A 55,369-nucleotide genomic window follows, 5' to 3' on the forward strand; every position below is an offset into this window, starting at 1 on the left:
GTTTTACGGCAGTGAGAGCAGAGATAGCGCTGATGTCCGGCAGTACTTTTACCGTTACGCACCACCCCGTCTGTAGCTGAACAGGAGGGACAGCTGATAGAAACAGAAGCCACTGGAGCACCTCAAAAACACCATCATACACTAAATCAGTAAGTTGGCAGCATCACCTACTATCGCATTGCATAGGTATACACAGATCATATAGTGAAATATATAAAAAGCCGGAGTTTTTTATTAAAATAATTGACCACACCTTATTTAGAAAAGGAAAGATATTGTATTTCCGTGGAGACCTGGGATGCTTGGATGAGATAGATGCGGAAAAAATAGTTAAGGCTGGATATAATATTTTAAAATTTAAAGATGATATTTGCCATTCACCAAGTATACAAAATGGCTCTAATGTTCATTGGAGTTTAGATACAGGAGCAACTTATCCTGGTCTAAAAGAGGGACATTATTATTACATTTGTTCGATCACCATGCGCTATTCTAAGGATCCTACACACTCGGAATATTATAACCTTTCTAAGGAGATAAGGAAAGATGGAGTTTGGTACTATATAGGCTCAAATGGTTATACAATCTACATATCAAAATGTATGGATCCGTCATTCTTTATAGTCAGGAGTCTATCATTTATATGATGATGTTTTATCTTGGCTCAATCACAAGATATCGCCCCCATCTCTTTGATAGCTTGTTTTCAAATAAAGAACAATGGTTGGTAAGTGAGTTTTTGAAAACACAACCTAAGCAGTATCTATATTTATTAACAGCTCAAATTTTAGGTCAGCAAGTGACAAAGGCATATGCAATGTTCTAATTTATAGTGCTTTTATTTATAGGTTGTTCTTTTCTTACAGGAAAGCTTGTCTCCTAAAAATAATTTTTGGTTAAATTATAAGCGCCTCATGCTTTTAGGTCTCTCATCTAAAACGCTGTGGCGTTTGTGATGTCCGCTTCTGGCACAAACCGGACATTAAATTCAAGCCAGTTAAGGCTGTAGCACCGTTGCATATAGGGAGAACTACAGGCCCAAATTCTTAACCATTTTGAACTGAGCATATGACGTGCTGCCTCGCCGATTTGATGTAAAATCCCTTCCCCAAATCTTAATTAAAAAACCAATACAAATAGCCATTTACTGAATGGAAAGCAAGCACTTGAAACCATGCATTTTGTCATCCAACTGACTTATTTTTAATGCTTTCATTCCTTTTCCACCCCGTGTTTTTTCATCATCGCCCTCAACTGGTGATAGGTCACGCCCAGCAGTTCGGCGGCGCGGCGCTGATTGTATTTCGCCTGCTGCAAACTGGCTTCTACCAGCGCGCGCTCCTGCTGGTTTTGCCACTGACGCAGATCGAATGGCAAAGCGGGCAGGTCGCTGGTTGCGTCTTCCTGCGCTGTCACCGCTGGCTGCGCGCGTGGCGCAAAGGGATTAATGATAATCCTGTCCAGCGGCGTTTCACTGCTGTTATGACGGTAAACCGAGCGTTCCACCACGTTTTTGAGTTCACGCACGTTACCGGGCCACTGATACGCCAGCAGCGTCTCCTGCGCCTCGGGCGTAAAGCCCGGAAACAGCGGCAGCCCCAGTTCACGGCACATCTGAATGGCGAAATGTTCCGCCATCACCAGAATATCGCTGCGCCGCTCACGCAGCGGCGGTAGTTGCACTACATCGAAGGCGAGGCGATCGAGCAGGTCGGCGCGGAACTTTCCTGCCGCCGCCAGCGCGGGTAAATCTTCATTGGTGGCGCAAACCAGCCGCACATTCACCTGCAAAGCGTGATTGCCACCGACGCGCTCAAGCTGACCATATTCAATAACCCGCAGCAGCTTCTCCTGCACCAGCATCGGCGCGGTCGCCAGTTCGTCGAGAAACAGCGTGCCGCCATCTGCACGCTCAAAGCGGCCCAGGTGGCGCTTCTGCGCGCCGGTAAAGGCGCCGGCCTCATGGCCGAACAGCTCAGAATCAAGCAGATTTTCATTTAGCGCGGCGCAGTTAAGCGAGATAAACGGGCCTTGCCAGCGGTCGGAAAGATAGTGCAGGCGGCTGGCTATCAGCTCTTTGCCGGTGCCGCGTTCGCCCACGACCAGTACGGGCTTTTCCAGCGGTGCCAGCATAGACACCTGTTCAAGCACTTCCAGAAAGTTGTTGGATTCACCCAACAGATTATCGTTGCTGCCAGCCATGATGAAATTCACCACCTGTTAATCAATTTAACTACCTTACGCGACGCGCGCTGCGCTGTAAAATATAAATACCCTTCAAAATCAAATAAATAAAAACTGGCACGCCTTTTGTATATAACAATCAGCGCATGGCGCACCAACATAATCAAAGAGGAACATCATTATGGGTATTTTTTCTCGTTTCGCCGATATCGTTAACGCCAACATCAATTCGCTGCTGGAGCGTGCGGAAGATCCGCAGAAACTGGTACGCCTGATGATTCAGGAGATGGAAGACACGCTGATTGAAGTGCGCTCCACCTCGGCGCGCGCGCTGGCGGAGAAAAAACAGCTGAACCGCCGCATTGAACAGGCGGAAATTCAGCAGGCCGAATGGCAGGAAAAAGCGGAGCTGGCGCTGCGCAAAGAGAAAGAAGACCTGGCGCGTGCGGCCCTGATCGAAAAACAGAAGCTCACCGACCTTATCGCCTCGCTGCAGCAGGAAGTGGTACACGTTGAAGAGACGCTGGAGCGCATGAAGGGCGAAATCGGCGAGCTGGAGAAAAAACTGAGCGAAACTCGCGCGCGTCAACAGGCGCTGACGCTGCGTCACCAGGCGGCCTCTACTTCCCGCGATGCGCGCCGTCAGCTCGACAGCGGCAAGCTGGATGAAGCCATGGCGCGTTTTGAATCTTTTGAGCGTCGCATCGACCATATGGAAGCAGAAGCGGAAAGCCAGCGTTTCGGTAAGCCAAAATCGCTGGACGCGCAGTTTGCCGATCTGCAGGCCGATGATGAGATCAGTCAGCAACTGGAAGCGCTGAAAGCCAAAATGAACCGTAGCGAATAATAATGATCCTGTCTGCGAGACTGATTAAGGAGAGTCAATGAGCGCACTTTTTCTCGCTATACCGCTGACCATTTTCGTGCTCTTTGTGTTGCCGATCTGGTTATGGCTGCACTACAGCAATCGCCGCAGCGGCAATGACCTGTCGGCAGGCGATCTTCAGCGCCTGCAGCAGCTAACGCAGGAAGCTGAACGGATGCGCGACCGCATCCAGGCGCTGGAGTCCATTCTGGACGCTGAGCATCCTAAATGGAGGCAGCCATGATTAAACGTAAGCTGTGGCGCAAACCGGAAGAAGGGAAGCTGATGGGCGTCTGCGCCGGCGTGGCGGAGTACCTCGATATCCCGGTGCGTCTGCTGCGCGTAATAGTGGTGCTGTCGCTCTTTTTCGGCCTGTTTGCCATTACCGTCAGCGCCTATTTTATCCTGGGATATGTACTCGATCCTAAACCCGCGGATGCTGAAGAGGGCGCGGGCAAGCCGAACGCTGGCGAACTGCTGGACCGGCTGGAGCGCGCGCTGCGTCGCGATGAGTACAGCGTGCGCGAGATAGAGCGTTACGTAACGTCTGAAACCTTCAGCGTGCGCAGCCGCTTTCGCCAGCTGTGACCTTTCCTGAGCGGGGCCGCGCTGGCCCCGTTATGCTGATCAACCGGAGGTTTACTTTGTTATATTCACGTACGTCCTCTTTTCGCCGCCGCGCGACCCCCGCGTTGAAGTCGGTCGGGAAATTCATCATTATCAATGCCGTGAGCTACGGGCCTGCCGGTCTGACCGGCTGGGCAGTAAAATCGGTTGCGCGTCGTCCTCTGCGCATTCTGCTTTCCCTGGCGCTGGAGCCGTTGCTGCAGCGCGTAATGAAGCGGGCGGCGGCGCGCTTCATCAGGGAAAAAGATGATAAACAAGTCTGAACTACTCTCATTACTCAACCGCGGCGCGGATCGTCATCTGCGCCTGGCGGTAACCGGCCTGAGCCGCAGCGGCAAAACCGCTTTTATCACCTCACTCGTTAACCAGTTGCTTAACGTGCACAGCGGCTCGCGGCTGCCGCTCTTTTCCGTGGTGCGCGACGAGCGCCTGCAGGGCGTCAAGCGCATTCCGCAGCGCGACATGGGCACAGCGCGTTTCACCTATGATGAAGGGCTGGCGCAGCTTTATGGCACGCCGCCCGCCTGGCCGACCCCGACGCGCGGCGTCAGCGAAATGCGGCTGGCGCTGCGCTATCGCTCGCAGGATTCGCTGCTGCGCCATTTCAAAGAGAGCGCGACGCTCTATCTGGAAATCGTCGATTATCCCGGCGAATGGCTGCTCGACCTGCCGATGCTGGCGCAGGATTACCTCGACTGGTCACGACAGATGCTGGGCCTGCTGCAGGGCGATCGCGCACAGTGGGCGCAGCCGTGGCGTGAGCTGTGCACGTCGCTCGATCCCTTTGCGCCTGCCGACGAAAACCGGCTGGCCGCCATCGCCGCCGCCTGGACCGACTATCTGCACCGCTGTAAAGCCGAAGGGCTGCACTTTATCCAGCCCGGCCGCTTTGTGCTGCCTGGTGAGATGGCGGGCGCACCGGCGCTGCAGTTTTTTCCCTGGCCGCTGAAGGATGAATCTGAGCGCGGCAAACTGGCGCAGGCCGATAAAGGCAGCAACTTCGCCATGCTGCAGCAGCGTTTCCGCTACTACTGCCAGCATGTGGTGAAGGATTTTTACCGCAACCACTTCCTGCGCTTCGATCGCCAGATTGTCCTGGTGGATTGCCTGCAGCCGCTGAACAGCGGCCCTCAGGCGTTTAACGATATGCGGCTGGCGCTGACTCAGCTGATGCAGAGTTTCCACTACGGACAGCGCACCCTGTTCCGTCGCCTGTTCGCGCCGGTGATCGACAAGCTGCTGTTCGCCGCCACCAAAGCTGACCATATCACCGCCGATCAGCACGCGAATATGGTGTCGCTGCTGCAGCAGCTGGTACAGGACGCCTGGCAAAACGCGGCGTTCGAGGGCATCAGCATGGAGTGCATCGGGCTGGCGTCGGTGCAGGCTACGCAAAGCGGGCTGGTGGATCATCGCGGCGAGAAGATCCCGGCGCTGCGCGGCGATCGGCTGGCGGATGGCGAAGCCCTGACTTTCTATCCAGGCGAAGTGCCGCCGCGTTTGCCGGGACAGGCCTTCTGGCAGCAGCAGGGTTTTCAGTTTGAACAGTTCCGGCCGCAGCCGCTCGATATCGATCGTCCGCTGCCCCATATCCGCATGGATGCCGCGCTGGAATTTTTATTAGGAGACAAGCTGCGATGAACGATGAAAAACTGAAGCCGCGTATCGATTTCGCCCGGCCGCTGGAGGCCCCAGCCGAGCGGCCGCTGCGCCCGGCGCAGGCATTTGACGATGAGGCGCAGCAGGCGTTTCTCGCCGTTGACGAGCAGGCTGGCGACGTGATGGAAGAGGGCGCGGGAGAGCGGGCGGTCGAGCAGGCATTGCGCCCGAAGCGCAGCCTGTGGCGCAGACTGGTTGGCGTGGGCGTCGCGCTGTTTGCCGTAAGCGTTGCGGCGCAGAGCGTCCAGTGGATGCATGACGCCTGGCTGACGCGCGACTGGTTCGCGCTCGGCAGCGGCGCGGCTGGCGGGCTTATCGTCATCGCTGGCGTCGGCGCGCTGACCAGCGAGTGGCGTCGTCTCTATAAGCTACGCGAGCGCGCCGAAGCGCGCGACGTCGGACGTGAACTGCTGCACAGCCATAGCGTCGGCAAAGGCCGCGCTTTTTGCGAAAAGCTGGCGCAGCAGGCGGGCATCGATCAGGCGCACCCGGCGCTGCAGCGCTGGCACGCCTCGCTGCATGAAACCCAGAACGATCGCGAAACCGTTCAGCTCTATGCGCAGCTGGTGCAACCGGTGCAGGATCGTCAGGCGCGGCGCGAAATCGGCCGCCACGCGGCGGAGTCAACGCTGATGATTGCCGTCAGTCCGCTGGCGCTGGTGGATATGGCGTTTATCGCCTGGCGCAACCTGCGGCTGGTCAATCGTATCGCCGCCATCTACGGTATCGAACTGGGCTACTTCAGTCGGCTGCGGCTGTTTCGCCTGGTGTTGCTGAATATGGCGTTCGCCGGCGCGTCGGAGCTGGTGCGTGAAGTGGGGATGGACTGGATGTCGCAGGATATTGCCGCCCGACTCTCAGCGCGCGCCGCCCAGGGCATCGGCGCGGGTCTGCTGACCGCGCGGCTCGGCATCAAGGCGATGGAGCTGTGTCGCCCACTGCCCTGGCTGGAGGATGATAAGCCGCGCCTGGGCGACTTTCGTCGCGATCTTATTAGCCAGCTTAAAGAGACGCTGCCAAAAAGCGGTGCGAAGCGCGAAAGCTAAGGGCCTCTTCCTGCCGGTGCGCCGTCGCCTGGGCGGCGCGCACCGCAGGATGAACACCGGTGTCAACTTTTGCTTCCACGCCTCTTCAGACCTGTTGCAAGTTAGCGTATTATCTCCAGATTCTTTACCTGACTAAGGCCATCGCAATGCGTCTTGAAGTCTTCTGCCAGGACCGCATCGGTCTGGCGCGTGAGCTGCTCGATCTGTTAGTCGCCCGTAATATCGATTTACGCGGCATCGAAATTGCGGCCCTTGGCCGTATTTATCTCAACTTCTCTGCGCTTGAATTCGATCAGTTCAGCAGCCTGATGGCGGAAATCCGCCGCACGCCGGGCGTCACCGACGTGCGTACCGTCGCCTATATGCCTTCGGAGCGGGAGCATCGCGCCCTGAGCGCGCTGCTGGTGGCGATGCCAGAGCCGGTGTTTTCCATTGACCTGAAAAGTAAAGTCGAGCTGGCGAACCCGGCGGCACAGAACCTGTTCGATCTCGACGAGCAGAAAATTCGCAACTACAGCGCAGGTAATCTGATTAGCGGCTTTAATTTTCAACGCTGGCTAGAGAGCGACCGCGTTGAGGCGCAGGCGCAGCATGTGGTGATCGACGGCCGCGATTTTCTGATGGAAGCGCGTCCTATCTATCTCACCGCCGATGAAGGTGCGGGTGACCAGCCGGTGGGCGCGATGGTGATGCTGAAATCTACCGCGCGCATGGGGCGCCAGCTGCAAAACCTGGTGGTGACCGACGAGTCGGAGTTCGATCATATTATTGCGGTGACGCCGAAAATGCGTCAGGTGATCGACCAGGCGCGCAAGCTGGCGATGCATGACGCGCCGCTGCTGATCGTCGGCGATACCGGTACCGGTAAAGATATGCTGGCGCGCGCCTGCCATCTGCGTAGCGCGCGCGGCAAGAAGCCTTTCCTGGCGCTGAACTGCGCCTCGCTGCCGGATGACGTTGCAGAGAGCGAGCTTTTTGGTCATGCTGCTGGCGCCTACCCGAACGCCTTAGAGGGCAAGAAAGGCTTTTTTGAACAGGCCAATGGCGGCTCGGTTCTGCTTGACGAGATCGGCGAAATGTCGCCGCGCATGCAGACCAAGCTGCTGCGCTTCCTGAATGACGGAACGTTCCGCCGCGTCGGGGAAGAGCATGAAGTCCATGTGGACGTGCGCGTCATCTGCGCCACGCAGAAAAACCTGATTGAGCTGGTGCAGCGCAGCGAGTTCCGTGAAGATCTCTTTTATCGCCTAAACGTATTAACGCTGCATCTGCCGCCGCTGCGCGAGCGTCCGCAGGACATTCTGCCGCTCACCGAAATGTTTGTGGCGCGCTTTGCCGATGAGCAGGGCATTCCGCGTCCGCGCCTGTCGCCGCAGCTTAACGGACTGCTGACGCGCTACAACTGGCCGGGCAACGTGCGTCAGTTGAAGAATGCGCTCTACCGCGCATTGACGCAGTTAGAAGGGCACGAACTGCGCCCGCAGGATATCGTGCTGCCTGAGCAGGCGCTGGATGCCTCGCTGGGTGAAGAGGCGATGGAAGGCACCCTTGACGAGATTACCAGCCGCTTCGAACGATCTGTGCTGACGCGCCTTTATCTCTCCTATCCCAGCACCCGCAAGCTGGCGAAACGCCTCGGCGTATCGCATACGGCGATCGCTAATAAACTGCGCGAATATGGGTTAGGGCAGAAACGCGGCGAAAAGGAAGAGAAAAGCGGCGGCTAAGAGGCGCCGCCGCCGTTAATGCTACTTCAGTACCGCCAGCGCGGAATCGTAATCAGGTTCGGTGGTGATTTCATCCACCAGCTGGCTGTACAACACCTTATCCTGCTCATCCAGCACCACGACCGCACGCGCCGTCAGACCCGCCAGCGCGCCCGCGGCGATTTCAACGCCGTAGTCATTTTTAAATTCAGCGCCGCGCAGCGTCGAGAGCGTGACGACGTTATTCAGGTTATCGGCGCCGCAAAAGCGCGACTGGGCAAACGGCAGATCGGCAGAGATACAGAGCACGACCGTATTGTTCAGCTCGCTGGCGAGCTGATTGAAGCGGCGTACCGAGGCGGCGCAGACGCCGGTGTCGATGCTGGGAAAAATATTCAGAACCTTGCGTTTTCCTGCATACTCAGAGAGCGACACGTCGGTGAGATTTTTCGCCACCAGCGAAAAGGCTTTAGCCTGCTCGCCCGCCTGTGGAAAGTGACCAGCAACCTCAACCGGGTTGCCCTGAAAGTGAACAGTATGAGACATAGCGATTCCTTAAACGTCAGAAAAAAGCGTGACTGGCTACAGGTAAGTATGGTTTGAAAACGTGTTTATGACATATCTATAAAAGACTTACGAGCTAAAAACGCAGATTATCCGAGACGACGCGCAGTTATCGACCTACATGGAGAGAGTATGAGAACGGTAAAAAGCTATCCCGAGTCCTGGCCGCTGCATACCCCTTTCGTTATCGCCCGCGGCAGCCGCACCGAGGCGAAAGTGGTAGTGGTAGAAATTGAAGAGGATGGCGTAAAAGGCACCGGCGAGGCGACGCCCTATGCGCGCTACGGCGAAACGGAAGCCTCTGTACTGGCGCAGATCGCTGATATTCTCCCGGCGTTGCAGCAGGGTATGACGCGTGAAGCCTTACAGCTGGCGCTGCCCGCCGGCGCGGCGCGCAACGCTATCGACAGCGCGCTGTGGGATTTGCAGAGCCGCCAGCAGCAGCAGGATCTCTGGACTCTGAACGACGTCACGGCGCCTGATGAGGTCGTGACGGCCCAGACCGTCAGCATCGACACCCCTGAAGCGATGGCAAGCAGCGCCAAAGCGCTGTGGCAACACGGCGCGACGCTGCTGAAAATCAAACTGGACGATACCTTTATCACCGAGCGGCTGGTGGCGATCCGCGCGGCGGTGCCGCAGGCGACGCTGATTGTTGACGCGAATGAATCCTGGCAGGCTGAAGGCCTGGCGGCGCGCTGCCAGCTGCTGGCGGATCTTGACGTGGCAATGCTTGAACAGCCGCTGCCGGCCGGTCAGGATGCGGCGCTGGCCAATTTTATCCATCCGCTGCCGATCTGCGCCGATGAAAGCTGCCATACCCGCGACAGCCTGTCTGCGCTGCGTGGACGTTATGAAATGATTAACATCAAGCTGGACAAAGCGGGCGGCCTGACCGAAGCGCTGGCGCTGGCGACAGCGGCGAAGTCGCTCGGTTTTGAGATAATGCTCGGCTGCATGATCTGCACCTCGCGCGCTATCCATGCCGCGCTGCCGCTGGCGGCGGGAGCGCGCTTCGCCGATCTCGACGGGCCGACCTGGCTGGCGGTGGATGTCGAGCCCGCCATACAGGTCAGCGCAGGCAGGGTGCTTATCGCTGCCAGCGCAGCAGGTTAATCATCGCCTCCAGATAGCGCTCCGTCGCTTCATCAACCGAAATGGCTGGCATCTCGGCGGTGATGCAGGGCAGACCGAGGTCGTTGCACCAGCTGCCGAACGAGCCGGGCGTGTCGTAACCGACGCTGCTGACCAGCGGCAGCGCGGTTTGCTGCGCCAGCCAGTGACCGATATCGCTGCCGCGCGGATCGTCGATACAGGCCAGCGGCTCATGCCAGGAGACCACCCAGCGCGGCTTTAGCCCGTGAATCAGCTCGCACAGCGCCTGAGTTTCCGGCTCTGAGCCCGGCCGATCCCCGGTCGAGAGCAGCACGTCGCGCGCCTCGGCGGCGCTGTTCCAGCGATAAACCGTTTCGCCGCTCTGCCAGTTGGCCGCCGGGAAGTTACGGTTGAGGTCGACGCCGTGGGCATTGGCGCGCAGGCCAAGCTGGCACCCGTCCGGATTGACCGCCAGTACCACGTGGTGACGACGCAGCCGGTCCGGCAGCGTGCGCATCGCGGCGGAAAGCGTGGCGATGGCCGCGTTCTCATCTCCATGCGTACCCGCCAGAATCAGTCCGCTGTCGGCATCGGCGGCGGGCGCGGGAAACCAGAGCAGCGGCGCGCCCAGCACGCTGTCACCGTAGCGCTGAAACGGAATCTCAAGTTTTCCGCGCCGCGGTCGCGGGTGTAACAACGTCATCGGCTTTCTCCTTTGTTGCCCTCTGTCAGACAAAGTAGCGGAAAAGCCGCGCGCGGAAAATCGCTATTTATCCTTCAGTCATTTGCGCTACAGTGCCGGGGTCATGCTGCGCCCTCTGGTGCGTTGCGCAGCGCTTCATTAGGGTAAGGGAGTGAAGATGAAAAGCACATTTCGCAAGACGCTGATGGCGCTGGCGCTCGCAGGCATCGCGAGCCAGGCGCTGGCGGCACAGCTGCCGGCCAACGCGCAGCTGGCCGATCGGCAGGAGATTGTCCGCCATATCAAAGATGAGCCCGCCTCGCTCGATCCGTTGAAAGCCGTTGGGCTGCCGGAAATTCAGGTGATCCGCGATCTGTTCGAGGGGCTGACGAATCAGGATGCGCAGGGCAATATCGTGCCGGGCGTAGCCGAAAGCTGGAGCAGCAGCGACAATAAAACCTGGATCTTTACGCTGCGCAGCAATGCAAAATGGTCGAACGGCGAGCCGGTGACGGCGCAGGATTTCGTCTATAGCTGGCAGCGCCTTGTCGAGCCCAAAAACAGTTCGCCCTTTGCCTGGTTTGCCGGACTGGCGGGCATCAGCAACGCGGGCGCGATAACCAAAGGCGAGATGCCAGCGAATCGACTCGGCGTCAGCGCCGTAGACGCCCAGCACCTGAAGGTGACGCTTGACCGCCCGGTGCCCTGGTTTCCCGCGCTTGCGGCTAACGTCGCGCTTTTCCCGGTGCCTCAGCAGGTTATCAACCGCGAGGGTGACGGCTGGACCGCGCCGGGCAAGCTGGTGGGCAACGGCGCTTACCAGCTGGCGTCGCGCGTGGTAAATGAGAAGATTGTGCTGGCGCGTAACTCACACTACTGGGACGACGCGCATTCGGTCCTGACCAAAGTGACCTTTATTCCCATCAATGAAGAGTCCAGCGCCACTAAGCGCTATCGCGCGGGTGATATCGATATCACCGAATCTTTCCCGAAGAACATGTATGCCCAGCTGAAAAAAACGCTGCCAGGCGAGGTCTATACGCCTGAGCAGCTAGGCACCTACTACTACGCCTTTAATACGCAAAAGGGCGCGACGGCGGATGCGCGGGTGCGTAAGGCGCTGTCGTGGAGTATCGATCGCCGCATTATCGCAGAAAAGGTGCTGGGCACCGGCGAGAAGCCCGCCTGGCGCTTTACCCCCGACGTGACGGCGGGCTTTAAGCCTGCGCAGTCCTATATTGAACAGCACAGCCAGCAGGAGCTTAACGCCCAGGCGAAAGCGCTGTTGACCGCCGCTGGCTACGGCCCTGGCCGACCGCTGCATCTGACGCTGCTTTACAACACCTCGGAAAGCCATCAAAAAATCGCGATTGCCGTGGCGTCGATGTGGAAGAAAAATCTTGGCGTTCAGGTGACGTTGCAGAACCAGGAGTGGAAGACCTATATCGACAGCCGCAACAGCGGCAATTTTGACGTTATCCGCGCCTCCTGGGTTGGCGATTACAATGAGCCATCGACATTTCTCAGCCTGCTGACCAGCGGCAACAGCAGCAATATCGCGCGCTTCAGCAACGCCGATTACGATGCGGTTCTCGCCAGAGCAAGCAGCGAAACCCAGGCTGACGCGCGTAACAGCGACTACAACAAAGCGGAGCAGATCCTGGCCGACCAGGCACCGATCGCGCCGATTTACCAGTACACCAACGGCCGCCTGATCAAGCCGTGGGTGAAAGGCTATCCCATCACGAATCCCGAAGATGTCGCCTACAGCCGCGAGCTGTGGATCGCAAAACACTAAGCCCTGAGCGGCCTGCCAGCAGGCCGCATCCAGACACCTTTGCTCACAGCCTGAGGATTGCAACTCAACCGCGCCGCGCTAGACTGTATCGTATTGATTTTTGTAGTGAGGCAAGTGAGTGAACGTCATTGAAGGCAAAGCGTTGCAGGTTTCCGACGCCATTATCGCCTGTCAGCTTGATGGCAAGGGCGGCTTGATCCCTATCGAAGATAAAGATGTGATCCACTGCGAGCGCCCCTGCTGGCTGCATCTTAACTATACCCATCGGCAGAGCTCTGACTGGTTGCAGTCTACACCCCTGATCCCCGATACGGTGCGCGACGCGCTGGCGGGCGACAGTATGCGGCCGCGCGTCAGCCGTCTTGGCGACGGATTTATGATTGTGCTGCGCAGCGTTAACCACAACGCTGACTCGCGGCCCGAGCAGCTGGTGGCGATGCGGGTCTTTATCAACGACAAGCTGATTGTCTCGACGCGTCGCCGTAAAGTCTATGCGGTGGATGAGGTGCTGACCGATCTGCAAAACGGCAACGGGCCTGAAGATGGCGGCAGCTGGCTGGTCGATATCTGCGATGCGCTGACCGATCACGCCAGTGAATTCATTGAAGAGCTGCATGACAAAATTATTGTGCTGGAGGATGCGCTGCTGGATCAGCGTATACCGGCGCGCGGTGAGCTGTCGCTGCTGCGCAAGCAGCTGATAGTCATGCGGCGCTATATGACGCCGCAGCGCGACGTCTATTCGCGGCTCGCCAGCGAGAAGCTGCCGTGGATGGATGACAGCGATCGTCGCCGTATGCAGGAGGTGTCGGACAGGTTAGGGCGCGGGCTGGACGACCTGGACGCGGGGGTGGCGCGTACCGCCGTACTGGCGGACGAAGTGGCCTCGCAGATGGCGGAAGCGATGAACCGCCGTACCTATACTATGTCGCTGCTGGCGATGATTTTCCTGCCGACGACCTTTCTGACCGGCCTGTTCGGCGTCAACCTCGGCGGCATTCCGGGCGCCAACTGGCACCTTGGCTTTAGCGTGTTCTGCCTGCTGCTGGTGGTTCTTGTTCTGGGCGTCGCCTGGTGGCTTAAACGGCGTAAGTGGCTGTGACAATAATGTAATCAACTGGTTACAATGGTTAATGCCGGGGCAAAAAAAGGCTGCTAATGGCAAAAAGGGAAAAAAAGCTGATCGAGGTCAATAACCCTCCAGGGCAACATCGGCAAACTCTGTATCCGCAGGTGAATGCAACGTCAAGCGATGGGCGTTGCGCTCCATATTGTCTTACTTCCTTTTTAGAATTACTGCATAGCACATATTTAATTCGATACGCCGGCCTATCCGCCGGCTTTTTTTTTGCCCCTGCGGCGGAGTTATACCTATGCTTTAAAGACAGTAACCACAAAGGAGAAGGGTATGATATCCATTATCGCCAGCGATCCGATTCCTACCGATCCCGTCCCGATTCCCGATCCGATGCCGCAACCACCGCCGAACCCGCAACCGGACCCGCAGCCTGAGCCGGGTTATCCGCCCATCCTCGATCCACCGCCGCATCGGTAAAAAAAGGGCGCGCTGATATTGCAGCGCGCCCTTTTTTAAAGCGTTCCTGTTACGGCAGCTGTAGCACGTCGAGACGGATCACCGGCTCGGCGTCATCCGCTTCCTGCCAGCCAGCAGGCTGTACCGGCAGCGTTTCCCGGTCAAAGGCGAGATCGCCGCCGTCCACCACCGCATCGCCGTGTTGAATGCCTTTAAAATCGAACAGGTTGATATCCGCCAGATGCGACGGCACAACGTTCTGCATTGCGCTGAACATCGTCTCGATGCGTCCGGGATAGCGTTTGTCCCAGTCGCGCAGCATATCGGCGATCACCTGACGTTGCAGGTTAGGCTGCGAACCGCAGAGGTTGCATGGAATAATCGGGAATTTGCGCGCTTCAGAGAAGCGAACAATATCTTTTTCACGGCAGTAGGCCAGCGGACGAATGACGATGTGTTTGCCGTCGTCGCTCATCAGCTTCGGCGGCATGCCTTTCATTTTTCCGCCGTAGAACATATTCAGGAACAGCGTCTGCAGGATATCGTCGCGGTGATGGCCGAGCGCGATTTTCGTACAGCCCAGCTCGGTAGCGGTGCGGTAGAGAATGCCGCGGCGCAGGCGCGAACAGAGCGAACAGGTGGTTTTGCCTTCCGGGATCTTCTCTTTAACGATGGAGTAGGTGTCTTCTTCGACGATTTTGTATTCGACGCCAAGCGACTCCAGATATTCCGGCAGAATGTGCCCTGGAAAGCCCGGTTGTTTCTGATCGAGATTAACCGCCACCAGCGAGAAGTTAACCGGTGCGCTCTGCTGCAGATTACGCAGGATCTCCAGCAGCGTATAGCTGTCCTTGCCGCCCGACAGGCAGACCATAATGCGGTCGCCTTCTTCAATCATATTGTAATCAGCGATAGCTTCGCCGACGTTGCGACGCAGGCGCTTCTGGAGTTTATTAAGGTTGTACTGTTCTTTCTTGTCAACCGTTTGATTTTCTTGCATTTTTCTCTGTCTCTACAACCAAGAGGGGCATATAAGGGGCAAGGTCCATTCAGATTGCCAGCTTACCGTTGAGCATTTCAACCCGCTCGCTGTTCATCTTTTCAATCCAGGTCGCACAGGACTCACGGACACTCTGCGCATGTTTATGCCCCATCTGATTCGCTATAAAAGAGGGCGTGTGCGCCCGTCGATAATCATCAGCAGGCAAAAGTATGCCGCGTATGGTACGGATTACGGCGGCGAATGCCAGCACGTTTTATGGCGACAACACACAATAGGCCAGTGCTGGAAGGTGCAGGGGGCTATGCTTCCTTTTGAGGCGAAGACACACAGATAGCACCCTAACATCGCCGTTCTGAATTTTCAGGGTTAAGCTGCCTTACTTGTTGTGCCACAGAACAGAAAATGCTGGTGAAAGATCGTAATTATTGATCGAAGATATTAAAAATAACCCACGCGCTATTGAGCGAAAATGAGTGCGAGCCAGTATACGTAGTCGCTATAACCTTCTACACGCGGGCCATCGTTTGATTGAAATCCCTGCCGCGAAGGGCCAGGTATTATTCGAAAGGTATTTATTGAGACTAGGCTGTAGCGTATTCGTTCCACGAATCTCGGTAGATAATATTACCTTCCGTATATTTCCAGGTTATTGCCTCATAGCGTAATTCAAGGGTTTCCAGATGAGTACTGCTCGCACCATTTTGCGCGAGATAGGGCGATACCGTTGTGATTTTGACGTTATCCAGGGTGATATTGAAATACTCAGATTCACTGCCCGATTCCAGTATGCGATACATTTTTATTGTTGCTTTTTTCAAGGTGCGGTTTCGCATACGGCGCGATACAAAACGGGGGTTGTCTTGTCAAACTCTTTTACTATCACTATGGGGCGATGAATACGCGTACCAGTAAGCTTACCCCTGTTCGGATCGACTGGAATGGTCACCCCATGGGAGAATGATTTTAATTCAATGGAACCTGCTCGTGATGGCATTAAGCACTCGCCAGAGATGGGCGAGCCATTTTCATCTTCGAGCCATAAGTGTGCGGGAGTAGACATAATACATTCCTTATCAAAGAAGTTTAGAACATAGTGTGGGTAAAACGATCACCATTTGCAGTAACGAGCGAAAATGTAAATTATGAAAAGAGCAAAAAGACCTATAGGCCAGACTGGACCTTCAGGAAAAAAATGAACCAGAGCAATCGCGAAGATCAGTATCAGGACTTGAGGAGCATATAGCGCAAACAGGGACATAAAAAGACGTCTAAAGATCCTTATGATGATATTCCACATGATTATCGTAACCCCTGGAATGACTTAGATGATATCGCATCCCTGTGCCCGTAGTGTTTTAAATTAGCAAATTGCTTTAAAGAATCATTTTACTGAAAAGGTTAATGTTTGATTTGGTATTGCTTAAAAAATATTGGAACAAAGATAATCTAGTAAAAATAAGCTTCTCTTTTAGCTATTACCACTTCATATACCATCGCTCTATGATTATTACCACAAATATGAAGAATATGAGCACCGGCCATAAGGGGCCTTCCGGGAAAAAATGTATCAGGAAAACTGCGAATAAGAATGTAAGCAATGCAGGAGCATAATCTGAAATTAAAGATTTAATCAGCCGCTTAAAAAACCTTTTAATAAGATTTAACATAGTTATCGAATCATCCTTGTGATTATGTCTGCAATTTGGGCATCCGACGCCAACTGTGCTCTAATCGCACCTGTCTGTTCAAACAAAGGTTCTATCAGGAAATACATCATTTCTAACTCATGAGCGTACAGTAAAGCGTGATATTTAGGATATTTATAATGAAGTCGACGGGAACTATCTGCTGCCTTTTGTACAACAGCATATAGGCTAAATATTGTTATAACTCTACCAGTATTATGTCCTATTAAGCTGGTCATATTAAGGCTCATGTTCAGGCCAGTAGCTACAGCTGTGGCTGTAGCCAGAGCAAATCCAGCTTGGGTTAGAGAACTGGCAGCGATATGAACATTAACAGCCATCAGTAATTTTTTAATATGTTCTAACTGGTCAGATGTTTTGTATTTGAATACTTCTTCGAAATAGATTTTAAGCATTTCATATATAACGTCAACATTTTGTAGGATCTGATAAACGCCACTAACGAATCGCAAATCTTCACTCTTCTGCTGCTGGCAGACATCCTGATACTCATCAGTAAAACAGGATGTATAATATAATGCTCGTTTTGCGCCGGCTTCTATCGTTTCAATCTGACTGGATACCGCCTTTGCAACACCATTGATCGCGTGATCAAGCTTTATTGCAAGGATGTTATTATTCTGGAGGTATGAAATGATGCTTTCTTTATAATGCATGATCAATTCCTTATGAATTAATTTTCATCTTTTTTATGTTTTTGTTGTAATTTAAAGTAAGCAGGACAGCTAACTGGTTGCAGTAATAATACTGATCCATAATGAGCCGAGTGATTCAGTGAACCAGACCCCATACTATATAATTTATCTTTCAAGTAAATAAAAGATTCGCATATATTGATTCTCACTTGAGAATAAATGTTATCTTACAGGGTTCAGACATTTTAAATGCGCTTTAATTAAAGCGGCAACCTTATGCCGCTTTTAGAGGAAGCTGAAAAGCTTAAGGGAAAGACTAATAATAAAATTAGCTGTTCTTTTATATATTAAGCTGCACCGGCATTATTACGTAAACCCTTTACCAGTAATGTGAATACCTCAATCACTTTTGGCAGCGACTGCTGCGGATCGTCGCTGGCTGCTATCCACTGCGCTGCATTGAAGGCGGCGCTATTCAGCAGATAGGCGGTGGCATCCGGATCTACCGATTTGATTACGCCGCCTTCGAGCATGTTTAAGATGCCCTGACGAGTGGATTCAAGACAGCTATTCTGACTTGGCCATTGAGCAGGGTTTCCAAGGAAAGCCGGGCCATCAAGCAGAACGATGCGGCGGACTTCATCGTCCAGCGCCATTTTAATGTAGGCGATCCCTTCGGCCAGCAGCTTATCCCAGTCATCACCCGCGTCAGAAACGGCGTCTCTGGCACGCTGCGCCATCTCGCTATCTATCTGGGTAACAACCGCGGCAAGTAATCCCTTTTTATCGCCAAAGTTATGGTAGAGCGCTCCGCGCGTCAGGTTAACGCTGGCGGTCAGGTCATCCATTGATGCGGCTGCAAATCCTTTTTCCGCAAAAGCCTTTCGCGCGGCCGCAATCAATTTTGTGCGGTTGGCTTCCATCGTTTCGGCGCGGCGTTTAACAGCCATTCGTTCTCCTTTTGACATACGCAGTGTATGTGAGTTGACATGCGGCGCGTATGTGTGGTTAATTTTACATACGCCGCGTATATTAAATCATTTATGCAGGCTGCGCATCCCGCTTCATATACTGCTCAAAAGGATACTTTATGAATCAGCCTTACCCTGTTTTCCCGGCTAATCGACACTCTCTTTATGAGGCGCATGGTTACTCCGCTGCGATCCGTTCTGGCGATTTGCTGTTCGTTTCCGGACAGGTTGGCAGTCGCATAGACGGCTCGCCTGAACCAGACTTTGCCGCGCAGGTACAGCTCGCCTTTGATAACCTGGGGGCTACGCTTGCCGCCGCCGGGTGTACTTTTGCCGATTTGATTGATGTCACAACCTTCCATACCGATCCCGAAAAGCAGTTTTCAACCATTATGCAGGTGAAGCAGTCTGTTTTCCCTCAGCCGCCTTATCCAAACTGGACGGCCGTCGGCGTGAACTGGCTGGCTGGGTTCGATTTTGAAATTAAGGTTATTGCAAGGATCCCGCCAGCACAGGATTGAAAAACAGGGTATCGCCTTTGCCTGGCGATATTTCACATATCGCCTTATGGCCAGGCAGGAAGACTTAATTAATCTGGCGATTTTTGCCGAGCCAGACTTTATGCAACAGGTATTAAAGGCGGACGGGCGCGACTCTTTCCGGCATTGGGTTGGCGGTTGCCCATGGCATCCTTTGCTGTCTCAGCGCGCCCGTTTACTCAATTTTTACCCCGAAGCCAGTTATCAATACAAAATTTTTATACTCACGGTGGTTGAATCCTTTGCAGCATCTGCATAAGGAGAATCAACATAATGAAATGCTTCAACGTAAGTAATCTGCGCTTTTTACTTAGCAAAACGGCAATAAAGGATCTGCTGCGCGGCAGCGTTGCTCAGTCTTACACATCCCCAGGCGGAACCACGAACCGCTACAAGCAGCGACCATGAGCGGCTTTATCCAGTTCTTGTTGCGCCAGCCCTTTTATCTGTCCGATTCAAAAATGCTTTCCGGCAAACAGTCGGAGGCTCTACGGGATATTTGTATGTCAGGCTTAATTCTGGTTTCACATAATTACTGCCAGCGCTCAACGCTCTCAGCGCTGTATGAAAGTATTCTGTCCCACCGTGGCGGATTATGGATTAGCTGGAACGGGAAATGCGAAGCGATAGCGCCAGACAATCCCCGAACGCTCTCATTCCGCCATGGCAATAAGTTTGACACGCTGACGTTTCCGCTGACGCAAGAGGAGGTGGAAGAGGGGTATCACGGCTACGTGCATCAGGGGCTCTGGCCCGTTTTTCACCAGCGTCCCGACCTGGCGCGTTTTACAACCAATCGACGTCGGCACTATCAAAAGATCAACGAAGCTTATGCCCGGGCGATCGCTGAGTACGCCATGCCGGATGATATGTTGTGGATCCAGGATTACCATCTTATTCCCTGTCTGAAACTTATCCGCGAGGCGGGGCTGCTTAACCGCACCGGTTTTTTCTTTCACCAGCCGTTTCCTTCCGGGCAGGGTTTTGAGGCGATTCCCGACTGGCAGTGGCTGGCTGAATCCCTGCTGTGCTGCGATGTGATTGGCTTCCAGACGCTTCAGGATATGAATAATTTCCTGCTGTGGATCGAGAGTGAATACCGTACCGAACGCCTCAATGCCACCACTGTTCGTATCCACGGTCGCATTATTACGACCGGCGTGTTTCCGGTCGGTATCGACCTGGAAGATGTTGAGTATCTTAAAGAGAGTAATAGCTGTCGTCAGACAGAACAGCAGTGTCGCGCCACGCTGCCGGAAAACACCATCCTTAGCGGCGGCCATCTTGACGACAGCGCCGGACTGCCTTATCGCCTTAGCGCTATGGAGGTGCTGTTACGCTCCCATCCTGAACACGAAGGCTCGATTCGTCTGCTTCAGCTCGCATCGCCCACTGCCGGTCATTTTCCACGCGCGAAAGCGGTAACGTACGCTCTTGAAAGCCTGTGCGGAGAGATGAACGGCGTACACGGCATGTTTGGCTGGTATCCGGTCAGCTGTCTGACGCAGCCTTACAGCCGGGAAGAGCAGGCAGGGCTTTACCGCGCATCGCGCGTCGCGCTGGTCACGCCGCTGATGGCGGGAATGAGCCTGATGGCGAAAATGTATGTGGCGCTCCAGGATCGGGCAAATCCCGGCGTGCTCATTCTGTCGCAGTTCGCTGGCGCATCGGAGCATATGGATGGCGCGATTGTCGTTAACCCTTATGATCCCGATGCGATTGCTGACGCCATCCATACCGCGCTGCGGCTCTCTTTAAAAGAGCGACAGAACCGGCATGCCCGGCTGATGAAAGGTATCCGACGCCTGGACTGCCACTGGTGGGCTGACGCGATGCTTGCCGAGCTGAGCAATACCGCCAGAGACGATAGCCCGGCGCCGCAGGAAAAGCGTTTGTTGTTATCTGGATTCAACGGGCGCGTCCGTTACTGATAACGCTGACCGTTATGCCCGCCGCCTCAGGGGCGACGCGCTGAACAGGCTTATCCGGCCGGGACTGGCTTAACCAGAACTGCGCGCCGGCGCGCAGTTCTGCTGCTGCAGCAACAGGCGATCAGGCACTTCCCTCTACCAGCACAAAGGTTCCGGTTGCCGCTTTCTCGCGCAGTTTTCTCGCTGCCTGATACGCCGGGCTTTCATAGAAGCGCTTTGCCTCGGCAAAAGAGGCGAATTCAAAAATCACATGGCGCTCATGCGCTTCTCCTTCCAGATTTTCATATGCCCCGGACCAGGCGACGATTTCAGGCGCGAACTCCCGCATGGCCTCTCCGGCGGCTTTGGCATAGTCAGCGTAAGCAGCCGCATCCGACACGGTAACGTGGGCGATTAAATAACCTTTTGGCTTCATGTTTATGACCTCTGGTTGTAAAGCGGATAAAGAAACAGGGTGTGAAGCCACTCTATTGAGTATTAGACTGCCTATAAACAGCCAAAAAAAGAACGCGCTGTTATCGGAATAATGAACAATGAAGAATCTTGATGCGTTAATGCTTTTTTGCCGCGTGGCGGAAATGATGAGCTTTACCCGAGCGGCTGAAAGCCTGGGCATTCAGAAAGGGCGTGTTTCAGCCGTTATACGCCAGCTTGAGGCAGACGTGGGCGCAACGCTGCTGCATCGCACCACGCGCAGCGTGCAGCTCACCGAGGATGGGCGCGCTTTTTACTCCCGCGCGCGGGATCTGCTGGCAGAGGCAGAGGCGCTACAGTCGATGTTCGCCGATAAGGGCGTGCCGCTGCGCGGGCGGTTGCGCATTGATATGCCCACCGTTCTGGCGCAGACCCTGTTTATTCCCGCCTTGCCGCAGCTGATGGAAGCGCATCCGGATCTTGAGATCGAACTCTCCAGCACCGATCGCCGTGTCGATCTTGTTCAGGAAGGTTTTGACTGCGTAATACGTCTTGGGCCAGTGGTGGACGATACGCTGATTGCCCGGCCGATGGGCAAGCTACGTATGATCAATGCGGCGAGCCCAGGCTATCTTGAACGTTTCGGGACGCCCCAGACGATTGAAGATCTGCTCAGCCAGGGACACAGGATGGTGCACTACATCAGGAATTTTGGGTCGAAACCTGACGGATGGGAATATCCGGTAAACGAGGGGTATAAGACGCTGATGTTACCCGGCATGATGAAGGTTAACAGCGTACAAACCTATCATGAGGCGGGGCTGGCAGGGATGGGGCTGATTCAGGCGGGCTATTCCGCGCTGGCGCCGCATCTGGCAAACGGCACGCTGGTAGAAGTTTTGCCTGCACTGCGTCCCGCGCCGCTTAGCGCGTCTTTCGTGGTGGCGCACCGGCGTAACCTGTCGCAGCGCGTCAGAGCCTTTATGCAATGGAGTGAGGCGCTGCTGAAGCCCTACCTGGAGTGATTGTGATCCCCTTTAGCACCAGCCAGGCGGCAGAGAAAAATGATAACGCCCGCACGTTTCCCGACTACAGGCTGAAGCCGCAGTAAACTTGCCCCGGCATGGGCAGGGGGCCGTGTCAGATAAGGACAAGCCCCGCGTCGGTATTACCACTCCGCGACTGAACCATCCGCATGGCGCCACAGCGGGTTATGCCAGTCTGAAACATTTTTACTGCGTTCAATCACCTGCGCCTCGTCGATCTCCACGCCGAGTCCCGGTTTCATTAAGGGTTTAAAAAAGCCGCCTTCCATGCTGAAGTCCTCTTTGTTTTTCACAAAGTCGAGCAGCTCCGCGCCCTGATTGTAATGAATGCCCATGCTCTGTTCCTGGAAGACCGCGTTGCGCGAGACGAAATCGACGTGCAGACAGGCGGCGAGAGCGATGGGGCCAAGGGGACAGTGGGGGGCGAGGGCGACATCCCAGGCTTCCGCCATGGCGGCGATTTTACAGCATTCGGTAATGCCGCCAGCATGAGAGAGATCGGGTTGCAGGATAGCCAGGCCGCCCGCCTCCAGCACCCGTTTGAACTCAAAGCGCGAGAACATGCGTTCGCCTGCGGCGAGAGGCACAGCCGTTTGCGCCGCCAGTTTGGGGTAATATTCAGCCTGCTCCGCCAGTACCGGCTCCTCAATAAACAGCGGACGATAAGGCTCCAGCTCTTTAATCAGGATTTTCGCCATCGGCGCGCTAACGCGGCCGTGAAAGTCGAGGCCGAACTCAATCTCATAGCCAAAGGCTTCACGGATTTGCGCCACGGTATTTACCGCGGCGTCCACTTTGCGCGAGTCGTCAATTATTCCCAGCTCTTCACAGCCGTTAAGTTTGAAGGTGTCAAAACCGATGTGGCGTAATTTTTCAATACCGCCTATCACTTCCGCCGGTCGGTCGCCGCCTACCCAGCTGTAGGCTTTGATTTTATCGCGTACCAGGCCACCCATTAGCTGCCAGACCGGCGCGCCCAGTACCTTGCCTTTAATATCCCACAGCGCCTGGTCGATACCGGCGATAGCGCTCATCAGGATCGGGCCGCCGCGATAAAAACCTGCGCGGTACATGACCTGCCAGAGATCGTTAATGCGCGCCGGATCCTGACCAATCAGGTAGTCACCCAGCTCGTGTACTGCGGCCTCAACGGTGCGCGCGCGTCCTTCTATAACCGGTTCCCCCCAGCCAGTCACGCCTTCGTCGGTTTCGATTTTAAGAAACATCCAGCGCGGGGGTAAACGCCAGGTGGTGAGCCGGGTTATTTTCATTTCATTGCCTCTCGGTATGCCTGAACAAATGCGGCCGCCTGTTGCGCGGTGCGTTCTACGGGTTGTCCGGCGCGGTAGAGATCGCTGCCGAGTCCGGCGCCTGCGCAGCCGGCATCAAGCCATTGCGCCAGGTTCTCCGGCGTTACGCCGCCCACCGCCAGCACCGGCACATCCTCGGGGAGCACCGCCTTCAGCGCTTTGATATAGCCCGGCCCAAAGGCTGATGAGGGGAAGATTTTTAACGCCTGCGCACCGGCATCCAGCGCGTTAAAGGCTTCGCTGGCGGTCGCGCAGCCGGGACAGACGATCATCCCCAGGCTTACGGCGTGGCGAATCAGTTCGGGCTGGATATTGGGCGTCACGATGAGTTTGCTGCCCATCTGAGCGAGCATATCCACCTGTTCTGTTTTCAATACCGTTCCCGCGCCAGTCAGCGCCCTGTCGCCGTAAGCCTCCAGAATCAGCGGGATGCTTTTTTCCCACTGCGGGGAGTTAAGGGGGATTTCTACTGCATCAAAGCCCGCGTCGATCACGGCGCCGACGTGCGCCAGTACCTCATCGGGCTTTACTCCGCGCAGAATAGCGATAAGCGGGAGTTCAGTTGGCCATTGCATTAACGATGCTCCTTATTCCTGCCTGAAATGCCGTATCGCCGGATATTATCGTCGCCTGACGTCCCACAGCGGCCAGCGCCTGCTGATAACGGTTCGCCAGCGCCTCTCCGGCAACGAGGGTAATCTCTTGATCGCTAAAACGTTCGCTCATCGTGGCGACTTCCGCGCCAATCAGTAGTCCGGATAAAAATTCACTGACCTGTTCAGGGGGCAGCGCGCCCAAAAGACGCGAGGCGCGGACTTCAAAAAGCTGCGGTAACAGCGCTGGCGTTGCGAGACCGCGCTCCAGCCCAGCGGTAAAGGCGCTCTGCGACGGCTGCTGCTCCGGTAACCCGGCGCCCAGCAGCGAATGGCGCAGCAGCAGATGGTGCAGTTCGCCAGTCATGACGGTGTGAAAATCTTGAATATAGCGATCGTCAGCCTTGACCCATTTACAGTGCGTTCCCGGCATAACGTAGAGAGAGGAGGGAGCCAGCGTTTGTGCGCCGAGCAGCTGCGTCTCCTCGCCGCGCATCACGTTATGATTATCCTCCCGACAGAGGCATAAACCTGGAACGATCCAGACGTTATCGTCGACGGCAGTGAGCCGTTCGCCGATCGTCGATAAACTCACGGGCAGCGGCAGATAAGGAACGCTTTTCCAGCCTGCGTTGCTGCCTACCATGCCCGCCATTACCACGGGCGTGGCACTATCGCGCCATCCCTTAGTCACATCCGCCAGCACCGCCTGCGGGGATTTTCCATTCAGTCGGGTAACGCCTGCCTCGGACTGCCTGCTCTCCTGACATTGGTCATTCTCGACAAGCCAGGCGCGTAAGTTGGTTGATCCCCAGTCAATGGCGATGTAGCGAAATGTCATGTGATCTCCTTTAACCGATGTGTCGAGCTGGCGATCATGGTGTAGGCCGCCTGTTCTGCCGCATCGCCGTTCTGCAATCGTATAGCGTCGAACAACGCTTTATGTTCACGGAGCGTTTGCGGCATGTTGGCTTCATCGCCTTTCCAGGTGCGTTCAAACACGGCCCGCTGTAGCGAGCTGATGGCTACGCTAAGCTGCTCCAGCACCGGGTTATGCACAGAGCGCAAAACCGCTTCGTGGTAACGAATGTCCGCCTCGTTGAAGGCTTCGCGGTTTTGGTTTTTGGCGATCATATCGTTCAGCGCCGCCTCAATTTGCGCCAGATCCTGTGACGTAGCGCGCTCTGCCGCCCAGCGCGCAATAACCGGCTCCACCAGATTTCGCACTTCGCTCATGGCGGCGATCAGGTGCGGGTCAGCATCGTTTTCCAGCACCCACTGAAGCACCTCCGTATCCAGGTAGTTCCACTGATTACGCGGGGTGACGAACGCGCCGTGATAACGCCTGGTTTCAATAAGTCGCTTTGCCGTCAGCGAACGAAACACCTCACGGATGATGTTGCGCGAGGTCTCAAACTCCTCACACAGCTCTGTCTCTGCCGGTAACGCTGCGCCCGGAAGATATTTGCCGCTGACGATTTGTTTACCCAGGGTAATAACAATGCGATCGGTTTTATTGAGGTTCATAACCACTCCCTATGTTCTGATTGTGCGCCTCTACTTTACCCTGAGCGCTCAGTTTCACCGCATAGTTGAACTACAAAACAATCGTCAGTTGCTGTCACTTTGGGGGTATTGTAGTACGAGTATTTATCTTTGTGCTACAATGTAGATCGCAAAATCACCATTCCGTCGTTGAGTCTGCCTTTACGCCAGCGGGGCTGAGTTGCAGCGCTGCCTGACAACACCCTCATTACAGTCAGTAAATGTCGTATCAATCGCTTACAGACTTAGCGGCTGAAAAAGTCTCAGTTGGCAGCTTCTTTTGACAAAAATCATTTAATGGTAAGGGCAGGGTCTTTCAGCATTGATTGTTGATGTGGTGTTTATTTCAGAGGAGTAGTATTGGCTTTGAAATTAACAGCGTTTGATTCTGGTTAACAAAAGGGGCAAAGCCATGTTTATTAAAAAAGCAGCAGCAAGCATAATTATACTGGCGGCAGTTTCAATGCTTTCCGCCTGCGCAGGACATTACATTATTTCCACCAATGACGGGCATATGATTAATACCAGCGGTAAGCCCGTTATCGATAAGGAAACCGGCATGATTTCCTATGAGGACGTCGGTGGAAATATGCATCAACTCCAGAAGCAAAACGTAAAAGAGATTGTTAAACAGTAAGCAGCAAAGCTTCCTGATTACCAGGTGATAAACAAAGTAAAAGAGTGGGTTGTAAGGCGTAAGCGATGATATTTACGCCTTTCCATATCGGGCTGTGCTTGCCTTAAATAAATCATGGTACAAATTCTATGAAGAAAGTACTTTTGCTGATACTGCCCCTTTTTCTGGCGAGCTGCGCTAATTATAAATGGGTAAAGCAGGGCGCTAACGACAGAGACGAAATGGTGGTAGAAACCGCCTGTCAGGCACAGGCGCTACGCGACCTGCCGCCGGATAACCAGGTTAGCGGCAAAACGGTATCTCAGGATAAAAAGAACGGCGAATCTGACGTAAGTTATACCCTTAGTGACTCGAACGAATCTCAAAGAGATATTTTGGTTAAAGACTGTATGTATCAGAAAGGATGGACTCAGATCGAGGTTCAACAATAGTTCATCTGGCGCATGGGTGATATTTATCAGTTTAGCTGGCGCGCATCAAAATATAAATGCGCCTGCCTTATAAAACCCAGCACTGATTTTGCCGTTTACTAAAAATTCTAAGCGTATTTTATCTATTATAACCAGAGGTCACCTGATGTTGAAATCCACTAAAGCGATGTTGCTCTCTTTAACTATGCTGGCGGCCGGTAGCTGTATCGCCTCGGAAAGCACGCCTGATCTTACCGTTTTTGCATCGAAGGATGCTCAGGGCAGCGTATGGAACAGCCGTACTGACCAGCCAGAATATCAGGTCTCATATAAAGTAACGATAAATAATATGAGCAAAGAAGCCTACACGCCCAGTGAAGGTAAAAAAATGTGCTTCTTTCTTTTCAACAACCAAGGGCGCCAGATAAAAAATTACGGTATTCAATATGAACTTTACGCTCCTTATAAAGGCGGAGAGTCACGTAATGGTATCGTTATATTTGCCAGTCATGACGCCTCTTTATTTGATTTGCCCTTTGTTAAGCTCGGTCTGGGCGATACCTGCCTGACCGCAGTTGCCAAACCCTGAGTTTACATAAAAACACCTGCGCGCAAGCATGGTGCCATTTTGGATGGGATGTGAAATTAATTTATCGTCAGTAATGCTTCATAAAGCGTTAGCGATAGATTTGTCTGTTAAAGGCGCGCAGCGTTCGCGGGATTTTCAAAAAAAAGTTCCCGCTTCATTAGTCGTTGGCGACCGGTAGACTGAAGCGGGAGTGCCACTATGGCGAACGGACGGACTGACATTAATAAAAATATTTACGGTTTCATGTATTAATTCTTGCCCGTAAATATCAAGGGTTAATTTATCTAAAAAATGTCGCGAGTCAATATGGCGCACTGACCCTCTGACGCTGAAAATTGATTATTGTGATATTTGTGGCTTTATTTTTTTCAGCAATTATTGATTTCAGCGCCTGGGGTAAGGGTGTTTTGGTGAGAGGTTATTAAAAATTGATCTCCATCAATTAATCAAGGGCAGGAAATTCACTCTTTAACAAGCTGAAGTCAGGGTTTAAGCCCGCCGTTATAAACTGAAGCGTAAATATTTAATCGGGAAAATGATAATGTTTAAAAAAGCGATAGCCTGTCTGGTAATTACATTAGGGTGCGCAGCTGTTTCCGGCTGCGTTGTAGCGGATGGTGGACATCATCATTACGGTCCTTCTTCTGGCAGGCATCATCACGCAGGCGCTGCTGACAGCGCTTCTCAGCATATGGGCCCACCCCCAGCTTATGACAGCAGCGCTTCTCAGCATATGGGGCCGCCGCCTGCGAATGACATTCAGCGCTGGTAAAGAAACGGCCCGCTCCTGCGGGCCCTTTAGTCTTTAGTTAATACGGCCATCCCTGAATGAACGTAGCGATAGCAGACGCATTAGCCGTTGTATGGCCTGGCGGCAAGATTCGCCAGCTAGCGTAAAATTCGCTACTATCTGCCCTCACTTCTTAACCGGCAGCCTGATGTCTACCCTCTCAGATACCTTTATTGCTCCGCTGTGCCACGAAAGAATAGAGACGCTCTTTCAGGATGAGCACCTGGCGCTGATCAATAAACCCTCCGGGCTGCTCAGCCTTTCGGGGAAAAATCCGCGCAATCTCGATTCGGTGCATCACCGGCTGGTTCAGATCTTCCCGGGCTGTACTCTGGTTCATCGCCTTGACTTTGGCACCTCCGGGCTGATGGTGATTGCGCGTAATAAGGCTATTAACGCCGCGCTCTGCCAGCAGTTCAGTCAGCGCAAAGTCATTAAGCGCTACAGCGCGCTGCTTTGTGGCCATCTGGGCGATACCGAAGGCGTAATCGACGCGCCGATTGCTAAAGATCCGTCGCTGTTCCCGTTGATGTCCATTTGCGCTGTGCGCGGCAAGCCCGCGCGATCCCGCTATCGGGTGGTTGAGCGTTTTTATCAGGAGCTGGAGGACGGCGCGCGGCTGCCGTTGACGCGCGTTGAGCTTGCGCCAGAGACCGGGCGTACCCATCAGCTGCGCATTCACTGCCAGCAGCTTGGGCATCCCATTTTGGGCTGTGACCTGTATGGCGGGAGGGAGGTGCCAGGCAGCGAGCGGACGTCACGGCTGATGCTCCACGCCAGCGAGCTGCATTTTACCCATCCCGTCAGCGGAGAGCGGATAACAGCCCGTCACGCTTCCCCGTTCTGACGGCGTAGGCTTTTCTGACGCTGAATCAGTGGGTATTGCGAGGAAGGAACAGAAGAATATGAAAAGCCCTCAGGGACTTTTCATATAAAAGCGCGGCACAGCAAGGATTACCACATCAGGTCGTCAGGCACTTTAAAGTCAGCGTAGGGATCGTCTTCATCCTGCTCCTCCTGACTGAGCGCGCTGTTTAACACGATACTGTTCGCATCACGCTGCGCAATTTTATCGGCTACGCTCGCGGGAATAATCGCGTATTCGCTCTCGCCGTTGCTGTTGGTCGCCAGACGCGCGATGGCGAGGCGGCCGCTAATCAGCTGCGCCTGAGTCGCCTTATCCACCTCTATTTTTTTGATTACGTTATTATCGGTAAAGTTAAAACCAATATTGCCCCGGGAGATGATAATCCGGTTCATCTCAATCAACTGTTTTACCTGAGCTTTATACTCTTTTGAGAGAACAGCCTGTTTTTGTTGCTCGTTTAGCTGCTTATCGCGCTCAAGCTGGGCTTTCTTATTTTCTTCTACCGCCTGCCTCGCCTCGCGCGCCTGAACGCGCGATTTTTTAGCCGTTCTCTGCACCTTGTCCATCTTTTTACTGGTGACCAGGCCAGCTTTTAGCATCTGCTCTTGTAAGGTAAGTTTCGTCATCTTCGTTTCTAAGCCGGTTAAAAATTTCACTGAGTATACCTGTAATTTTACAGGCTGTACCGGGTTGAAGCCGCGGGCAATCGGGCTATCCGCGTGCGGCCTTCTCTCGTCGACACACCGCCATAATCGTTTCCCGCAGCCAGCGATGCAGCGGATCCGCCTGCATGCGCGGATGCCAGATAAGAGAGATGTTGATGGCTGGCGTCTCTACGGGCAGCTCAAAGTGCGCCAGATCGTTGTGGCGCGCGCCAGAGGCGAAGCTGCCCAGGCAAGAAAATGGCACCAGGCCAAGAATAACGGACTCCCGCACCACAGGGATGGCGTTAGCGAAAGCGGGTAGCGCCACGATCACGCGCCGCCGCAAACCCAGACGTTCAAGGGCGTCGTCTACCGGCCCCCAGATTTTATTATGACGGGAGATAACGACGTGAGGATAGCTGACGTAACGTTCAGCCGTCACGCCCGGCGCCTGCAAAAGGGGATGATTCCGTCGACAAATCCCCACAAACCGGTCGCTGAACAGCGTCCTGATTTTGAGTTCAGGCGCATCGGTTCCCAGCACGCCGATTTCAAGGTCAATCTCCCCCCGGCGCAGCAGGTCAGCCTCTTTATCTCGCTTGTTAACAAACACCAGCTGTATCAGCGGCGCCTGTTGCTGAAGCTCTTTTACCAGGGCTGCGGCAGTCAAATCGATAAAACTGTCATTGGCGCGGATGATAAAGCTGCGTTCTGTGCTGGCGAGATCCAGCTGGGGATTAGCGGATTGCAGAAGCGCGCACGCGCTGCGCGCGACGTGGGAGACGCGCCCGGCCAGCTCAGTCGCGTAGGGTGTTGGCACCATCTGACGGCCCGCCTGGACCAGCAGCGGGTCGCCGGTCACGGCGCGTAAACGGGCAAGCGTGCGGCTCATCGCCGAGGTGCTTAAGCCCATACGCCGCGCCGCGCGGGTGACACTGCATTCCGTCAGTAAAGCATCCAGGGCGGTCAGTAAGTTCAGGTCGATGTCAGGCATGGAAAGGGCATGGTTGCGTGTGATGCAATCTATTGTTGCATGTGAGGCGTCTGGTGTAATGCTCCTTTCCTGTTTAGTTTGAAGATCCCTGCGAAGCTTTCGGAGATCAATATGGCGCTGAACCCGTTACCGACCACACCCCCTCATATTTTGCTGATTGGCGCCTCGCGCGGCATCGGCCTGGCGATGGCTGAAGAACTGCTCGTTCGCGGCTGGCGCGTCACCGCCACGATCCGCGCGTCCGCGTCTGCCGCGCTGGACAATCTTGCGGCCCGCTATGCGCAGGCGCTGAGCCTGGAACAGCTGGATATGACGGATGAGGCACAACTTTCCCGGCTGCATAACCGTCTGCGGCATCAGCGATTTGATGTGCTGTTCGTTAATGCGGGTATCGCCAACCGGAATCAGAACGACACCATTGCCGATGTGACTACCGAAGAGTTTGCGCACCTGATGATAACCAATGCGCTTTCACCGCTTCGGGTAGCAGAGAGGCTGCAAGAGTTTGTCGAGGCTGACGGGCTTATCGGCGTGATGTCATCCGGACAGGGAAGTATCGGGAATAATCACCAGGGCGGCAGAGAGGTCTATCGCGGCACCAAGGCGGCATTGAATCAGTACATGCGCAGCTATGCCGCACGACAGGCGGTTCTTTATCCTGAGCGCGCCTTATTGCTGCTGGCACCGGGCTGGATCCGTACCGAGCTGGGTGGAGAAGAGGGCGCCTACTCGCTGGAGGAGACGATCCCCGATATTGTCAGCGTGATTGAGCGCAAACGAAGCAAACCCGGCCTGGAGTTTTTAGACCGCTTTGGCAAGGTGGTGCCCTGGTAAAGGCAGGCGCTCGCTATGCTGAAAATAAAAAACCTCGCAGGCGCGAGGTTTTTTTAATTATCAGGCGTTCTGTCATGCGATTTTAAAAATGGATGTGGTACGGCTTAGCTGTGCCGCCTGATCTTCCAGCGAGGCGGCGGCAGCGGCGGCCTGTTGCACCAGCGCTGCGTTTTGCTGCGTCACTTCATCCATCTGCGTGATGGCGATACCCACATGCTCGATGCCGTTAACCTGCTCGCCGGAGGCGGTATAGATTTCCGACATGATTTGCGACACGTCGCCGATCGCAGTCACTATGCCATTCATCGTTTTGCCAGCCTGGGCCACCAGGTCGGTGCCTTCTGAGATACGATGGTTTGAGGCTTCAATAAGAGATTTAATCTCTTTCGCCGCCGTCGCGCTGCGCTGCGCAAGGGCGCGCACCTCACTTGCCACTACGGCAAAACCACGGCCTTGCTCACCGGCGCGAGCCGCTTCGACCGCTGCGTTCAGCGCCAGGATATTGGTCTGGAACGCAATGCTCTCAATCGTACCGATAATATCGACCACGCTTTTCGAACTATCAAAGATGGCCGCCATGGTGGTGACAACTTTCTCGACGACTTCGCCGCCCTGCTGCGCCACCTGTGAGGCCTCGGAAGCCAGGCTGCTTGCGCTTTGCGCATTGGAGGCATTTTGTCTGACGGTCGCCGTTAACTCTTCCATGCTGGCGGACGTCTCTTCCAGCGAGGCGGCCTGCTGCTCGGTTCGCGAAGAGAGATCGGTATTGCCCATCGCCACCTCTTTAGAGGCGGTATCAATGGATAAGGCGGCGGTCTGAATATCAGAAACCACTTTCTTGAGCTGCTCCTGCATGGCAGCGAAGGTGGCGATTAAAATGCCGGTTTCATCTTTTGAATGCGTGACCAGCGTGGTAGAGAGATCGCCAGCGGCGATCGCTCTGGCCGCTTTTACCGCCTCTTCAAGCGGCAGGATAATTGAACGAGCAAGGATATAGCCTAAAGCGGAAGCGATGCCCAGCCCCAGCAGCGCCCCGACAAACAGGGTTAGCCGGGTTTTAGCTTCAATAGAATCGACGGAATTCTGGCGTTCGCTCAGCAGGTTTTTCTCGCCGCTAACGATCTCATCAATGATTTTGCGCATCTGATCCATCTGCGCTTTTCCGGTATTCGCCTCGAAAGCAGCATTAAACTCAGCCTGCGTTATTGTCCCGGCATTGAGCGCGCGACGGTGATTCAGCAGCTCAGTGACGAATTTATCCTGCCACTCTTGCTCCTGCTTCAGTAAATTGTTCAGACGCTCCTGCTGAGCAGGGTTATCTGCGGTCAGCGATTTTGCATCCTGCAAAAGCTTAAGAAAGTCATCTTTGCCTGCCTTCCAGGGATCCAGCATTTCCTCTTTGCCATTAATGGCATAGCCGCGCAGACCCGTTTCCATATTCACCAGACTCTGGGTCAGGGCGCGGCTTTTGTCGATGACGCGCCAGCTGTGAATATTCCAGTTATTGGAGTTTACGATACTGGAAAAGTTGCTGTAGAAGGTTGTGCAGAGCACCAGCAGCAAAACGACAACTGCACCAAAAGCAAGAAAGAATTTTTTCTTGACAGGTAAGTTTTTGAACATGGTTTTTTGTTTCCTATACGTTAACAAATCAGTCAGCTGAATCGCAAAACTGATTAGTTATCGGCATGTTCATTTTCACCTTCAATTAAAATTATGTAAGAGATAGAGGCGGTATTTTAGCGGGGCGTTTTTTTATGTTGTTTATTTTAAAGGTAATGTTCGGCGGGCGGGCTAAAAATCACGTTTATATTAATAAGCATCCATGCTTAATGGTCGCTAACGCGACGCGAGAATAAAATCGGGATGCTTGTCTGCCAGTAACAGCAACAGCTCATATTCTCCCTGGCTGAGCAGTCCGGGATTAGATACAGCCTCTTTAAGTTGCCAGCTACGAAGGCTCAGATTAAAGCGTTCGGCGGCGCGCTCCTGAGTCAGGCCGGCGGCAACCCGAAGGGAGCGCACATCAGTCTGTACAATTACGCCTGGCTTAAAGGGTTTAGTCTTCATAAAAATGTCTCTCTGTGCAGCCAGTTCTGTTTCAGCAGGACTCGGTTTGGCATACACAAAACAATCGGTAAAGGGATAACAGAATTTCTGCATCAGGTGCGAAAGTTTCTGTCTGAAAATGCACGTCATGGCTGCCTGACAGCGCAGGCGCATGTAATAACATTGTTAATGTTATTAGCGTGACGGTTAATCAGGGTCGGTTTTAATTTACTTTATTATTAACTGGCTCCTTTCAGACAGGTTCCTGGTTTCGGAACCCTCTCATAATTTCTCTTCAGAATCGTTTAGGGATAAATCCGCTTTATATCCTGTACCAGACATTCAGGATGAGGGGCTTCGCACGCTGAATATTATCCCGGCGCTTTTCTTTGCCGGTAATAAGGACAAAGATATGAAAGACCCCATCGTTCGTCGCGTCCCTGCTGACCTTTCCTGCGTGGAAGTCAGCGAACAATGGCAAATCACTTTCTGGATGCTGACGCTGCATATCACTCAGGATCGGCTTATCCGCGCCGTAAAAGAGGCGGGGCAGGATATAGAAAAGGTGCGCGGCTGGCTGGAAGAAAACCCGCCGCCGCGCCGCCCCTGTTCCTGAGGTTTTAGTTTATGCCGCTTAACCTTTGCGGCGCCGCAAACAGATTCATACCCTCGGCTATAGCATGACGCTGCTCGTCTGCCGCTGACAGGTCAGGCGTTTTAAAATGGCCGATCGCAGAGGCAAGGGTTTCCGTCCGTCCGCTGAGGCTGCCTGCGGAGGCGGTGACCTGCTGAACAAGCGAGGCGTTCTGTTGCGTCACGCGGTCAAGATCGGCGATAGCCAGCGTCACCTGAGAAATGCCTTTACTCTGTTCATCTGAGGCCAGCGCGATATGCCCGATAAGATCGTTCACGGCAGCAACGCTTTTCGTCACGCTGCCCATGGTGTCTCCCGCCCGTTCGGCAACTACCGCGCCTTCCTGCACGCGCGTTACCGCGCCGTTAATCAGCCCTTCGATCTCTTTAGCGGCGGCAGCGCTTCGCTGGGCGAGCGTCCGCACCTCGGAGGCGACAACGGCGAAGCCGCGACCTTGCTCACCGGCTCGCGCCGCCTCAACGGCTGCGTTTAGCGCCAGGATATTCGTCTGGAATGCGATGCTGTTAATAGTGTCCGTAAACTGGCGAATTTTTTCTGCCTGTTCGGCGATATCGCTCATCAGCGTCGAGACGGATGTCACCAGCGCTTCTCCTTGCTGCGTGGTCTGAGAGGTCACACCCGCCAGTTCCCGGGCTTCACGCGCGCTTAACGCGTTGTTTTTGACCGTCGCGGTCAGCTCCTCCATGCTGGCTGCGGTCTGCTCAAGCGCCGCAGCCTGACGGGTTGTGCGATCGGAGAGGTCGGTGTTGCCAGCTGCGATATCCGCCGCTTCCTGACGCAGGACGACCGTATTGTCGCGTACGGACAATACGGTCGTGAGCAGGCTTTGCTGCATCAGCCTGACCAGCGGAACCAGTTGCCCCACGCAGTTACGTCCAAATTCTTGCGGCTCGCGAGAGAGATCGCCTGCGGCAATACCCCTGAAATGCTCACGCATTACGCCCAGCGGTTTAACGAGGTGCGTCACCAGGAAGCGGTCGCAAAATGCCAGCAGTCCCAGCGTCATCAGCGCGGCAATAATAAAGGCAGCTTCCAGACGATGGCGATCCCGGCTCATCGCCGCTTCGTCCGACGCAAGCTGATGCTGAAGCCAGACCAGCCGCTCGTTTGACGCAGCCGAAAACAGGGCAGGCGTCTGGCTCAGGGCGCGACTCACCGGCGACCAGGCGGCGCCGGAGGGAAGGTCAGCCCGCAGCGCCGCTTTTTCCTCAGAGGAGCCGGAAACAATCACATTCCCGGCACGCGTCAGAAAGAGAAGCTGCGCGGTCATGGCGTCTCTGCTCGCGTCTCGCTGGTGCATATCATGCATAACAGCAGAACCGTAGGCGCCAGCCAGCGCCACGACAAGCAGGGCGGCAAGCAAAATGACCTGTACGACCCTGCGGATAGTAAAGTTTCTGAGAAAATGCATAGAAGATTCCCCGGTGTTGTTATCGCTGTGTAAATGTTTATCGTATTTTATAATTAAAGTAGCCTGCTATTTAATTGCGCGCTATCTTATGGCTAACTACAGTCTGGCAGGCAAACAGAAAAAAGAAAACGATCATTTTGTAATTTTTTTGTCTTTCGGATTTTTTGGCATTGTTTTAAATATTTTGCTGTGCCAAGGCGGCGGAATGCGCTTAAAATTTCGTACCAGAAAACCTGCTTTTTTCCTGTTGTCCTTACAGGATTTATCCGGCCTGTTGATTACACACTTTTATTTCTGTTCTGTTCTGTTCCTGAGGAGGGGCGGGCCGGAGGATCCATGCAAACATGTTCTGTCGACACAGAAAGTCGCATCCGCGCGCTAGAGGCGTTTCGTGAACCTGACGAAAGCCGTGATGGCGTACTTGAAAAATTTGTCCGGCTGGCAAGCCAGGCGCTTGGCATTCCTGGCTGTTTTATTTCCATCGTTGACGATGAGTTTCAGTACATCAGGGCCGCGCGCAACTTTTCCCTCAAGCACTCGACGCGTGAAGATTCCCTCTGCCGCTATGTAATAGATAACGAAACGCCGATGGTGGTGTCGGACACCTTGCTGGATGCCCGCTTTGTAAAGCACAAGTTTGTCATCGGCGAGCCCTATATCCGCTTCTATGCCGGCGTTCCGTTGAAAAGCCGCAATGGTCATATCCTCGGAACGCTCTGCGTCACCGACGGCGAGCCGCATCATCTTAGCGCCGAGCAGCTTACCGCGCTGACGCTGCTGGCTGCGCTGGTTATCTCTTTTCTGGAGGCCTGGCACTCGGCCGGCTTTACCGATCCCGTCACCGGCCTGCCCAATCGCCAGCGTCTTATCCGCGATTTGCAGTATCTGGCAACCGGCGGCGACAACCAGCCACGTCGGCTGGTGCTGATCGACTGTATCGACATGCCGCGCGCCTATGAGCTGGCGCGATCTATGGGAATGGGGCCGGTAGAGGGACTGCTAAAAGATGTCGCTACGCTTTTGCCTCTGCGCCTGCGTCTTGGGACGGGCGATCTGCTCTACACCGTGGCGACCGGGCGTTTTGCGCTACTGGTCAGCGAAAGCAGCGGGCTGAGCGCAGCCAGGGTGGCGGATCGTATGGAGGGCATCAGCGCAGATCTGGGAGAAGGACTGTCGGTTACCCTGACGACCTTTACCGGGGAAGTGAACTTTACGGCTGTGGCGTTACCGGCGCAGGAGATATTGCGTCGCGGGCTTAGCGCGCTGCATGAAGCGATTGGCAGCGGCATACCGACGCGAACCTTCAGCGCAGCAGAGGATATTCGCCGCACGCGCGACTTTACCCTGATGCATGAGCTGGCCTCGGCTTTACAGAACGATGAGGGCCTCTATCTCGCCTATCAGCCCAAAATCTGTTTGCAGACGGGCGCGCCTGTCGGGCTGGAAGCGCTTATTCGCTGGCGTCATCCCGTCCTGGGTGAACTACCGCCCTCGGCTTTCGTCCCGCTGGCGGAGCAGACCGAGCTGCTGCATGAAATGAACGCCTGGGTTATCGATCGCGCTATTGCGCGCCTGGCGAGGCTGCGTAACCACTGTATACAGCTCCCCGTGTCGGTCAACGTCAGCCTGCACGATTTTGCCCGTCCCGGATTCGCGGATCTGCTGGAAGATAAAATGGTAAAAGTCAGGCTGCCCACCTCGCTGCTTGGCGTGGAGTGTCTGGAGACGGAGCGTCTGATTGAAAGCCCGGCAGCCATGCGCGGTCTGGAGATGCTCAAGCTGCGCGGTTTTGGCATTTCGCTGGACGATTTCGGCACCGGATACAGCAATATCAGCTACCTGCGCCGCATGCCGCTGGACGTTATCAAGCTCGACCGCTCTTTGATTAGCGGGCTTTCCTCCGATACCGCGTCGCGCATCATTGCGCGAAACATTATCACCATGCTGAAAGAGCTGGACTACGTTGTGCTGGCCGAAGGGATAGAGAGCGCCGATGTGGCAGGCATGCTGAGCGAATATGGCTGCGACCAGGCTCAGGGCTATTTTTATGCCAAACCGCTTCCCGATCGGGAGCTGGATGCGTGGCTGGACTGGAAATTGCGCAATAAATGTAGCTGAAGCCGGCGCCTGCTATGGCGCGTTCGGTGCCGCCTCTGGCGCGGGAGCATCAGGCACATCATCCCAGGTGCAGTCAATTTCGCTGTCATGCGAAACGCACTCGGGCAGCGCGTCCCGATTCGTTGCCTGACGATCGGGCGCTGCCGCGCAGCTGACGAGCAGCAGGCAGGCGAAAAATGCAGCAGGCTTCAACAGGGGAAAGCATCCGTTCAGAACAGGTGCGTTAATTCTCTGTGCCGTTGCGTCAACAGGTTCATAACGAACCAGGCCAGAGAGAAGCCGCAACGTCAACCCTGCCTAAACCTCACCGCTATTTGCTCCGGTTCCCGCGTCAAACGCGATCTAAATCAATAACGATAATTGTTCGCAATCGCATAGTTGCGCCACAGTCATATCGGAGATGAGATCATGTTGATAAAACCTGGCACTCAATGGCGTATTACAGGCTTTCAGAACGACCTGTCCAGGCTGTTCAGCCGCAAACTTTTCTCACTGGGTTTTGTACCGGGCGCGGTAATTGATATTGTCAGGCTCGCTCCGCTGGGCGATCCGGCTGAGGTTCGTATTCGCCACACCAGCTATGCGCTACGTAAATCTGAGCTGGCGATGCTGCGGCTTGAACCGGTTAACGGAGGCGAGAGCGTATGAAAAGCATCAATGCCGTACTGGCTGGCAACCCTAACGCGGGTAAAACCACGCTTTTCAACCTGCTGACCGGGCTGCGTCAGCGCACCGGTAACTGGCCGGGCGTTACCGTTGAGCGTAAGCAGGGCACTTTCGCCACGGGGCAGTCGTCGGTGACCCTGATCGATTTGCCGGGCATCTATTCTCTTGAGACGGTACACGCCGAGGACGGGATGTCCGCCGACGAGCGCGTAACATGCAGCTACGTTATGAGCGGTCAGGCGGATGTGCTGATCAATGTGGTTGACGCCTCCAGCCTCGAAAAAAGCCTGTGGCTCACTTTGCAGTTGCGCGAGCTGAACCTGCCCATGATTGTGGTGCTCAATATGGCCGACGTCGCCAGAAAGTGCGGCATCGCCCTGGATGCCGATACGCTGGCCGCGCAGCTGGGCTGTCCGGTGGTGTCGATGTCCGCTTCGACCGCGGAAGGGCTACCGGATCTGCTGGCGGCCATCGATCGCGTCGCTGCCGCGCCTGCTGCTGCGCTGCTGGTGAACCGGCCAGAGGTAGGCCATGAGGCGCGTCTGGCGCGCATCAATGCGATCTGTGAGGCAACCTGCAATCAGGCGTCTCATACCGCACATCGGCTGACGCACCTGCTGGATAATCTGTTTCTTAATCGCTGGCTCGGTTTCCCCCTGTTTTTAGGGGTGATGTACCTGATGTTCTATCTCTCCATTAATATCGGCGGCGCGCTACAGCCGGTGTTTGATAAAGGCTCTACCGCGCTGTTTATCGACGGCACCGCCCAGCTTTGCGCGACGCTCCATCTTCCCGGCTGGCTCACCTCGTTTCTGGCGCAGGGCATTGGCGGCGGGATCGCCACCGTACTGCCGCTGGGGCCGCAGCTGGCGCTGATGTTCTTCTTTCTGACAGTGCTGGAAGAGTCCGGCTATATGGCGCGCGCCGCCTTTGTCGTCGATCGTCTTATGCGCTGGCTTGGGCTGCCGGGTAAATCCTTTGTTCCGCTGATCGTCGGCTTTGGCTGCAACGTGCCGGCGGTGATGGGCGCGCGAACGCTTGAAACCGAGCGGGAGAGGCTGGTCACGATGCTGATGGCGCCCTTTATGTCCTGCGGTGCCAGGCTGGCGATATTCGCCGTTTTCTCCACGGCCTTTTTTGGCAACGCTGGCGCCGGGCTGATCTTTACGCTCTATCTGCTTGGCATTGTGGCGGCTGTCTTCACCGGGCTGGTGTTAAAGCACACCCTACTGAAGGGGGCGTCGTCGCGCGTCATTATGGAGCTGCCCCTGTGGCATGTGCCGGTCATGCGCAGCCTGCTGCTGCAAACCTGGTTTCGGCTGCACGCCTTTGTTATCCGCGCGGGGGTGGTGATCGTCGCTGCCTGCGTAATCATCAGTCTGCTTTCCGGCCTGACGGCGAAAGGCGAGATCGCGCAGCGCGTTGACGACTCCGTACTCGCCTCGGCCAGCCGCTACCTTACGCCTCTGTTTACCCCTATGGGCGTTCGGGCTGATAACTGGCAGGCGACGGTCGGACTGGTAACCGGCGCAATGGCGAAAGAGAGCGTAGTCGGCACCCTGAATGCGCTTTATATGGCGGAGCCGCAAAACGCGCCAGACGCCGGGCCTGCGCAGAGCCTGTCGGCGGTCTTTGCCGACGCGCTGGATGAAACCTGGCAAAACCTGAAGGAGGCGCTCAGCCCGCAGACGCTGTTCAATCCGGTTGAAGCCAGCAAAGGGGATGGCGAGATGAGTCAGGGCGCGGTAGGCGTTATGCAGACGATGTTCGGCAGCTCGCTGGCGGCCTACAGCTATCTGGTCTTTGTCTTGCTCTACGTGCCCTGTGCCTCGGTGATGGGCGCTTTAGCGAAAGAGGCGGGGCGTCAGTGGATGTGGTTCGCCCTGATCTGGGGAACCGTTATGGCCTATGGTGCCGCCACCCTGGTTTACCAAATCGGTACCTTCACCCGACATCCCGGTTTCAGTCTGATCTGTATCGCGGGGGTGGTTGCCGCAGGCGTCGCGGCCGTCACGCTTCTGCGCCAGTTGCGCTTCGCCAGGCAGCCTGCGCTACAGCCCGTTAAAGAGGGTGGGTGCGGCGGCTGTAAAGGATGCGGGCATTAAAAGAAAACGCGCCGTTATGGCGCGTTACTCTCTGGCTGCTGCAAACGCGAAGGGCTGATTAACAAGGATAAAGGCGCGAAACAGGATAATTCCGCTTGCAAAGCGGCAGAATAAATTTTGTAAAAAGCTGTGTCCTCTATCGACCGACTGCTGCGCCTGTCTTATGCTTGACCGGCCTCTAACCCTAACACTTCCGGAGTCCGACTGATGAAAGCAGCCACCTTTCTGCTGGCCGGTGCCGCGCTGCTGCTCTCTGCATGCAGCAGCAGCAATAACGAACCGCCGCAACAGGCCACCGCAGCCCATATTCAACCGCACGTCGTTATGTCGTCTCTGGCTGAAAGCAACTGCGCCGGCGCAGGTGGAACCCTTGCCTTTTCTCACCAGCTGGACGGCACGCGCATCGGCATGTGCCAGCTGGCGAACGGACGCCGCTGCGACGAACAGGCGCTGATCGGCGGCAACTGCGCCCGCTAATCAGGCCGACAGCTGGTTCGGGCAGGTTTCGCCATGCTCAAGCTGGTTGATATTCGATAAGGTCGTCTCCGAGATTGCCGTCAGCGCCTCAGCGGTAAGAAAGGCCTGATGGCCGGTAAACAGCACGTTGTGACAGGCCGAAAGCCGACGGAACACATCGTCCTGAATCACGTCGTTCGACTTGTCTTCAAAGAACAGGTCGCGCTCGTTCTCGTAGACATCCAGGCCGAGCGAACCAATTTTTTGCTGTTTTAACGCCTCAATCGCCGCCTGAGAATCAATCAATGCGCCGCGGCTGGTATTGATAATCATCACGCCATCTTTCATCTGGCTGAAGGCCGAGGCATTCAGCAGATGGTGATTATCTGGCGTCAGCGGGCAGTGCAGCGTAATCACGTCTGATTCGGCGAACAGGGTTTTCAGGTCGACATACTCCGCGCCCAGTTCCAGCGCCTGCTCGCTCGGATAGGGATCGAACGCCAGCAGGCGCATGCCGAAGCCTTTCAGTATGCGCATCGTCGCCACACCGATTTTGCCAGTGCCGACGACGCCCGCCGTTTTGCCGTGCATATTAAAGCCGGTTAATCCATCGAGAGAAAAGTTGGCGTCGCGCGTGCGCAGCCAGGCGCGATGGATACGGCGGTTAAGCGTCAACATCATGCCCACCGTATGTTCCGCCACCGCTTCCGGCGAATAAGCGGGCACGCGTACCACCTTCAGGCCCAGCTCCGCCGCCGCCGCTAAATCGACGTTGTTGAAACCGGCGCAGCGCAGCGCGATATACTTCACGCCCAGCGACGCCAGCTCCTCCAGTACCGGACGACTGGCGTCATCATTAACGAAAATGCATACGGCGTCGCAGCCGACGGCATTTTTGGCCGTCGCCTCCGTCAGTAAAAAGTCGAAGTACACCAGATCGAAACGGTAGCCTTCGTTAACCTGATCGAAATATTTCTGGTCATAGTGCTTCGTGCTATAAACCGCGACTTTCATCGTTACGCTCCTGTACTCGGGTATCCACACAGCATAACGTTTAATTGCCTGTTTTGCTGCGGTCGTTAGCGCGCCTTCTACTCTGGCCGATTACATGCCATCATCACTGTCAGGATTCTGTCAGGAAAAAGGAATATTACTGCCATGCCGCGGAGCCTCCGCCGACTACTTGCTGCACTACTGGCGCTGACGCTACTGCTGCTCGGGCTGCTGCTCACCCTTACGCAATGGCTGCCGCGCCTGGCCGGCATCTGGCTGCCAGCGGAGACGCGCATCGTGCTGGATGGATCGCCGCGCTGGCGCAACGGTGGCTTATGGTTCCCACAGGTGCGCTATCTGGCGGGCGAATGCGTGCTGGCGAGCGTCGCGCAGGCTTCGCTCGGCTGGCATGAAAAGCGCTGGCGGCTGAATGCGCACCAGGTCACGCTTGACAGCGACTGTCTGCAAAAGCTGCCGCAAAGCGAGCAGCCCGGCGCGCCTAAAAGCCTGACGGCGTGGCAGCAGCTGTTGCCGGGCGCCGATATTCATCTCGATAATCTCAGCATTGCGCCCTGGCAGCAGTATGCTGGAGGTTTCGACCTTGCCCTGACCCCCGACAAACAGACGCTGCACTATCGCGGCGAAAACCTCAGTATCGACGCAAACCTGCAGGGGCAGCGGCTCACGGTAGAGCAGCTGACGCTGCGCCATAACGCACTTCCGGAGCCGGTTACGCTGCATGGCCAGTTTGATCTGCCTGAGTTCGCCAACGGCCTGCCGGTCAGCGGCCAGCTTGAAGGCGAGCTGCAGTACGCCGGCGAACCGCTGCGGCTGACGCTCGACTGGCAGCAGCAGCAGGGAAAACTTGCGCTCTACACCACCGGCGACGGAGAGCCGCTGTTAACGCTGCCGTGGCAGGCCGATGCCCGACAGATCCGCATCCTGAAAGGGCGCTATCGCTGGCCGACGGGCGATCAGACGCTCTCCGGCTTTCTCGACCTTACGCTGGATAACTGGCAGCAGGGGCTGGAGGAGACGCAGATCGCCGGCCGCCTCAACGTTCTGACGCAGGGGCGCGGCGGCAAAGGCAATGCGGTCTTGAGCATCGGGCCGGGCAGGCTAAGTATGACCAGCAGCGCGCTGCCGCTGCGCCTTACCGGCGAAAGCAAACTGGCGGCGATGCAGCTCTACGCCTCGCTGCCGGGCGATCTCAGCGGGCCGCTGCTCGATCCGCAGCTGACGTTCCAGCCTGGCGCGCTGCTGCGTCTGCGCGGACGTCTGCTCTCCACGCTGGAGGTGGACGAAGCGCGCTGGCCGCTGGCGGGCGTGCGGCTTGCGTCGCAGGGCGTAGACGGACGTTTACAGGCAATTCTTAAGGCGCACGATCCCAGCTTTGGCGAGTTCAGGCTGCACCTGGACGGCCGCGCAGCCAATTTCTGGCCAGATAAAGGGGAGTGGAAGTGGCGCTACTGGGGAGCGGGCGATATGCTGCCGCTCAGCGCAAAATGGACCATACAGGGCGCAGGCGGCTGGCGCGATACGCTTATTCATCTCGACAGCCTGAATGCCAGTTTCAGTCAGATGCAGTACGGCATGGCGCAGGTTTCCCGGCCGCGCCTGACGTTAAGCGCGCCGGTTAACTGGCAGCGTGATGCGCAACACCCCGCTTTTAATGGTGGCTTTCGTATCGACGCGGGAGAGACGCTTTTTGATTACGGCGGTCGCCTGCCCGCCTCGTCGCTGAGCTTTGAGGCGAAAGGCCAGGATCCCAGCCATTTTGTCTGGCGCGGTCAGCTGCATGCGCAGGCGATAGGCCCGCTGCGCGTGCATGGCCGATGGGACGGCGCACGCCTGCGTGGCGAAGCCTGGTGGCCGACACAGTCTCTGACGGTCTTTCAGCCGCTGCTGAACCCGGATCTCAAGATGAAAATACGTTCGGGCGAGCTGCGCGCCCAGGTGGCCTTTTCCGCTGCGGCGAAAGAGGGCTTTAGCGCCGGCGGCCACTGGACGGTGAAGCAGGGCAGCCTCTGGACGCCGGACAACCAGATCAACGGCGTTGACTTCTCGCTGCCGTTCCGTCTTAAAGATCAGCAATGGCAGCTCGGCGTGCGCGGGCCGGTATCGCTGCGGATCGGTGAAGTCGCCAACCAGTTCGCCATGAAGAATATTCGCGCCGATTTGCAGGGCTACTATCCCTGGCGCGAGGCGCAGCCGCTGACGCTGCAGGATGTCAGTATGGAGGTGCTGGGCGGTCAGGTCTCGCTCTCCGCGCTGCGTCTGCCGCAGCACGAGGCGGCGAAGCTGAGCCTGCGCGATATCAGCCTGAGCAGGCTGGTCTCGGCGCTGAAACCGACGCAGTTCGCCATGTCTGGCAAGATCAACGGCGAGCTGCCGCTGTGGGTGAATAACCCGCACTGGCTGGTGCAAAACGGCTGGATCGCCAATAACGGCTCCCTGACGTTCCGCATGGATAAAGATATGGCCGACGCGATTACCGCTAACAACGTTGCGGCGGGCGCGGCGATGGACTGGCTGCGCTATATGGAGATCTCGCGCTCGTGGGCGACGCTCGATCTCGATAATCTCGGCAATCTTGTCATGCAGGCGCAGGTACAGGGCACCAGCCGCTTCAGCAACCGCGACCAGACCGTGAATCTCAACTACCGCCATCAGCAGAACCTGTTTCAACTCTGGCGCAGCCTGCGCTTTGGCGATAATTTGCAATCCTGGGTGGAACAGAACGCCACTCTGCCGACGAAAAGGGATCAAAAACCATGAGCCTCCGGGCGTTACTGATGCTGGCAGTTGGGCTGCCGCTGACTGGCTGCGTGCCGCGCATTGAGGTGGCCGCGCCAAAGGAGCCGATCACTATCAATATGAATGTGAAAATTGAACATGAGATCCATATCAAAGTGGATAAAGATGTGGAGGCGCTGCTGAAAAACCAGAGCGGTCTTTTCTGATGCGCGCCTTAGCCAAACCGCTGCTCGCCGCGCTGCTGTTTATCGGCGCGGCGCAGCCTGCGCTGGCGTTAACGCTGGATGAGGCTCGTCATCAGGGTCGCGTCGGGGAAACTTTTAGCGGCTACATCGCCGCGCGCCAGCAGGACAGCGAGACGCAGGCGCTGGTGAAGCGCGTTAATGACGGGCGCAGCGCGGAGTATCAGCGCATCGCGCAGCAGAACAATCTTACTACGGATCAGGTTGCGCAAATCGCCGGTGCTAAGCTGGTTGAACGCGCAGGCGCGGGGGAGTATGTACGCGGCCTTAACGGCCTGTGGATGCAGAAATAAAAAAGCCAGGCATCATGCCTGGCAACTGAAACAGTCTGAATAATAATAATGATGATTAGGCAGCAACGATCTGTTTGATCGCGGTTTTCGCTTCTTCAGTCGCTTTGGTGGCCACTTCCGGGCCGTAAGCGATGCCTTCGGCGAAAACAAAGTTAACGTCAGTAATGCCGATAAAGCCCAGGAAGAGCTTCACGTACGGGGTCAGCAGATCGGTCGGGGTATCTTTGTGAATGCCGCCGCGGCTGGAGAGAACGACCGCGCGCTTGCCTTTCACCAGACCTTCCGGGCCTGCTTCGGTGTAGCGGAAGGTCACGCCGGCACGAGCAACCAGGTCAAAATAGTTTTTCAGCTGGGTCGGGATGTTGAAGTTGTACATCGGCGCGGCGATAACCACCACGTCGTGCGCCTGCAGCTCGGCGATCAGGGCATCGGAGAGCGACAGCGCTTCCTGCTGACGCGGAGAGAGCGGGGCGTCTGACGGACGCAGCGCGCCAACCAGCTCGCCATCCAGTACCGGAATCGGATCGGCAGCCAGGTCGCGAACGGTCACCTGATCGCCTTTCGCTTTTGCTTCTTCAACGTAGAAATCGGCCAGTTGGCTTGACTGTGAGTAACCAGCCAGAATGCTGGATTTCAGAACTAATACTTTGCTCATTGCTGTTTCCTGTTTGTCACGCGGAAGGCTTCCCGCTCAATGGGTTACACTCTACGGTCATTAAGCGCGCGGGAAAAGCGCAATATTTCGAGAGCTATGTTCGAATTTCTTGAATAAGCGAGGCAGGCAAGGCGCAGCTGAGCGGGCTGAAATGTGTTACTCTTTGCCGATACAATTTTTAGAATCAGCCGGTTAACCCGGCTACCGGACGCTGCAGCGTGCAGCGGCTCCGTCTGAGAAGGTACTCCATTACTATGTCATCACCGGTTTCCTCTCCCTTTGCATCGCTGTGGTCGCGACTCGACAACCTGATGCTGCGTGACCGCCAACGTCTTCAGCGCCGTCTGCGCGGCGCCAGCAAGGTGAACAACCCCGCTGCGCAGCAGGGCGTCGCCGACGAAATCAGTCAGGAGATCGCCGCAGCGGAGCAGCGCGTCGCCGCGCGTGCCGCTGCGACGCCAAAAATTACCTTTCCCGATAATCTGCCCGTCAGCCAGAAGCAGCAGCAGATCGCCGAAGCGATCCGCGATCATCAGGTGGTGATCGTCGCGGGCGAAACCGGCTCGGGTAAAACCACCCAGCTGCCGAAAATTTGCCTGGCGCTGGGACGCGGCGTGAAAGGACTGATCGGTCATACCCAGCCGCGTCGTCTGGCGGCGCGCACCGTCGCCAACCGCATCGCCGACGAGCTGGAAACGTCGCTCGGCGGCTGCATCGGCTATAAGGTGCGCTTTAACGATCAGGTCAGCGAAACCACCCAGGTGAAGCTGATGACCGACGGTATTTTGCTGGCTGAAATTCAGCAGGATCGCCTGCTGTTGCAGTATGACACCATCATTATCGATGAGGCGCACGAACGCAGCCTGAACATCGATTTCCTGCTCGGCTATCTGCGCGAGCTGCTGCCGCGCCGTCCCGATCTGAAAATCATCATTACCTCGGCGACCATCGATCCGCAGCGCTTTTCGCGCCACTTCCATAACGCGCCCGTTATTGAAGTCTCGGGCCGTACTTTCCCGGTCGAGGTGCGTTACCGGCCGGTGGTGGAGGAGGCGGACGACAGCGAGCGTGACCAGCTGCAGGCGATCTTCGACGCGGTCGACGAGCTGAGCGACGAAGGGCGCGGCGATATTCTGATCTTTCTGAGCGGCGAGCGCGAAATTCGCGACACCGCCGACGCGCTGGCAAAGCGCGATCTGCCGCATACGGAAATTCTGCCGCTCTACGCGCGCCTGTCGAACGCCGAGCAGAACCGGGTTTTCCAGTCGCACAGCGGACGCCGCATCGTGCTGGCGACCAACGTGGCGGAAACGTCGCTCACCGTACCGGGCATTAAATATGTTATCGATCCCGGCACCGCGCGCATTAGCCGCTACAGCTATCGCACCAAGGTGCAGCGTCTGCCGATCGAGCCGATTTCACAGGCGTCGGCCAACCAGCGTAAAGGACGCTGCGGCCGCGTATCGGACGGTATCTGTATCCGTCTCTATTCCGAGGATGACTTCCTCAGCCGTCCGGCCTTTACCGATCCGGAGATCCTGCGCACCAACCTGGCGTCGGTTATTCTGCAGATGACGGCGCTGGGGCTGGGCGATATCGCCGCGTTTCCCTTTGTCGAAGCGCCCGACAAGCGCAATATTCAGGACGGCGTGCGCCTGCTGGAAGAGCTTGGCGCGTTAACGCTCAACGACGAGACCGGCCACTACAAGCTGACCGGCTCTGGCCGTCAGCTGGCGCAGCTGCCGGTTGATCCGCGTCTGGCGCGCATGGTGCTGGAGGCGCAGCGCTTCGGCTGCGTGCGCGAGGTGATGATTATCGCGTCGGCGCTGTCGATTCAGGATCCGCGCGAGCGCCCGGTAGAGAAGCAGCAGGCCGCCGATGAAAAACATCGTCGTTTCGCTGACAAAGAGTCGGACTTTCTCGCCTTCGTCAACCTCTGGAATTACCTGGGCGAACAGCAGAAAGCGCTGTCGGGCAACCAGTTCCGCCGCCAGTGCAAAGGGGATTTCCTGAACTATCTGCGCGTGCGCGAATGGCAGGATATCTATACTCAGCTGCGTCAGGTGGTACGTGAGCTGGGCATTCCGGTCAACAGCGAACCGGCGGGCTTCCGCGAGGTACACTGCGCGCTGCTGACCGGCCTGCTGTCGCATATCGGCATGAAAGACGCCGAGAAGCAGGAGTTTACCGGCGCGCGCAACGCGCGTTTCGCCATTTTCCCCGGCTCAGGGCTGTTTAAAAAGCCGCCGAAATGGACCATGGTCGCCGAGCTGGTAGAAACCAGCCGCCTGTGGGGCCGGATCGCGGCGCGTATCGATCCAGAGTGGATCGAGCCGCTGGCGCAGCACCTGATCAAGCGCAGCTACAGCGAGCCGCACTGGGAAAAAGGTCAGGGCGCGGTGATGGCGCAGGAGAAAGTCACGCTGTACGGCCTGCCGATTGTGGCCGCGCGCAAGGTGAACTACGGGCGTATCGATCCCGCGCTGAGCCGCGAGCTTTTTATCCGTCATGCGCTGGTGGAAGGCGACTGGCAGACGCGCCACGCCTTTTTCCGCAACAACCAGAAGCTGCGCAGCGAGGTCGAAGACCTTGAGCACAAATCACGTCGTCGCGACATTCTGGTCGATGATGAGACGCTGTTCAGCTTTTATGACCAGCGCGTTGGTCAGGACGTGGTGTCGGCGAAACATTTCGACAGCTGGTGGAAGCTGGCAAGCCGCGATAACCCTGATTTGCTCAGCTTCGACAAACAGATGCTGATTAAAGAGGGCGCGGAGAAGGTCAGCCAGCTCGACTACCCCAACTTCTGGCATCAGGGCAACCTCAAGCTGAAGCTCAGCTATCAGTTCGAGCCGGGCGCGGATGCTGACGGCGTGACGGTGCATATTCCGCTGCCGCTGCTTAACCAGGTCGAGGATCAGGGCTTCGAGTGGCAGATCCCCGGCGTGCGCCGCGAGCTGATTATTGCGCTGATCAAGTCGCTGCCGAAGCCGCTGCGCCGTAATCTGGTGCCCGCGCCCAATTACGCTGACGCCTTCCTGGGGCGCGTCACTGCGATGGAGATGCCGCTGCTCGACGCGCTGGCGAAAGAGTTTCGCCGTATGACCGGCGTGACGCTGGAGCGGGAAAACTGGCAGTGGGATCAGGTGCCCGATCACCTGAAAATGACCTTCCGCGTGGTAGACGAACACAACCGCAAGCTGAAAGAGGGTAAAGATCTCAGCGCGCTGAAAGCCGAACTCAAGGAGAAAGTGCAGGAGACGCTGTCAAAAGTGGCGGATGACGGGCTGGAGCAGAACGGCCTGCATATCTGGAGCTTTGGCGATCTGCCGCGCAGCTATGAGCAGAAGCGCGGCGGCTATCAGGTCAAGGCCTGGCCAGCCCTGGTCGATGAGAAGGATAGCGTGGCGATACGCCTGTTCGACAGCGAGCAGGAGCAGCAGAAAATGATGTGGCGCGGCCAGCGTCGTCTGCTGCTGCTGAATATCCCTTCGCCGATAAAATACCTGCATGAAAAGCTGCCGAATAAAGCCAAGCTGGGACTCTACTTCAACCCATACGGCAAAGTGCTGGAGCTGATTGACGACTGCATCGCCTGCGGCGTTGATAAGCTGATGGCGGAAGCGGGCGGCCCGGCCTGGCAGCAGGAAAACTTCGAGCAGCTGCGCGAGAAGGTACGTGCCGAGCTAAACGATACGGTGGTTGAGATTGCGAAACAGGTTGAGCAGATCCTGACGGCGGTGTTCAACATCAACAAGCGGCTGAAAGGACGCGTTGATATGACGATGGCGCTGGCGCTGTCAGATATCAAGGCGCAGATGAGCGGCCTCGTCTATCGCGGCTTCGTTACCGGCAACGGCTGGAAACGCCTGGGCGACACGCTGCGCTACCTGCATGGCATTGAGCGTCGTCTGGAAAAACTGCCTGCCGATCCGCACAGCGACCGCGCGCGCATGATGAAGGTACAGGCAGTGGAGCAGGCCTGGCAGGCGTGGCGCAATAAACTGCCGCCGCAGCGTCAGGATGATGACGAGGTGAGGGAGGTTCGCTGGATGATCGAGGAGCTGCGCATCAGCTACTTCGCGCAGCAGCTCGGCACCCCTTATCCCGTTTCTGACAAGCGTATCCTGCAAACAATGGAGCAGTACGCGGCATAACCGCCGTCGCATCGCAGGAAGCCGCAGCGGAGACGCTGCGGCTTTTTTATGCGGATAAAACTGGCGAAGCAAAGGTTATAGCGCTGTCGCTCAACTCTTCTTTACAGCTATCCCTAAAACAGGCGCAAAATTTTAGACGTCAGTAAGGCCATCGCCGCTTTTTTTCGATAGAATCAGCGCGGCGCGAAAGGGGCGCCAGATTATTTTATTCAATTAAGGACGATGGTTATGAAAAAGTCTGTTTTTGTCAGCCTTGTTATGCTCTCTCTGGGAGCAAACGTTAATGCCTATGCCGATAAACATACGGTCACTCTTGGGTATGCGCAAAGTAAGGTCCAGGATTTCAAGGATATTAACGGGATAAACCTTAAATACCGCTATGAATGGGACTCACCGCTGAGCCTTATTGGCTCGCTTACCTGGATGAGCGGCAGCGGAAGCTACACGCCCGATATCGACTCTATGGATAGATTTGATAGCCATGCGAAAGTGAAATATTACTCGCTCTCCGTTGGGCCAGCCTGGCGCTTCAGTCAATATATCAGCCTCTACGGTTTGCTCGGCGTAAATTATAATAAAGTCGACTATCGCGAAGGCTGGTATAACTATGAAGGACGCTATGTTTATATGGGCGAAACCAAACTCAAAGAGAATAAAACGTCTCTGATGTATGGCGCTGGCGTGCAAATTAATCCCGTCGAGAACCTGGCGATTGATATCGGCTATGAGGGATCGCGTCTCGACGTTGCTGATAAAAACATGTCGATTAACGGCTTCAATGTGAACCTGGGTTACAGCTTCTAAATATACCCGGCGTTCCCCATTAAAAAAGGCGCGGCTGATAATTCAGCTGCGCCTTTTTGCATTCTGTTGCCGCGCGGATGTTATTGCGCCAGCGCTTCCAGCCGGTCGCGGAACGAGGTAACGGCGATAGCGCGGTTATCGGCCAGATAGCGATCTTTCGCCGCTGGCGCCGAGCTTTGCACCGCAATTAACTGCCAGCCATTATTGTTTTTCAGCAGCAGCGGCGAGCCGCTGTCACCCGGCAGCGTATCACACTGGTGAGAGAGTACGGCGCGCTGCGCCCAGCCGGTAATCAGGCAGTCACTGTGTGAGTAGAGCGTATCCAGGTGATCTTCCGGATAGCCCGCCTGCGTCACTTTTCGGCTCGCCTCTTTTAGGGCGGCGGTCAGATCGCTGCGCGATCCGTCAAACAGCGGGATCGGCGTAATTGCGGAAGGCGGGTTGCGCAGAATAACCAGGCCGTAATCGAAAGGCGCGGCGTCGGTCGGGACTATCCAGCCCTCGCCGTCAGCTTTCAGCTTGCGCGCCAGCGCCGGCTCGACGCGCGCGTCGATATCATGGAGTTCATAACGCCAGCCGCGGTCGCTGGCCATAAAGCGCAGCGCGACCGGCTTATCGAATTTGCCTGGCGGCGTCAGTAAGCAGTGTCCCGCCGTCAGCGCGAGATGAGCGGAAATCAGCGTAGCGGTACAGAGGTTGCCGCTCTCTGTTTCCAGCTGGCCGATGGCGTCCCAGGGGGCGGCGGTGACGTCACCGATCGCTTTCCGGTGATCTTTGCCAAAGAAAAGCATTTTGATTTCATCGGGATTCGGCGCATCGTCGTCATCATCGGCGTGAGCCAGAGTGGTGAAACAGAACAATCCAGTCAATAGCAAAATAGCCAGGCGCATAGGTCTCTCAATGGCGAGATTTAAAAAGAGGTTATTGTCATCACGCATGCGCAATAACTATAGTCGGTGAGCGGTAAAAAAGGGAGATTTATTGGAATAATCAGCACGCTACAACGACTAAATAAAGAAGAAGGCCGCGATGACGCCGCAGAGGATCATCACCAGCAGAATAATTTCAAAACGATAGCGACGCACCATTTCCGCAACTCCAGTAACGAAACACCCGGCAGAACCGGGTGTTTTTATTATTCAACGCTTCTTAAGGCGCAGGTGCGCGACCTTAATTATTTAGCAGCGGCTTTTTTAACTGCTTTGTGGTGCTTTTTAGCAGCCTGGGCTTTCTGCGGAGCAGCAGCTTTTTTGGTTGCTTTGTGGTGCTTTTTAGCAGCCTGAGCTTTCTGTGCAGCTGCTTTCTTAGCTACTTTGTGGTGTTTTTTAGCAGCCTGAGCTTTCTGTGCAGTTTCTTTTTTGGCAGCTTTGTGGTGCTTTTTAGCGGCCTGAGCTTTCTGCGCAGCGTCTTTTTTCACAGCTTTTTTGTGGTGCTTTTTAGCAGCCTGAGCTTTCTGAGCGGCTTTGTGTTTCTTGTGCGCAGCTTTATGCGTGGTTTTAGCAGCCGGCGCAGCGTTAGTGGTGGTGGTAGTCGCAGCAGGAGCTGCTGCAGCTGGCGCAGCGGTGGTGTCAGCAGCGAAAGCAACAGAAGAGAGACCCATAGCAGCGGCGATGACCAGTGCAAACAATTTTTTCATTGCAAATTCCTCGAACATTTTTTTCATGTGTAGCCCACTGCGGGGCCGGTGAAAAGACTATATAAAATGCGAGGAAGAGTTTCCGTGGGTGTTTGGTATCGGCGTGTAACCGATTGTACAAAGCGGGAAAAAGGCGGCCGAGAAGGCCGCACAGATTAACGATTCAGGTAGCGTTGTTCAAGATGCTGACGGAAAAAGCGCGGATTAAGCGCCTCGCCGGTGGCATTGATCAGCAACTGCTCAGTAGGGAAGCGGCTGCCGTGTTGCCAGATGTTTTGCTGCAGCCAGTCAAATATCGGCTGAAGCTCCCCATGCTGAAGGCGCTCGCTTAAGTCCGGCAGCGCTTTTTTCACCGCCTGGAACAGCTGCGCCGCGTACATAGCGCCCAGCGTATAGGTCGGGAAGTAGCCGAAGGCGCCGTCGGTCCAGTGGGTATCCTGCATACAGCCGTCACGGTAGTTGCCGCGCGTATCAATACCCAGCGACTGCTGCATCTTTTCATCCCACAGCGCAGGAATATCGTCGACCTCAATTTCGCCTTCGATTAGCGCGCGCTCAATCTCGAAACGTAAGATGACGTGTGCCGGATAGCTCAGCTCATCAGCATCGACGCGGATCAAGCCGGGCTTAACGCGCTGCGCCAGACGCACAAAGTTGTCGGGCTGTAGCGCAGTCTGCTCGCCCAGCTTCTCGCGCACCTGCGGCAGAATACGCTGCAGGAACTCACGGCTGCGGCCCAGCTGCATCTCCATAAACAGGCTTTGCGACTCATGGATCGCTGTTGAGCGTGCCTGACCGACCGGCTGGTTGCGCCACTGCTGCGGCAGACCCTGCTCGTAACGCGCATGGCCGGTTTCATGAATCACGCCCATCAGTGCGCTGAGGAACTCATTTTGGTTGTAGCGTGTGGTAATACGTACATCTTCCGGCACGCCGCCGCAGAAAGGATGTGCGCTGACGTCGAGTCGGCCGTGGCGGAAATCAAATCCCAGCGTCGCCATCACATTCAGGCCCAGCTCGCGCTGCGCGTCTATGGCGAAGGGGCCTTGCGGCTCATCGATCTTCTCCTGCGCCTGCTTCTCTACCACGCGCTGCAGCAGATCGGGCAGCCAGCTTTTCAGCTCGCCGAAGGTTACATCCAGTTTTGCGCCTGTCATGCCTGGCTCATAGAGATCCAGCAGCGCATCGTAGCGCGATGTGCCATTCGCCTCTGCGCGTAGCTGCGCCTCTTCACGGCTCAGGCGCACCACCTCTTTCAGGTTGGCGGCAAAGCCTTGCCAGTCGTTCGCCGGACGCTGCTCGCGCCAGGCGTGCTCGCAGCGCGAACCAGCCAGCGACTTCGCTTCCACCAGCGAGGCAGGCAGCAGCGACGCCTGCTGCCACGCGCGCTGCATTTCGTGCAGGTTGGCGCGCTCGACGTCGTTAAGATCGGCCTGTTCGGCTTCTTTAATCAGCTCCCCGACGCGCGGATCGGTCAGAATCTCATGACGCAGCACGCCCATCTCCGCCAGCGCTTCGCCGCGCGCCTGGCTGCCGCCTGTCGGCATCATGGTTTGCATATCCCAGCCCGCGACCGCCATCAGGTGGCCGAAGCGGGAAAGGCGCTGAAAAGTTGCACTAAGTTGTTGGTAAGCAGTAGGCATCAGAAACTCCTTGTAAGGGTTTATCGCGCGGAAAGCTCACGCAAAGGTAGATCAACCGGCCAGCAAAAGCGAACGCTGGCGCCGCCCAGCGGGCTGCCTTCAATGCTGACGTGGCCGCCTAGCGCCTGCGCAATGGAGTGAACGATCGCGAGTCCCAGACCACAGCCGCCGGTGGCGCGATCGCGGCTCGGATCGAGACGGACAAAAGGTTCGAAGACGCGCTCGCGCTCCTCAGGTGGAATGCCGGGGCCGTCATCCTCAACCTGTAAGCAGCCGAGCGCGCCGTCGAACCACAGGCTGACGCGCAGCCGCTGGCCGGCGTAGCGCAGCGCATTATTGACCAGGTTATCCAGGACGCGCTCCATCAGGCGGGTGTCGGACACGCCGTGGTTTTCGCGCTGCGGCAGGTCGAGATCGATCTGGGTTTGCGGATTAAGCGCGCGCACGTCGTGAATATGCTCGCGCAGCCAGTGCGCCAGGTCGAGCGAGGTCAGGTTAAGATCGACGCGCGGCCGATCGAGACGCGCATAGGTGAGCAGCTCCTCAATCAGGCTCTCCAGCTGGCCAATATCGCGGTTAATGGCGGCGGACTCGCCTGCGGTAAGATTGTCGCTCATCTCCAGCCGGTAGCGCAGGCGCACCAGCGGCGTACGCAGCTCGTGGGCGATGCCGTCGATCAGCTGCTTTTTGCTCGCCACCAGCGTATTGATGTTATCCGCCATCTGGTTAAAGGCGATGCCTAAGCGAAACAGGCTGGAGGTGTTATCGAAATGGGTGCGGACATCCAGTTCGCCCCGGCCAAAACGCTGCGCCGCAATCTCCAGGCGCTGCATCTCTTTCCAGTGCGGCCGCATCCAGATAAAAACCGGCAGCGCCAGCGACATGCCGATAAACACCAGCAGCGCGATATCCAGCAGCCGCATCTGATGCAGGTAAAAAAGATAGGGAATAGGGCCGACGGAAAGAACGTAATGGCTGCGCGGAATATGCTGTAAAAAGGTGTACTGATCGTCCAGCGCGACAATTTCACCGGCGCGCAGGCGACGCATATCTGGCTCGTCGAGCTGATATTTATTCATCGGCTCGATATGCAGGTCAAACGACAAACCAAGGTCGAGGCTTTTAATCGTCTTGTTCCAGTCGCGCGGCGGGATTTCACGCAGCTCGCTGCGGATCAGATAGAGCGAACTCGCCATCAGATCGTTCATCGACTGTCTTCCGGCGCGTTCGGCGGTGAATTTGTAAACCAGACCCACCAGCAGCGCCATCACCAGAAAGCAGACGAACAGCAGCAGATAAAACTGGATAAACAGCTTTCTCATGCCTGCGTATCCCACGCCTGTGGAGCGAACAGATAGCCTTTATTACGGATGGTTTTAATACGAAAAGGCTCGGTGGCGCTGTCGTGCAGCTTTTTACGCAGGCGCGAAATCGCCACGTCGATGCTGCGATCCATGCCGTCATAGCTGACGCCGCGCAGGGTCTTCAGCAGCGCGTCGCGGTTCAGGAT

55 protein-coding genes and 1 pseudogene (1 of these 56 cut by a window edge) are annotated in these 55,369 nt (G+C 55.9%); 31 read left to right on the forward strand and 25 right to left on the reverse strand.

Features of this window, described 5'->3' with window-relative positions; all coding sequences use genetic code 11:
* A partial coding sequence (locus MHZ89_RS00005; RefSeq protein WP_001348174.1) for an IS1 family transposase occupies positions 1 to 113 on the reverse strand: 113 nt, incomplete at its 3' end.
* 440 nt (positions 114 to 553) lie between these two features.
* Here MHZ89_RS00005 and MHZ89_RS00010 point away from each other — a divergent pair.
* Complete coding sequence (locus MHZ89_RS00010) at positions 554 to 826, forward strand: YaaC family protein (RefSeq protein WP_409373177.1); 273 nt, start codon at positions 554 to 556, stop codon at positions 824 to 826.
* 386 nt (positions 827 to 1,212) lie between these two features.
* Here MHZ89_RS00010 and pspF read toward each other — a convergent pair whose 3' ends face one another.
* Complete coding sequence (pspF, locus tag MHZ89_RS00015; RefSeq protein WP_311781333.1) at positions 1,213 to 2,202, reverse strand: phage shock protein operon transcriptional activator; 990 nt, start codon at positions 2,200 to 2,202, stop codon at positions 1,213 to 1,215.
* A 163-nt stretch (positions 2,203 to 2,365) separates the two neighbouring features.
* Here pspF and pspA point away from each other — a divergent pair, with 163 nt between their 5' ends.
* The 7 genes from pspA to tyrR all read left to right on the forward strand — a co-directional run bounded on the left by pspA (position 2,366) and on the right by tyrR (position 8,108).
* Entirely contained in the window at positions 2,366 to 3,031 is a 666-nt protein-coding gene (gene pspA / locus MHZ89_RS00020; RefSeq protein ID WP_311781334.1) for a phage shock protein PspA, read from the forward strand.
* A gap of 37 nt (positions 3,032 to 3,068) precedes the next feature.
* Positions 3,069 to 3,293, forward strand: coding sequence for an envelope stress response membrane protein PspB (gene pspB, locus MHZ89_RS00025; RefSeq protein ID WP_120452796.1), 225 nt, complete (start codon positions 3,069 to 3,071; stop codon positions 3,291 to 3,293).
* Positions 3,278 to 3,637 carry an envelope stress response membrane protein PspC gene (pspC, locus tag MHZ89_RS00030; RefSeq protein ID WP_409373178.1) on the forward strand — a complete coding sequence of 120 codons (360 nt, stop codon included), beginning with the start codon at positions 3,278 to 3,280 and terminating at the stop codon, positions 3,635 to 3,637. The genes pspB and pspC overlap by 16 nt, the downstream gene beginning before the upstream one ends.
* Positions 3,638 to 3,693: 56 nt before the next feature.
* The gene (gene pspD / locus MHZ89_RS00035; RefSeq protein ID WP_033746947.1) at positions 3,694 to 3,939 is read left to right on the forward strand and encodes a phage shock protein PspD; all 246 of its coding nucleotides are present in this window, start codon (positions 3,694 to 3,696) and stop codon (positions 3,937 to 3,939) included.
* Positions 3,923 to 5,317 (forward strand): YcjX family protein, encoded by a 1,395-nt coding sequence (locus tag MHZ89_RS00040; RefSeq protein ID WP_311781336.1) that lies wholly within the window; start codon positions 3,923 to 3,925, stop codon positions 5,315 to 5,317. Before pspD ends, MHZ89_RS00040 begins: the two co-directional genes overlap by 17 nt.
* Complete coding sequence (locus MHZ89_RS00045) at positions 5,314 to 6,381, forward strand: TIGR01620 family protein (RefSeq protein ID WP_311781337.1); 1,068 nt, start codon at positions 5,314 to 5,316, stop codon at positions 6,379 to 6,381. The genes MHZ89_RS00040 and MHZ89_RS00045 overlap by 4 nt, the downstream gene beginning before the upstream one ends.
* Before the next feature lie 146 nt (positions 6,382 to 6,527).
* A complete protein-coding gene (gene tyrR / locus MHZ89_RS00050; protein ID WP_311781338.1) occupies positions 6,528 to 8,108 on the forward strand; it encodes a transcriptional regulator TyrR in 1,581 nt (526 codons plus the stop codon).
* Positions 8,109 to 8,129: 21 nt separating this feature from the next.
* On the opposite strand, the gene tpx is transcribed toward tyrR, so the two are convergent.
* Complete coding sequence (gene tpx / locus MHZ89_RS00055; protein WP_311781339.1) at positions 8,130 to 8,633, reverse strand: thiol peroxidase; 504 nt, start codon at positions 8,631 to 8,633, stop codon at positions 8,130 to 8,132.
* Positions 8,634 to 8,783: 150 nt separating this feature from the next.
* Here tpx and ycjG point away from each other — a divergent pair, with 150 nt between their 5' ends.
* Positions 8,784 to 9,767, forward strand: coding sequence for an L-Ala-D/L-Glu epimerase (gene ycjG, locus MHZ89_RS00060; RefSeq protein WP_311781340.1), 984 nt, complete (start codon positions 8,784 to 8,786; stop codon positions 9,765 to 9,767).
* On the opposite strand, the gene mpaA is transcribed toward ycjG, so the two are convergent.
* Positions 9,742 to 10,449 carry a murein tripeptide amidase MpaA gene (gene mpaA / locus MHZ89_RS00065; protein WP_311781341.1) on the reverse strand — a complete coding sequence of 236 codons (708 nt, stop codon included), beginning with the start codon at positions 10,447 to 10,449 and terminating at the stop codon, positions 9,742 to 9,744. The genes ycjG and mpaA overlap by 26 nt on opposite strands.
* Positions 10,450 to 10,606: 157 nt before the next feature.
* Here mpaA and MHZ89_RS00070 point away from each other — a divergent pair, with 157 nt between their 5' ends.
* The 3 genes from MHZ89_RS00070 to MHZ89_RS00080 all read left to right on the forward strand — a co-directional run bounded on the left by MHZ89_RS00070 (position 10,607) and on the right by MHZ89_RS00080 (position 13,781).
* A complete protein-coding gene (locus tag MHZ89_RS00070; RefSeq protein ID WP_311781342.1) occupies positions 10,607 to 12,226 on the forward strand; it encodes a peptide ABC transporter substrate-binding protein in 1,620 nt (539 codons plus the stop codon).
* Between the two features lie 118 nt (positions 12,227 to 12,344).
* Positions 12,345 to 13,328, forward strand: a complete 984-nt coding sequence (zntB, locus tag MHZ89_RS00075; protein ID WP_311781343.1) for a zinc transporter ZntB — start codon at positions 12,345 to 12,347, stop codon at positions 13,326 to 13,328.
* A 306-nt stretch (positions 13,329 to 13,634) separates the two neighbouring features.
* On the forward strand, positions 13,635 to 13,781 hold the full coding sequence (locus MHZ89_RS00080; protein WP_311781344.1) for a hypothetical protein: 147 nt from the start codon (positions 13,635 to 13,637) through the stop codon (positions 13,779 to 13,781).
* 49 nt (positions 13,782 to 13,830) lie between these two features.
* Here the strand turns inward: MHZ89_RS00080 and ttcA are convergent, their stop codons facing one another.
* The 4 genes and pseudogenes from ttcA to MHZ89_RS00105 all read right to left on the reverse strand — a co-directional run bounded on the left by ttcA (position 13,831) and on the right by MHZ89_RS00105 (position 18,054).
* The gene (gene ttcA / locus MHZ89_RS00085) at positions 13,831 to 14,760 is read right to left on the reverse strand and encodes a tRNA 2-thiocytidine(32) synthetase TtcA (protein ID WP_311781345.1); all 930 of its coding nucleotides are present in this window, start codon (positions 14,758 to 14,760) and stop codon (positions 13,831 to 13,833) included.
* A 584-nt stretch (positions 14,761 to 15,344) separates the two neighbouring features.
* Positions 15,345 to 15,823 (reverse strand): annotated as a pseudogene (locus MHZ89_RS00095) (Hcp family type VI secretion system effector).
* Positions 15,824 to 16,432: 609 nt separating this feature from the next.
* On the reverse strand, positions 16,433 to 17,125 hold the full coding sequence (locus tag MHZ89_RS00100) for a hypothetical protein (RefSeq protein WP_311781346.1): 693 nt from the start codon (positions 17,123 to 17,125) through the stop codon (positions 16,433 to 16,435).
* 326 nt (positions 17,126 to 17,451) lie between these two features.
* Positions 17,452 to 18,054: a TetR/AcrR family transcriptional regulator gene (locus tag MHZ89_RS00105; RefSeq protein ID WP_311781347.1), complete on the reverse strand. Its 603-nt coding sequence runs from the start codon at positions 18,052 to 18,054 to the stop codon at positions 17,452 to 17,454.
* 140 nt (positions 18,055 to 18,194) lie between these two features.
* On the opposite strand from MHZ89_RS00105, the gene MHZ89_RS00110 reads away from it, so the two are divergent.
* From MHZ89_RS00110 to MHZ89_RS00120, 3 genes are all read left to right on the forward strand, one after another.
* The gene (locus tag MHZ89_RS00110; protein WP_311781348.1) at positions 18,195 to 18,596 is read left to right on the forward strand and encodes a RidA family protein; all 402 of its coding nucleotides are present in this window, start codon (positions 18,195 to 18,197) and stop codon (positions 18,594 to 18,596) included.
* Positions 18,553 to 18,873: a hypothetical protein gene (locus tag MHZ89_RS00115; protein WP_311781349.1), complete on the forward strand. Its 321-nt coding sequence runs from the start codon at positions 18,553 to 18,555 to the stop codon at positions 18,871 to 18,873. The genes MHZ89_RS00110 and MHZ89_RS00115 overlap by 44 nt, the downstream gene beginning before the upstream one ends.
* A gap of 244 nt (positions 18,874 to 19,117) precedes the next feature.
* Positions 19,118 to 20,545 (forward strand): trehalose-6-phosphate synthase, encoded by a 1,428-nt coding sequence (locus tag MHZ89_RS00120; RefSeq protein WP_311781350.1) that lies wholly within the window; start codon positions 19,118 to 19,120, stop codon positions 20,543 to 20,545.
* A 121-nt stretch (positions 20,546 to 20,666) separates the two neighbouring features.
* On the opposite strand, the gene MHZ89_RS00125 is transcribed toward MHZ89_RS00120, so the two are convergent.
* Entirely contained in the window at positions 20,667 to 20,960 is a 294-nt protein-coding gene (locus tag MHZ89_RS00125; protein ID WP_126688919.1) for a DUF1330 domain-containing protein, read from the reverse strand.
* A gap of 118 nt (positions 20,961 to 21,078) precedes the next feature.
* Between MHZ89_RS00125 and MHZ89_RS00130 the strand changes: the two genes are divergently transcribed.
* Positions 21,079 to 21,984 (forward strand): LysR substrate-binding domain-containing protein, encoded by a 906-nt coding sequence (locus MHZ89_RS00130; protein WP_269950246.1) that lies wholly within the window; start codon positions 21,079 to 21,081, stop codon positions 21,982 to 21,984.
* Positions 21,985 to 22,127: 143 nt separating this feature from the next.
* On the opposite strand, the gene dgoD is transcribed toward MHZ89_RS00130, so the two are convergent.
* From dgoD to dgoR, 4 genes are read right to left on the reverse strand one after another with little or no spacing between them, the layout of a single operon-like run.
* Positions 22,128 to 23,276 (reverse strand): galactonate dehydratase, encoded by a 1,149-nt coding sequence (gene dgoD / locus MHZ89_RS00135; protein ID WP_311781351.1) that lies wholly within the window; start codon positions 23,274 to 23,276, stop codon positions 22,128 to 22,130.
* Positions 23,273 to 23,890: a 2-dehydro-3-deoxy-6-phosphogalactonate aldolase gene (locus tag MHZ89_RS00140; protein ID WP_311781352.1), complete on the reverse strand. Its 618-nt coding sequence runs from the start codon at positions 23,888 to 23,890 to the stop codon at positions 23,273 to 23,275. The genes dgoD and MHZ89_RS00140 overlap by 4 nt, the downstream gene beginning before the upstream one ends.
* Positions 23,874 to 24,749: a 2-dehydro-3-deoxygalactonokinase gene (locus tag MHZ89_RS00145; protein ID WP_311781353.1), complete on the reverse strand. Its 876-nt coding sequence runs from the start codon at positions 24,747 to 24,749 to the stop codon at positions 23,874 to 23,876. The genes MHZ89_RS00140 and MHZ89_RS00145 overlap by 17 nt, the downstream gene beginning before the upstream one ends.
* Positions 24,746 to 25,435: a D-galactonate utilization transcriptional regulator DgoR gene (gene dgoR, locus MHZ89_RS00150; protein ID WP_311781354.1), complete on the reverse strand. Its 690-nt coding sequence runs from the start codon at positions 25,433 to 25,435 to the stop codon at positions 24,746 to 24,748. The genes MHZ89_RS00145 and dgoR overlap by 4 nt, the downstream gene beginning before the upstream one ends.
* Before the next feature lie 430 nt (positions 25,436 to 25,865).
* Here dgoR and MHZ89_RS00155 point away from each other — a divergent pair, with 430 nt between their 5' ends.
* From MHZ89_RS00155 to MHZ89_RS00170, 4 genes are all read left to right on the forward strand, one after another.
* A complete protein-coding gene (locus tag MHZ89_RS00155; RefSeq protein WP_311781355.1) occupies positions 25,866 to 26,090 on the forward strand; it encodes a YgdI/YgdR family lipoprotein in 225 nt (74 codons plus the stop codon).
* A gap of 128 nt (positions 26,091 to 26,218) precedes the next feature.
* A complete protein-coding gene (locus MHZ89_RS00160; RefSeq protein WP_311781356.1) occupies positions 26,219 to 26,521 on the forward strand; it encodes a hypothetical protein in 303 nt (100 codons plus the stop codon).
* A 145-nt stretch (positions 26,522 to 26,666) separates the two neighbouring features.
* A complete protein-coding gene (locus MHZ89_RS00165) occupies positions 26,667 to 27,089 on the forward strand; it encodes a DUF4354 family protein (protein WP_311781357.1) in 423 nt (140 codons plus the stop codon).
* A gap of 938 nt (positions 27,090 to 28,027) precedes the next feature.
* A complete protein-coding gene (locus MHZ89_RS00170; RefSeq protein WP_311781358.1) occupies positions 28,028 to 28,726 on the forward strand; it encodes an RluA family pseudouridine synthase in 699 nt (232 codons plus the stop codon).
* A 107-nt stretch (positions 28,727 to 28,833) separates the two neighbouring features.
* On the opposite strand, the gene MHZ89_RS00175 is transcribed toward MHZ89_RS00170, so the two are convergent.
* Together MHZ89_RS00175 and MHZ89_RS00180 are read right to left on the reverse strand one after the other, a co-directional pair.
* Positions 28,834 to 29,373, reverse strand: coding sequence for a DUF2058 domain-containing protein (locus MHZ89_RS00175; RefSeq protein ID WP_311781359.1), 540 nt, complete (start codon positions 29,371 to 29,373; stop codon positions 28,834 to 28,836).
* An 85-nt stretch (positions 29,374 to 29,458) separates the two neighbouring features.
* Positions 29,459 to 30,385, reverse strand: coding sequence for a LysR family transcriptional regulator (locus MHZ89_RS00180; RefSeq protein ID WP_311781360.1), 927 nt, complete (start codon positions 30,383 to 30,385; stop codon positions 29,459 to 29,461).
* A 111-nt stretch (positions 30,386 to 30,496) separates the two neighbouring features.
* On the opposite strand from MHZ89_RS00180, the gene MHZ89_RS00185 reads away from it, so the two are divergent.
* Complete coding sequence (locus MHZ89_RS00185; protein WP_311781361.1) at positions 30,497 to 31,219, forward strand: SDR family oxidoreductase; 723 nt, start codon at positions 30,497 to 30,499, stop codon at positions 31,217 to 31,219.
* Positions 31,220 to 31,291: 72 nt separating this feature from the next.
* Here the strand turns inward: MHZ89_RS00185 and MHZ89_RS00190 are convergent, their stop codons facing one another.
* Positions 31,292 to 32,842: a methyl-accepting chemotaxis protein gene (locus MHZ89_RS00190; RefSeq protein WP_311781362.1), complete on the reverse strand. Its 1,551-nt coding sequence runs from the start codon at positions 32,840 to 32,842 to the stop codon at positions 31,292 to 31,294.
* A gap of 216 nt (positions 32,843 to 33,058) precedes the next feature.
* Entirely contained in the window at positions 33,059 to 33,289 is a 231-nt protein-coding gene (locus MHZ89_RS00195) for a transcriptional regulator (RefSeq protein WP_311782230.1), read from the reverse strand.
* Between the two features lie 391 nt (positions 33,290 to 33,680).
* Here MHZ89_RS00195 and MHZ89_RS00200 point away from each other — a divergent pair, with 391 nt between their 5' ends.
* Positions 33,681 to 33,884: a DUF3606 domain-containing protein gene (locus MHZ89_RS00200; RefSeq protein WP_311781363.1), complete on the forward strand. Its 204-nt coding sequence runs from the start codon at positions 33,681 to 33,683 to the stop codon at positions 33,882 to 33,884.
* Between the two features lie 4 nt (positions 33,885 to 33,888).
* Here MHZ89_RS00200 and MHZ89_RS00205 read toward each other — a convergent pair whose 3' ends face one another.
* On the reverse strand, positions 33,889 to 35,334 hold the full coding sequence (locus tag MHZ89_RS00205) for a methyl-accepting chemotaxis protein (protein ID WP_311781364.1): 1,446 nt from the start codon (positions 35,332 to 35,334) through the stop codon (positions 33,889 to 33,891).
* A gap of 336 nt (positions 35,335 to 35,670) precedes the next feature.
* Here MHZ89_RS00205 and MHZ89_RS00210 point away from each other — a divergent pair, with 336 nt between their 5' ends.
* From MHZ89_RS00210 to MHZ89_RS00225, 4 genes are all read left to right on the forward strand, one after another.
* Positions 35,671 to 37,452 carry a sensor domain-containing phosphodiesterase gene (locus MHZ89_RS00210; RefSeq protein ID WP_311781365.1) on the forward strand — a complete coding sequence of 594 codons (1,782 nt, stop codon included), beginning with the start codon at positions 35,671 to 35,673 and terminating at the stop codon, positions 37,450 to 37,452.
* Between the two features lie 408 nt (positions 37,453 to 37,860).
* Positions 37,861 to 38,100: a FeoA domain-containing protein gene (locus MHZ89_RS00215; RefSeq protein WP_311781366.1), complete on the forward strand. Its 240-nt coding sequence runs from the start codon at positions 37,861 to 37,863 to the stop codon at positions 38,098 to 38,100.
* A complete protein-coding gene (gene feoB, locus MHZ89_RS00220) occupies positions 38,097 to 40,223 on the forward strand; it encodes a Fe(2+) transporter permease subunit FeoB (RefSeq protein ID WP_311781367.1) in 2,127 nt (708 codons plus the stop codon). Before MHZ89_RS00215 ends, feoB begins: the two co-directional genes overlap by 4 nt.
* A 207-nt stretch (positions 40,224 to 40,430) precedes the next feature.
* On the forward strand, positions 40,431 to 40,700 hold the full coding sequence (locus MHZ89_RS00225; protein ID WP_120452737.1) for a DUF333 domain-containing protein: 270 nt from the start codon (positions 40,431 to 40,433) through the stop codon (positions 40,698 to 40,700).
* Here the strand turns inward: MHZ89_RS00225 and MHZ89_RS00230 are convergent, their stop codons facing one another.
* Positions 40,701 to 41,693, reverse strand: a complete 993-nt coding sequence (locus MHZ89_RS00230) for a 2-hydroxyacid dehydrogenase (protein ID WP_311781368.1) — start codon at positions 41,691 to 41,693, stop codon at positions 40,701 to 40,703.
* Between the two features lie 144 nt (positions 41,694 to 41,837).
* Here MHZ89_RS00230 and MHZ89_RS00235 point away from each other — a divergent pair, with 144 nt between their 5' ends.
* From MHZ89_RS00235 to MHZ89_RS00245, 3 genes are read left to right on the forward strand one after another with little or no spacing between them, the layout of a single operon-like run.
* Entirely contained in the window at positions 41,838 to 44,450 is a 2,613-nt protein-coding gene (locus tag MHZ89_RS00235) for a YdbH family protein (RefSeq protein ID WP_311781369.1), read from the forward strand.
* Positions 44,447 to 44,635, forward strand: a complete 189-nt coding sequence (locus tag MHZ89_RS00240) for a YnbE family lipoprotein (RefSeq protein ID WP_120452731.1) — start codon at positions 44,447 to 44,449, stop codon at positions 44,633 to 44,635. The genes MHZ89_RS00235 and MHZ89_RS00240 overlap by 4 nt, the downstream gene beginning before the upstream one ends.
* On the forward strand, positions 44,635 to 44,964 hold the full coding sequence (locus tag MHZ89_RS00245) for a YdbL family protein (RefSeq protein ID WP_311781370.1): 330 nt from the start codon (positions 44,635 to 44,637) through the stop codon (positions 44,962 to 44,964). The genes MHZ89_RS00240 and MHZ89_RS00245 overlap by 1 nt, the downstream gene beginning before the upstream one ends.
* A 55-nt stretch (positions 44,965 to 45,019) precedes the next feature.
* Here the strand turns inward: MHZ89_RS00245 and azoR are convergent, their stop codons facing one another.
* A complete protein-coding gene (gene azoR, locus MHZ89_RS00250; protein WP_311781371.1) occupies positions 45,020 to 45,619 on the reverse strand; it encodes an FMN-dependent NADH-azoreductase in 600 nt (199 codons plus the stop codon).
* A gap of 254 nt (positions 45,620 to 45,873) precedes the next feature.
* Here azoR and hrpA point away from each other — a divergent pair, with 254 nt between their 5' ends.
* The gene (gene hrpA / locus MHZ89_RS00255; protein ID WP_311781372.1) at positions 45,874 to 49,776 is read left to right on the forward strand and encodes an ATP-dependent RNA helicase HrpA; all 3,903 of its coding nucleotides are present in this window, start codon (positions 45,874 to 45,876) and stop codon (positions 49,774 to 49,776) included.
* Between the two features lie 228 nt (positions 49,777 to 50,004).
* Positions 50,005 to 50,580, forward strand: coding sequence for an Ail/Lom family outer membrane beta-barrel protein (locus MHZ89_RS00260; RefSeq protein WP_311781373.1), 576 nt, complete (start codon positions 50,005 to 50,007; stop codon positions 50,578 to 50,580).
* Between the two features lie 80 nt (positions 50,581 to 50,660).
* Here MHZ89_RS00260 and MHZ89_RS00265 read toward each other — a convergent pair whose 3' ends face one another.
* The 5 genes from MHZ89_RS00265 to rstA form a co-directional block, all read right to left on the reverse strand.
* Positions 50,661 to 51,470, reverse strand: coding sequence for a serine protease (locus MHZ89_RS00265; protein ID WP_311781374.1), 810 nt, complete (start codon positions 51,468 to 51,470; stop codon positions 50,661 to 50,663).
* 284 nt (positions 51,471 to 51,754) lie between these two features.
* Positions 51,755 to 52,216: an acid resistance repetitive basic protein Asr gene (gene asr, locus MHZ89_RS00270; protein WP_311782231.1), complete on the reverse strand. Its 462-nt coding sequence runs from the start codon at positions 52,214 to 52,216 to the stop codon at positions 51,755 to 51,757.
* Between the two features lie 155 nt (positions 52,217 to 52,371).
* Positions 52,372 to 53,859 carry a carboxypeptidase M32 gene (locus tag MHZ89_RS00275; protein WP_311781375.1) on the reverse strand — a complete coding sequence of 496 codons (1,488 nt, stop codon included), beginning with the start codon at positions 53,857 to 53,859 and terminating at the stop codon, positions 52,372 to 52,374.
* 20 nt (positions 53,860 to 53,879) lie between these two features.
* Positions 53,880 to 55,181, reverse strand: coding sequence for a two-component system sensor histidine kinase RstB (gene rstB / locus MHZ89_RS00280; RefSeq protein ID WP_311781376.1), 1,302 nt, complete (start codon positions 55,179 to 55,181; stop codon positions 53,880 to 53,882).
* On the reverse strand, positions 55,178 to 55,369 hold the 3' portion of the coding sequence (gene rstA, locus MHZ89_RS00285; RefSeq protein ID WP_311781377.1) for a two-component system response regulator RstA. 546 nt of this gene lie beyond the right edge of the window; the window shows 192 of its 738 coding nt (coding positions 547–738); the start codon falls outside the window, past its right edge — the gene reads right to left on this strand; it ends in the stop codon at positions 55,178 to 55,180. The genes rstB and rstA overlap by 4 nt, the downstream gene beginning before the upstream one ends.

The organism is Pantoea sp. ACRSB, from assembly GCF_022346905.1.
In the GTDB taxonomy this organism is placed as follows: Bacteria; Pseudomonadota; Gammaproteobacteria; order Enterobacterales; family Enterobacteriaceae; genus Pantoea; species Pantoea piersonii.

What these genes read in the sequence shown, in the direction of transcription:
- pspF (WP_311781333.1), bottom strand. Translation starts at nt 2,202, where the DNA reads ATGGCTGGCAGCAACGATAATCTGTTGGGTGAATCCAACAACTTTCTG.
- pspA (WP_311781334.1), top strand. Translation starts at nt 2,366, where the DNA reads ATGGGTATTTTTTCTCGTTTCGCCGATATCGTTAACGCCAACATCAAT.
- pspB (WP_120452796.1), top strand. Translation starts at nt 3,069, where the DNA reads ATGAGCGCACTTTTTCTCGCTATACCGCTGACCATTTTCGTGCTCTTT.
- pspC (WP_409373178.1), top strand. Translation starts at nt 3,278, where the DNA reads ATGGAGGCAGCCATGATTAAACGTAAGCTGTGGCGCAAACCGGAAGAA.
- MHZ89_RS00040 (WP_311781336.1), top strand. Translation starts at nt 3,923, where the DNA reads ATGATAAACAAGTCTGAACTACTCTCATTACTCAACCGCGGCGCGGAT.
- MHZ89_RS00045 (WP_311781337.1), top strand. Translation starts at nt 5,314, where the DNA reads ATGAACGATGAAAAACTGAAGCCGCGTATCGATTTCGCCCGGCCGCTG.
- tyrR (WP_311781338.1), top strand. Translation starts at nt 6,528, where the DNA reads ATGCGTCTTGAAGTCTTCTGCCAGGACCGCATCGGTCTGGCGCGTGAG.
- tpx (WP_311781339.1), bottom strand. Translation starts at nt 8,633, where the DNA reads ATGTCTCATACTGTTCACTTTCAGGGCAACCCGGTTGAGGTTGCTGGT.
- ycjG (WP_311781340.1), top strand. Translation starts at nt 8,784, where the DNA reads ATGAGAACGGTAAAAAGCTATCCCGAGTCCTGGCCGCTGCATACCCCT.
- mpaA (WP_311781341.1), bottom strand. Translation starts at nt 10,449, where the DNA reads ATGACGTTGTTACACCCGCGACCGCGGCGCGGAAAACTTGAGATTCCG.
- MHZ89_RS00070 (WP_311781342.1), top strand. Translation starts at nt 10,607, where the DNA reads ATGAAAAGCACATTTCGCAAGACGCTGATGGCGCTGGCGCTCGCAGGC.
- MHZ89_RS00080 (WP_311781344.1), top strand. Translation starts at nt 13,635, where the DNA reads ATGATATCCATTATCGCCAGCGATCCGATTCCTACCGATCCCGTCCCG.
- ttcA (WP_311781345.1), bottom strand. Translation starts at nt 14,760, where the DNA reads ATGCAAGAAAATCAAACGGTTGACAAGAAAGAACAGTACAACCTTAAT.
- MHZ89_RS00100 (WP_311781346.1), bottom strand. Translation starts at nt 17,125, where the DNA reads ATGCATTATAAAGAAAGCATCATTTCATACCTCCAGAATAATAACATC.
- MHZ89_RS00105 (WP_311781347.1), bottom strand. Translation starts at nt 18,054, where the DNA reads ATGGCTGTTAAACGCCGCGCCGAAACGATGGAAGCCAACCGCACAAAA.
- MHZ89_RS00110 (WP_311781348.1), top strand. Translation starts at nt 18,195, where the DNA reads ATGAATCAGCCTTACCCTGTTTTCCCGGCTAATCGACACTCTCTTTAT.
- MHZ89_RS00120 (WP_311781350.1), top strand. Translation starts at nt 19,118, where the DNA reads ATGTCAGGCTTAATTCTGGTTTCACATAATTACTGCCAGCGCTCAACG.
- MHZ89_RS00125 (WP_126688919.1), bottom strand. Translation starts at nt 20,960, where the DNA reads ATGAAGCCAAAAGGTTATTTAATCGCCCACGTTACCGTGTCGGATGCG.
- MHZ89_RS00130 (WP_269950246.1), top strand. Translation starts at nt 21,079, where the DNA reads ATGAAGAATCTTGATGCGTTAATGCTTTTTTGCCGCGTGGCGGAAATG.
- dgoD (WP_311781351.1), bottom strand. Translation starts at nt 23,276, where the DNA reads ATGAAAATAACCCGGCTCACCACCTGGCGTTTACCCCCGCGCTGGATG.
- MHZ89_RS00140 (WP_311781352.1), bottom strand. Translation starts at nt 23,890, where the DNA reads ATGCAATGGCCAACTGAACTCCCGCTTATCGCTATTCTGCGCGGAGTA.
- MHZ89_RS00145 (WP_311781353.1), bottom strand. Translation starts at nt 24,749, where the DNA reads ATGACATTTCGCTACATCGCCATTGACTGGGGATCAACCAACTTACGC.
- dgoR (WP_311781354.1), bottom strand. Translation starts at nt 25,435, where the DNA reads ATGAACCTCAATAAAACCGATCGCATTGTTATTACCCTGGGTAAACAA.
- MHZ89_RS00155 (WP_311781355.1), top strand. Translation starts at nt 25,866, where the DNA reads ATGTTTATTAAAAAAGCAGCAGCAAGCATAATTATACTGGCGGCAGTT.
- MHZ89_RS00160 (WP_311781356.1), top strand. Translation starts at nt 26,219, where the DNA reads ATGAAGAAAGTACTTTTGCTGATACTGCCCCTTTTTCTGGCGAGCTGC.
- MHZ89_RS00165 (WP_311781357.1), top strand. Translation starts at nt 26,667, where the DNA reads ATGTTGAAATCCACTAAAGCGATGTTGCTCTCTTTAACTATGCTGGCG.
- MHZ89_RS00170 (WP_311781358.1), top strand. Translation starts at nt 28,028, where the DNA reads ATGTCTACCCTCTCAGATACCTTTATTGCTCCGCTGTGCCACGAAAGA.
- MHZ89_RS00175 (WP_311781359.1), bottom strand. Translation starts at nt 29,373, where the DNA reads ATGACGAAACTTACCTTACAAGAGCAGATGCTAAAAGCTGGCCTGGTC.
- MHZ89_RS00180 (WP_311781360.1), bottom strand. Translation starts at nt 30,385, where the DNA reads ATGCCTGACATCGACCTGAACTTACTGACCGCCCTGGATGCTTTACTG.
- MHZ89_RS00185 (WP_311781361.1), top strand. Translation starts at nt 30,497, where the DNA reads ATGGCGCTGAACCCGTTACCGACCACACCCCCTCATATTTTGCTGATT.
- MHZ89_RS00190 (WP_311781362.1), bottom strand. Translation starts at nt 32,842, where the DNA reads ATGTTCAAAAACTTACCTGTCAAGAAAAAATTCTTTCTTGCTTTTGGT.
- MHZ89_RS00195 (WP_311782230.1), bottom strand. Translation starts at nt 33,289, where the DNA reads ATGAAGACTAAACCCTTTAAGCCAGGCGTAATTGTACAGACTGATGTG.
- MHZ89_RS00200 (WP_311781363.1), top strand. Translation starts at nt 33,681, where the DNA reads ATGAAAGACCCCATCGTTCGTCGCGTCCCTGCTGACCTTTCCTGCGTG.
- MHZ89_RS00205 (WP_311781364.1), bottom strand. Translation starts at nt 35,334, where the DNA reads ATGCATTTTCTCAGAAACTTTACTATCCGCAGGGTCGTACAGGTCATT.
- MHZ89_RS00210 (WP_311781365.1), top strand. Translation starts at nt 35,671, where the DNA reads ATGCAAACATGTTCTGTCGACACAGAAAGTCGCATCCGCGCGCTAGAG.
- MHZ89_RS00215 (WP_311781366.1), top strand. Translation starts at nt 37,861, where the DNA reads ATGTTGATAAAACCTGGCACTCAATGGCGTATTACAGGCTTTCAGAAC.
- feoB (WP_311781367.1), top strand. Translation starts at nt 38,097, where the DNA reads ATGAAAAGCATCAATGCCGTACTGGCTGGCAACCCTAACGCGGGTAAA.
- MHZ89_RS00225 (WP_120452737.1), top strand. Translation starts at nt 40,431, where the DNA reads ATGAAAGCAGCCACCTTTCTGCTGGCCGGTGCCGCGCTGCTGCTCTCT.
- MHZ89_RS00230 (WP_311781368.1), bottom strand. Translation starts at nt 41,693, where the DNA reads ATGAAAGTCGCGGTTTATAGCACGAAGCACTATGACCAGAAATATTTC.
- MHZ89_RS00235 (WP_311781369.1), top strand. Translation starts at nt 41,838, where the DNA reads ATGCCGCGGAGCCTCCGCCGACTACTTGCTGCACTACTGGCGCTGACG.
- MHZ89_RS00240 (WP_120452731.1), top strand. Translation starts at nt 44,447, where the DNA reads ATGAGCCTCCGGGCGTTACTGATGCTGGCAGTTGGGCTGCCGCTGACT.
- MHZ89_RS00245 (WP_311781370.1), top strand. Translation starts at nt 44,635, where the DNA reads ATGCGCGCCTTAGCCAAACCGCTGCTCGCCGCGCTGCTGTTTATCGGC.
- azoR (WP_311781371.1), bottom strand. Translation starts at nt 45,619, where the DNA reads ATGAGCAAAGTATTAGTTCTGAAATCCAGCATTCTGGCTGGTTACTCA.
- hrpA (WP_311781372.1), top strand. Translation starts at nt 45,874, where the DNA reads ATGTCATCACCGGTTTCCTCTCCCTTTGCATCGCTGTGGTCGCGACTC.
- MHZ89_RS00260 (WP_311781373.1), top strand. Translation starts at nt 50,005, where the DNA reads ATGAAAAAGTCTGTTTTTGTCAGCCTTGTTATGCTCTCTCTGGGAGCA.
- MHZ89_RS00265 (WP_311781374.1), bottom strand. Translation starts at nt 51,470, where the DNA reads ATGCGCCTGGCTATTTTGCTATTGACTGGATTGTTCTGTTTCACCACT.
- asr (WP_311782231.1), bottom strand. Translation starts at nt 52,216, where the DNA reads ATGAAAAAATTGTTTGCACTGGTCATCGCCGCTGCTATGGGTCTCTCT.
- MHZ89_RS00275 (WP_311781375.1), bottom strand. Translation starts at nt 53,859, where the DNA reads ATGCCTACTGCTTACCAACAACTTAGTGCAACTTTTCAGCGCCTTTCC.
- rstB (WP_311781376.1), bottom strand. Translation starts at nt 55,181, where the DNA reads ATGAGAAAGCTGTTTATCCAGTTTTATCTGCTGCTGTTCGTCTGCTTT.